The organism is Pseudomonas sp. FW305-7 (genome assembly GCF_058786735.1).
In genome coordinates this window covers 1-55,723 of the sequence record NZ_JBYSZA010000003.1, presented here as the reverse complement: position 1 = coordinate 55,723, position 55,723 = coordinate 1, and the positions used below count along the sequence as shown (strand labels likewise).

Genomic DNA, 55,723 nt, shown 5'->3' with positions numbered 1-55,723 from the left:
CGGCCTGACAGCCGACCAGTCTCTAGCAGATTGCATACGATCCAATTGTAGGAGTGAGCCTGCTCGCGATGACGGCCTGACAGCCGGCCAGTCTCTGCTGGTTGTACTCCACCCCTGTGGGAGCTGGCTTGCCAGCGATGGCGGCCTGACAGCCGACCAGTCTCTAGCAGACTGCATACGATCCAATTGTAGGAGTGAGCCTGCTCGCGATGACGGCCTGACAGCCGGCCAGTCTCTGGCGGGTGAACCTGTTTCAAACTGTGGGAGCGGGCTTGCTCGCGAAGGCGGTGTGTCATTTGGCGATGATGTTTACTGATCCACCGCTTTCGCGAGCAAGCCCGTGCCCACAGGGGTCAGCTGCGTGGCGCTGGTGGTGTCACGTCGACGTTATCCAGCACGCGGTTCACCGCCAGTTCGGCGAGCATGATGATCTGCTGGATCGCCAGAATCGTGCGGCGCTGCGGGAGGTCGATGTAGGCGGCAACGTCACTGCTCATGAGGCTGGCTTGTGCCAGTGATTCGCAGGCGTGCACCAGCAGGCTTTCGTTGTCCTGGCCCGGGGCGACCTGGAACATGGTGCTGGGTTTGTGGAAGCGCAACGTTTGTGCGTTGGGTTGGAAGTAGTGGTCGAGGGCGCGATCGGCGGCTTCGTGGAATTTCTTCGAGCCGGGGAATTCGTAGGGTGTGGTGTTTTCCGCTTCAGGCGGATTGGGGGTGTGTTTGATCATAGAAAATGTACTCGCGGCAAGTTGAGTTGAAGCTGCCACTTCTCGTTTTCCAGACGATAGGGTGGCAGCTGTGCGCGGACTGGAAAAACCGGCCAACTTACCAAAACCGGTAGGCCCAAGGGCCTCCCGCGCACAGCCGCCATAACATTGCGAGCAGAAAAAGCGCCGCAGTATGCCATGAGCTTTGGTAGTTGAAATCGGGTTTTCCAGACCCGTTCGCTGATTCGTCAGCGACACCCAAACCCTACCCACCGCCCTTCCGACGAGCAACCTGCAAAACACGTCGGAAATATCCGCGAAAACGCCCAAATGTAGGAGCTTCCGTAGGCTGCGATCTGTTGATTTTTAAACACCAACATCAAAAGATCGGAGCGTGCGGCAGCTCCTGCACGGGCCGGTGAGCTGTTTAAAAAACATCTGGCCACGCGAACCCTGTGGGAGCTGGCTTGCCAGCGATGGCTGCCGGACAGCCGGCCAATTTCTAGCAGACTGCCCACCCTGCCAATCACCGAAATCAGTTGGCGACGCGAGCCCCGGCAAGGCTGCCGCTGAGCTCATAAGCAGCCAGTTCCGCCTGATGCGCCGCGAGTATTTCTGGCAGCGAACCGCGCAGGTACTCGACCCAGGTCTTGATCTTCGCATCAAGGTATTGTCGCGAAGGGTAGATCGCATACAGGTTGAGTTCCTGCGAGCGATAGTTCGGCATGACTCGCACCAGCGTGCCGTTGCGCAGGCCTTCGATCGCCGCGTACACCGGCAGGACGCCGACGCCCATGCCGCTGGTGATCGCGGTTTTCATCGCGTCGGCGGAGTTCACCAGAAATGGTGAGCTGTTGATGGTGACCATTTCCTGGCCTTCCGGGCCGTCGAAGGCCCACTTCTCCAGCGGGATCACCGGGCTAACCAGGCGCAGGCAGGCGTGGTTGAGCAGGTCGCTGGGCTTTTGCGCGCAGCCGTTGGCTTTCACGTAGGCCGGTGAGGCGCAGACGATGCTGTAGGTGATGCCCAGGCGTTGCGAGACGAAACCGGAGTCCGGCAGTTCGCGGGCCAGCACGATGGAGACGTCGTAGCCTTCGTCGAGCAGGTCCGGCACGCGGTTGGCCATGGTCAGGTCGAAGGTCACGTCGGGGTGGGTCTTGCGGTAGCGGGCGATGGCGTCGATCACGAAGTGCTGGCCGATGCCGGTCATGGTGTGCACTTTCAACTGCCCGGCGGGGCGGGCGTGGGCCTCGCTGGCTTCGGCTTCGGCTTCTTCGACGTAGGCGAGGATCTGCTCGCAGCGCAGCAGGTAACGCTTGCCGGCCTCGGTCAGGGCGATGCGCCGGGTCGTGCGGTTAAGCAGTCGGGTTTGCAGGTGGGCTTCCAGGTTGGAGACCGCGCGCGAAACGTTGGCGGTGGTGGTGTCGAGTTGCACGGCGGCGGCGGTGAAGCTGCCGGCTTCGGCCACGCAACTGAAGGCGCGCATGTTTTGCAAAGTGTCCATGGGGTGCTCTCAAGGGAGATGGCAAATTGTGACACGAAGTTTCGAGGGCTGAGACCCAGACTTAAGGATTATCTCGTTAACCGTAACAAAGATTCACAGAAATCCCAGCTTATCGCCGTACAGGGCGTTCCATAGAATTGCGCCGATCCGATGTAGGCGCTGCCGCAGGCTGCGATCTTTTGATTTTGTTTTAAGGGAATCAAGATCAAAAGATCGCAGTCTTTGGCAGCTCCTACAGCGAGTCCTCGCCTTATCCTCTTCTCAGGAATTCGCAGCTGTGCCGCGTCGCATCAACAGAGCGCTTTTGCCGCTCAGTGTTCTGGCTTTTACCCTGGGTCTCAGCGGCTGCATTTCAACGCAAGGAATTGCCCCGCATAGCAAGGCATTGGAAGCCGACGCACTGGCCACCGACGAGGCCATCGCCCACGCCGCCCGTGACGCAAACTGGCCCACCGCGCAATGGTGGCAAGCCTACGGCGACCCGCAACTGAATCGCTGGATCGACCTCGCCGTACAAGACAGCCCGAGCATGGCCATGGCCGCTGCGCGGGTGCGTCAGGCCAAAGCCATGGCCGGTGTCGCCGAAGCGGCCGAGTCGTTGCAGATCAATGGCGAGTCGACGCTCAAGCGCCACAACTGGCCGACCGATCAGTTCTATGGCCCGGGCGAGCTGGCCAACACCACAACCTGGGACAACAACGCCGCGCTCGGTTTCAGCTATGCGCTCGACCTCTGGGGCCGGGAAAGCAATGCCAGCGAACGCGCGGTGGATCTGGCGCACATGAGCGCCGCCGAAGCGCGGCAGGCACAGCTCGAATTGCAGAACAACATCGTGCGCGCCTACATCGAGCTGTCGCTGCATTACGCCCAGCGCGACATCGTCGCCGCGACGCTTGCGCAGCAGCAGCAGATTCTCGATCTGGCGCAGAAGCGTTTGAACGGCGGGATCGGCACGCACTTCGAAGTCAGCCAAGCGCAAACGCCGCTGCCGGAAACTCATCGGCAACTGGATGCGCTGGACGAAGAAATTGCCCTCAGCCGCAACCAGATCGCCGCACTGGCCGGCAAGGGACCGGGTGCGGGCGCGCAATTGCAGCGACCGACGCTGTCCCTTGGCGCAGCGCTGAAGTTGCCGTCAGCGCTACCGGCCGAACTGCTCGGGCAACGCCCGGACGTGGTCGCCAGTCGCTGGCAAGTGGCGGCGCAGGCACGCGGAATTGATGTTGCGCACGCAGGGTTTTATCCCAACGTCGATCTGGTCGGCAGCCTCGGCTACATGGCGACCGGGGGCGGCGCGCTGGAGTTTCTGACCGGCAAGAAACTCAATTACAACGTTGGCCCTGCGATCTCGTTGCCGATCTTCGATGGTGGGCGTTTGCGTGCTGAATTGGGTGAGGCCTCGGCCGGTTATGACATCGCCGTCGCGCATTACAACCAGACGCTGGTCAACGCGCTGAAGAACATCTCTGACCAGTTGATCCGCCGTGAGTCGATGGACAAGCAGCAAGGCTTTGCCGCCGAGTCCGTGGCCACGGCGCAGAAGACTTACGACATCGCGATGATCGCCTATCAACGCGGCCTCACCGATTACCTCAACGTGCTGAATGCGCAGACGCTGTTGTTCAAGCAGCAGCAAGTGCAGCAGCAGGTGCAGGCGGCGCGGTTGACCGCGCATGCGGAGTTGGTGACGGCGCTGGGTGGTGGGCTCGGTGCTGGCAACGATGTGCCGACGGCCGAGAAAACCGCAGTCCCGAAAACCCCGGCACTCCTGCGGTGAACACCCAATTCACTACGCAAACCCCTCACCACAAAAATTGATGTTTGCCACAGAAAACTCTTCAGTCCTCAATCATTGAGCAAGACCAAATGACTCCCTTGCCCGCACCTCTACGCTGGCTCTACTCCCTGGAATGGCGTCGGGGTTTGTTTGACTGGGCGCGCAGCGATGGCGTGACCTGGGTGTATATCTTCAAGGTGTTGCTCGCCGCATTCCTCACTCTGTGGCTGGCCATGCGTCTGGAATTGCCGCAACCGCGCACGGCGATGATCACCGTGTTCATCGTCATGCAGCCGCAAAGCGGTCAGGTGTTTGCCAAGAGTTTCTATCGCTTCCTTGGCACCCTCGCCGGGTCGGCGATGATGGTCACGCTGATCGCGCTGTTCGCGCAAAACACTGAGCTGTTCCTCGGCTCGCTGGCGATCTGGGTTGGCATCTGCTCGGCCGGTGCGGCGCGTTGCCGTAACTTTCGTGCCTACGGATTCGTCCTGGCTGGCTACACGGCGGCGATGGTCGGTTTGCCGGCGCTGGCGCATCCGGACGGTGCGTTTATGGCGGCGGTTTGGCGGGTGCTGGAGATCTCTCTGGGGATTCTCTGCGCCACCGTAATCAGCGCGGCGATCCTGCCGCAAACCGCCAGTGCGGCGATGCGCAATGCCTTGTATCAGCGGTTCGGCGTGTTCGCCCTGTTCGTCACCGACGGCTTGCGCGGTCGCAGCAAAACCGACTCCTTTGAAGCCAGCAACGTGCGTTTCATCGCCGAAGCCGTGGGCCTGGAAGGGTTGCGCAGTGTGACCGTGTTCGAAGACCCGCACATGCGTCGGCGCAACGGTCGACTCAGCCGTTTGAACAGCGAGTTCATGGGCATCACCACGCGCTTCAACGCCCTGCATCAGTTGCTTGAACGCTTGCGCGGCAATGGCGAGGAGCACGTCGTCGCGGCGATCAGACCGGGCTTGCAGGACCTCGCTGAAGTGCTCGACGGCTTCAGCGGCCGCGCCCTGACCAGCCCCGATGCGGCGCGATTGGCGACTGCGCTCGCGACCTACAAGGAAGGCCTGCCGGCGCGGGTGCGCAGCCTGCGCGCGATCTTCCAGGAGAGCGAACCCAGCGACGCCGAGCAACTGGATTTCCACACGGCATACGAGTTGCTCTATCGCTTCGTCGATGACCTGCACAGTTATGCGCAGACGCACGCATCCCTGGCCGATCACCGCCACGAGCGCGAGCGCTGGGACGAGCCATTCACCCCGCAAACCAACTGGTGGGCCGCCGCGGCCTCGGGGATTCGCGCCTCGTTCATCCTCATCGTGCTGGGCAGTTACTGGGTCGCCACCGCGTGGCCGAGCGGCGCGACGATGACCCTGATTGCCGCCGCCACCGTGGGCCTGTCCGCTGCCACGCCGAACCCGAAACGCATGGCGTTTCAAATGGCCTGCGGCACGTTTCTCGGGGCGCTGATCGGCTTCGTCGAGATGTTTTTCATCTTCCCGTGGATCGACGGTTTTCCGCTGCTGTGCGTCATGCTCGCGCCGGTAATCGTGTTCGGTTCGTTCCTGACTTCGCGGCCGCAGTACGCCGGTGTCGGTCTCGGTTTGCTGATCTTCTTCAGCACCGGTTCGGTGCCGGACAACCTGACCATTTACAACCCGTACACCTTCATCAACGACTACATCGCCATGGTCATGGGCATGCTGGTCTGCGCCGCTGCGGGCGCAATTATTCTGCCGCCGAACAGCCGCTGGTTGTGGCGGCGGCTGGAGCAGGATCTGCGTGGCCAGGTGGTCTATGCGATCAGCGGCAAACTCAAAGGCCTGGCGTCGAGTTTCGAGAGCCGCACCCGCGACTTGCTGCACCAGGCCTACGGTCTCGCGGCCGGTGAACCGAAGGTGCAGAAAAACCTGCTGCGCTGGATGTTCGTGGTGCTCGAAGTCGGTCACGCGATCATCGAGTTGCGCAAGGAACAGGCGATTTTGCCGGTGCATCCGGCCTATGCCGAATCGCAGCCGTGGAGCCAGGCGATCCGCGTGATGGGCCGCGCGCTGGTGCGGCTGTTTCTGCAACCGAACGCCAGCAATCTGGAACGCGCACTGGTCGCTGTCGATCACGCGATCAGCCGTGTGGCGGCGACCGACGAGCCGTTCGCGCCGCACTTCGATACCTCGGCGTTGCGCCGGGTGAAGAGCTATCTGCACTTTATCCGCACCTCGTTGCTCGACCCGCAATCGCCGCTGGCCGCTCTTGCTCCCGCCAAGCCCGAAGGACTTGCCCATGCCTCGTGAAATCGCTTTCCACGGCGTGTACATGCCGACCATGACCCTGATGTTTTTCATCGCCGCGGCGCTGGCCTGGGCGGTGGATCGGTTCTTGTCGGGGTTCGATCTGTATCGTTTTTTCTGGCACCCGGCGCTGCTGCGCCTGAGTCTGTTTACCTGTCTGTTCGGCGCGATGGCGCTGACTGTCTACCGTTGAGAACGATTTGATGAAAAAATTTTTCAGCCTGCTCGCGACCCTGCTGGTGCTGGCCCTGGCGCTGTGGATCGGCCGGACCTTGTGGGTGCATTACATGAACACGCCGTGGACCCGCGACGGTCGGGTGCGCGCCGACATCATCAACGTCGCCGCCGACGTCACCGGTGAAGTGGTCGATGTGCCAGTGCGTGACAACCAACTGGTGAAGAAGGGCGATCTGCTGATGCAGATCGACCCCGAGCACTACCGCATCGCGGTGAAACAGGCGCAGTCGCTGGTGGCTTCGCGCAAGTCGACATGGGAGATGCGTAAGGTCAACGCCCATCGCCGCGCCGATCTGGACAATCTGGTGATCTCCAAGGAAAACCGCGACGACGCCAGCAACATCGCCGACGCCGCGCTGGCCGACTATCAACACGCCCAGGCACAACTGGAGGCGGCCGAACTCAACCTCAAGCGCACCGAAGTACGCGCAGCAGTCGACGGTTACGTGACCAACCTCAACGTGCATCGCGGCGACTACGCACGCATCGGCGAAGCGAAAATGGCCGTGGTCGACATGAATTCGTTCTGGGTTTACGGCTTTTTCGAAGAGACCAAACTGCCGCACGTTCGCGTGGGGGATAAAGCCGACATGCAACTGATGAGCGGCGAAGTCTTGAAGGGGCACGTGGAAAGCATTTCCCGTGGCATCTATGACCGCGACAATCCGGAGAGCCGCGAGCTGATCGCCGACGTCAATCCGACGTTCAACTGGGTGCGTCTGGCGCAACGAGTGCCGGTGCGCATTCACATTGATGAAGTACCGGAAGGGGTGTTGCTGGCGGCAGGGATTACTTGCACGGTGGTGGTGCAGCAGGGCGCCAGCGAATAACGGGTATCAAGAAATCTTTTTGTGGCGAGGGAGCAAGCTCCCCCGCCACAGGTATGTTTTTAGTTGTAGAACTTTTTGACCACCAGCAGGCCGGACTCGATGGTTTCACCGACCGACAAATCTGGGTCTTCCATGATGGCGATGATGCGCTGGTCCTTCGAGATATCCGCGTAGGACTTTTTCAGCTTGGCAGCGCGATCGATCACGATGTAGCTCAGCACGTGGCCGCGGCTCTTGGTGAACGGCTGCTTGATCGCCGTGTACATGGTTTGCTTCACGTAGTCGTAACGCTCGGTGGACGACATGCCTTTGAAGGTGTCCGGCCATTCCTGGTAGATCTCGGCGGAGTAACGGCCGACGTCTTCTTCCCGCGCTTCGGCGTACATGGCTTCTTTGCTGGTGACCTGAGTGGCGAGTTCGCTGTAACGCTTGTCGCCTTCGGCGATTTGCGCCACCGTCATTTTCTTTTTCAGGGCGTCGGTCGCTGTGGCGTCATCGGCTTTGGCCATGATCTTGGTCCAGGCGTAGGCCGCGACCAGATTGCCTTGCTCCTCGTATTGCTTGATCAGGTCTTTCTGCGCCTCGGGATAGCCGTGCACCGACGAGCGCTCCAGCCAGCGAGTGGCCAGCGCCGCATCTGCCTTGACCCCGGAGTTGCCGTATTTGTAGTCCTGGTACAGGCCGTATTCTGCACACCAGTCGTTTTGCCGCGCCGCGTAAGCCGTGTAGTTGAAGGCTTGGCGGTTACGCTGCTCGGTGGTCAGCTGTTCGTCCTGAGCGGTAATCATCGACAGGTAGCAAAATGCGCGAGGGTGTTTCGGCGCGGCCATGACCATGCAGGTCTTGGCGTCGTCGAGTTCCTGGTTTTCGTACATCTGGAAACCGATGCCGAACAGAATGTCGCTGTCCATCTGCGCGTTGCAGTGTTCACTGGCCGTGACGGCCGGCAATACGTCCTGCTGAGTCAGTAACGGCAGGGTGTCATTGAGAGGGGTTTCTTTGCTTGCACAACCTGCCAGCACGGTGAGCAATGCCAGAGGCAATACGTTGAAAACTTTCACAAGATGTTTCCTGATCTGGATTGGAGCGTAAAAGCAGGGTTCGCCTCAGGCAGTTCAACAAAGCAGCGGCCGTTTCCGAGAAGGAAAGGTCGGGGGAGGGGGGATCAGTGTTCAGCAATTCCCTTGCTTCGATGCTTGCGCCAGCGATTCCATGCGCTATCGGGTTCACTTGAAGCGGCGGGCGCTTCAAGTGCGGCGCATTCTACGTGGATCGACCGATTTGGCAATTTCACCGAGGTGAATCAGAGCTGCCCGCGCAAGCCGAAGCGCTTCATCAATGTCGATTCCAGCAAGCCTTTGGGCAACAGTGTCGCCAGCAACGGCAGCGCCCGGCTGCCATTGCCGATGCGGATCAGCCGTGGCGGTTTGCGCTGTTGCACGGCGTTGAGCAACACCTCGGCAAATTCACTGGCCGGGGTCGGTTTGTCCTGCGATGCCTTGGCCCGCGCGCGAATGCCTTCACGCAGGGGAAACCACGGCGAGCTTTCGTTGATCAGTTGTTCGGCTTCGTGGCCGGCATTTTTCGCGAAGCTTGATTGAATGGCGCCGGGCTGCACCTCCATCACGCGAATGCCGAACGGCGCCAGTTCCATGCGCAGGGCATCGCTCAAGGCATGCACGGCCGCTTTCGACGCGCAATAGGCACCGGCAAACGGGGTGACCAACACACCGGAAACACTGCCGATATTCACCACCAGCCCCTTCGCTCGACGCAGCACCGGGAACAGTGCGCGGGTGACGCCGACAATCGAGAACACATTGGTTTCGAACTGGCGCTGCATGGCCGGCACGCCGCCGTCGAGCAACGGGCCCATGGCACCGTACCCGGCGTTGTTGATCAGCACGTCGAGGCCGCCATGCAGTTGATTGATCCGTTCGCTCAGTTGTTGCAACGCCGCGCCGTCGTTGACGTCAAGTTGCACTGCGCTGAATCCGGCCGCACTCAATGCCGCTACGTCTTCAGCCTTGCGCGCCGTGGCCCAGACTTCGAAACCGGCGCTTTTGAACACCTCGGCAAGGGCGCGGCCGATGCCGCTGGAACATCCGGTAATCAACGCAACAGGCATGGCGCATTCCTTGTGCAAAAGAGTGGGAGGGGGGATCAGTCGGAGAAACTACCCTGCAATCGCTCGGCGCGAAACTCCAGGGTTTGCGGGCGATAACCGGGCCGCAGCGGCGGCATCGGCAAGCAGTCTTGCCAACTGCCGCCAGCCTGCAACTCGCCGGGGCCGCGATAGCGTGGCGCGGTGTATTGGTTGTCGGCCAGATTGACCGTGTCGCCCGGTGCATAGGCCGCGATGCGCCAACGCAGTTCGGTCAGCGGCACACTGTTGCCGTTGTTCATTTTCAGTTGCAACGGCCGATCGGCCGGGCATTGCTCGGGCGCATAGACAATGCGCATCTCAAGGCGCGCCAGTTGCTTGATCTCGCGGTTGTCCAGCCACACCACCCAGACGGCTACCAGACCCAGGCCGATGGCGGCCGCTACCGACACCGGCAAAGCCTTCGCTGGATAGCGCAGCAACAGGATCAGCCAGGTGATGACCAGCAAAACGCCGATGAACATGTCGCACAACCTCGAAGGGATAGAGGGGCATCCTACCTAAGCGTAGGTGAGGTTGGCGATGGGCAGGATTTCTGCGGTGAGTTTGAAGACACCTTCGCGGGCAAGCCCGCTCCCACTGGGATGGGTGGTCATCACAAAATCGAGTAACGCCTCGGTCCACTGTGGGAGCGGGCTTGCCCGCGAAGAGGCCAGTATAGACACCGCAGATTCCGGACAAAAAAAGCCCCCGTCCAACCCGCTGCGGATGGGGGACGCAGTGGGCTGGGCGAGGGCTTCTTGTCTTGCTGAGCGTTTTACTGCGCGATGGTTTTCACCGACACGCCGCGTTCGATCGGGGTGGAGCGGCCGTAGATATCTTCGAACCGCTCGATATCGTCTTCGCCCAGGTACGAACCCGACTGCACTTCGATGATTTCCAGCGGGATCTTGCCCGGGTTGCGCAGGCGATGCACCGAGGCGATCGGAATGTAGGTCGACTGGTTTTCGCAGAGCAGGAACACGTTGTCATCGCAGGTCACTTCGGCGGTGCCGCTGACCACGATCCAGTGTTCGGCGCGGTGGTGGTGCATCTGCAGCGACAGGCAAGCGCCCGGTTTCACCGAGATGTGCTTGACCTGGAAACGCCCGCCCATGTCCACCGAGTCATACGAGCCCCACGGACGATAGACCTCGCAGTGGTTCTGGGTTTCGCTGCGGCCCTGCTCGTTGAGGGTGGCGACCATCTGCTTGACGCCCTGAACCTTGTCCTTGTGGGCGATCATCATCGCGTCCTTGGTTTCGACCACGACGATGTTTTCCAGACCGATCACCGAGACCAGTTTGCCGTTGCCGTGGATCATGCAGTTCTTGCTGTCCTGGATGACCACATCGCCTTTGCTGACGTTGCCGTTGGCGTCTTTCTCGTTGACTTCCCACAGCGACGACCAGCAACCGACATCGCTCCAGCCGGCGGTCAGCGGTACCACGCAGGCGCGTTGGGTTTTTTCCATCACGGAATAGTCGATGGAATTGTCCGGGCAGCAGGCGAAGGTGGCTTCGTCCAGTGTGACGGTGTCGGCGTCCTGCTGGCTGCGCTCAAGGGTCAGCAGGCAGGTGTCATAGATGTCCGGATCGTGCTTTTTCAGCTCTTCGAGGAAGCGGCTGGCGCGGAACAGGAACATGCCGCTGTTCCAGTAGTAACCGCCGGATTCGACGTATTCGGTGGCGCGTTTGACGTCGGGTTTTTCGACGAAGTGCGAGACGCGGCTGACGCCTTCGGGCAGCAGCGAATCGGCGGTGGACTTGATGTAGCCGTAGCCGGTTTCCGGTTTGGTCGCCGGCACACCGAACAACACCATCTCGCCATTTTCGGCGGCGACGGTGGCCAGAGCGAGAGCGCGTTGCAGGGCTTTCTGGTCTTCCAGTACGTGGTCGGCCGGCAGTACCAGCATCAGCTCGTCACGACCTTCGTTGACCAGCATCATCGCGGTCAGCGCCACGGCGGGTGCGGTGTTGCGGCCGAACGGTTCCATCAGGATGCGCTGGCATTCCAGATTGCGATTGGCCAACTGCTCGTTGACGATGAAACGGTGATCCTTGTTGCAGACCACGATCGGGGTGTCCATGCCTTCGAACACCAGGCGCTCCAGGGTTTGCTGGAACAGTGTGTGTTCACCGGTCAGGGCGAGGAATTGTTTAGGGAACTGCTTGCGCGAAAGCGGCCAAAGACGTGAACCGCTACCACCTGACAAGATCACCGGAATCATATTGTTTACTCCATAAAATCGATTGGTTAGAGGCACGAACGCTGTGTCGTTTCACTCTTGTTGTTGTCTCGTTCTGAACGCTAACCTCGGTCCCTGTGGGAGCCTGGCTTGCCAGCGATGGCATCGCCTCGGTGTATCTGCGGAACCGAGGTGTCTGCATCGCTGGCAAGCCAGCCCCCACAGGGAGCCGGGTCAGTTCAGGAAATGTGTTAGCGCGTCGACACCGGGCGTTTCACCCAGACTGGCGACAGGCTGCTGCCGGAACCGGTGACGTACAGCACCGCTGCCTCACCGCGCTCCAGTGCGACCGGTTTCACGTCGCCGACTTTCTTGTCGCCTTCGTACAGCGCCAGGCTGACTTTCACCGGGTTGATTTCGCGTTCGCCACGGCCCTTGGCGGCCACGTTCGGCACCACGTCGGTCTTGCCGTCGGCGGTCTTCAGGGTCAGCGGCTTGTCGCTGAGGTTCTGTACGCGGACCAGGGATTTCTGCTTGTTCTTGAACGGCGGCTCTTCGATCAGTTGCGGCGCGCCGGAGGCGTTGTTGACCAGGGTGTAGTAGTGGTCACCGGCGAGTTTGACCGGCAGGGTCTGGCTGCCGACCTTGGCGCTGTAGTCGCCGCCCGGCATGAAGCTGAAGTCGCTGCTGGCCAGCGGCGCAACGTCGCTCAGGTTGGTGCTGCCGACGGTGGCGCTGACTTCTGCGTTGCTGGCGTTATAGATACGCACGAAGGTCGAGCCTTTCGGTGCGGTCGGGCCGTACAACGCGGCGTCACCACCGGCGAAGGCCTGGACGGAGAGCACGCTGAGGCCTGCAACCAGTGCAATGCGTTTTGCGAGACGACGAGGAGTAGTAGTGAAAGTCATGGTGTTACCTCTCTTTCAGTTTTGCGCCCGATCGGGCGTCTCGGATTTAGTGTTGATGGCTACGTTTTGTTGGCGAGCGCCGGCTTGTTTGAGCTCTGCGACCCACTGCGGGTCGGCGTCGCCGATTTCGTTGTTCACAGGCAGATATCGTTCAGGAAACTCCCAGATCAGTACCTGTGGCGGGCTGTTCTTGAAGTCATCGCTTTTCAGGTAGCTGAGCATCGGCAGGATCGGGCCGTGGCCGTCTTCGGCGTAGCTCACCACGTCGCTGTGCAGCGCTTGTTTCAGCGCACCGACGAAGTTCCAGTTGGGATTGGCGCTGTAGCTGGTGCCGACCAGTGCCACCGGCACTTCATGGCTGGCGAACAGCGCGTCGTCACCGGCAGGCTGCTCGCCGACCGCGACGGTGTTGCGCTTTTGCAGTGGCTCTTGCGCCGGCATCAGGTTTTCGAACAGCGGATCGAGCGGCAGGAACAGACGCAGATCGCCCTTGTGCGTGACCTTCTCGGCCGGCGTGGTGACGAAGCGCTGCGGTTCGCCGCTGAGCGGGAACTTGTCGGCGATGGTTTTCGCCAGGGTGTTCGCGGCGATCTCGGCGCCCTCAGGTGTCCAGTGCGTGTCGGTGCGCAGGAACACTTGCTGACCGTTCTGCTTGGCCTGTTGGAACGGCTTGAGCAGGTCGGGGGCGAGGATCTTGTCGGCTGCTACGCGGTTGTGGAAATCCTGGTAAAGGTTGGCGTGGATGCTTGCCGGTTTCACTTCACCCAGATGCTCCGGGTACAGGCGAACCTTGGCCGGCACGATCGCCATCACCAGTTTCACGCCTTTCGCTTTCAGGGTCTGGCGCACGCCTTCGACCAGCGCGTAGTTGCCTTGCAGGTTCAGCTCTTCGTTGACGATCGGGTTGAATTCCTCATCGCTGTACAACCACTGATCGCGACCGAGCACCACGCCCGGACGACCTTCGTTGAACAGTTTGAAATCCAGCGCGGCCCAGAGGTTGGTGCCCAGACGCTTGATCGGGAATTCATCGTCGTAGTGAGTTTCCACAGCCTTGGTCCAGCGGCCGTTGAGCACCGTCGCATCGGCGTTGGTGCTGAAGCCGAAGAAGCTGCGCACCGACCACAGACCGAGCACCAGCAGGGTCACCAGGAACAGCGCGATGTAGAAGATGCGTAATGAGCGGGTCATGTCAGATCCCTCAGAACTGGAAGTAAAGGAACGGCGAGAAGCTTTGCGCCGAGAGTTTGAGAATCGAGGCGATGAACAGCAGCAGGATCAGCCCGCGCATCACGTAACGCGACCAATCCGCCGTCCAGTAGGCCGGTTGCACCTGGGCTTCGACACCGACGGTGTAGCCAGGCTCGTGGATGCTCGCCGGGTTTTCCCCAGGAGCGGCTTTGATCATCCCCGGGGTCGCCGTCGCAGGGCCGTTGGCCTCGACGTTGACTTCAGGTTTGGTCTTGGCCGGCGGCTGGTTGGTGTACAGATCACGCAGACCGAAGAACGCCAGCGTCACGTACGCCACCACCAGAGTCGCCACTTGCAGACCGGTGAGACTGGCCTGATTGAGTTCCGACAGCGACCAGTCGCCGAAGCTGAACATTGCGCCGTACATGCGCCCGGCAACGTGCAGGTTTTCGGCGCGGAAGATCACCCAGCCCATGACCACGAGGAGGAAGGTCAGCGCCCAGCGGATCGGGTTAAGGCTGCGCGGCGAGGTGTTCAGGCCCAGCGCTTTTTCAATTGCCAGCCACATGCCGTGCCAGGCGCCCCAGACGATGTAGGTGATGTTCGCGCCGTGCCACAGACCGCCGAGGAGCATGGTCAGGAACAGGTTGCGATAGGTCATCAGCGTGCCTTTGCGGTTACCGCCGAGGGTGATGTACAGATAGTCACGCAGCCAGGTCGACAGGCTGATGTGCCAGCGGCGCCAGAACTCGGTGATCGACTGGCTGATGTACGGCTGTTTGAAGTTTTCCATGAAGCGGAAACCCATCATCAAGCCCAGACCGATGGCCATGTCGCTGTAACCGGAGAAGTCGAAATACAGCTGCGCGGTGTAGGCCAGCGCGCCGAGCCAGGCATCGCCGGTGGTCGGGTTTTGCAGGGCGAAGCAATGGTCGGCGACCACCGCGAGGGTGTCGGCGATGAAGACCTTCTTGATGAAACCCTGCATGAACCGCGTGCAGCCCTCGGAGAATTTGTCGAGGGTGTGGGTGCGGTTGTTGAACTGGTCGGCGAGGTCGCGGAAACGCAGAACCGGGCCGGCAATCAGGTGCGGGAAGATTGCCACGAATGCAGCAAAGTCGATCAGGTTGCGCGTGGCCGGGGTGTCGCCGCGATACACGTCGATGATGTAGCTGATCGACTCGAAGATGTAGAACGAGATCCCGATCGGCAGCAGCACATGGGTGAGGATGAACGGCTCAAGACCGACCGACGTCATCATCGCGTTGATGCTGTCGACGCCGAAGTTGGCGTACTTGAAGTAGCCGAGGATGCACAGATCCACCGCCACACCGAGCAGCAGCCAGCGCTGCGCCGGTTTGGTACGCACGCCGGCGGCACCGACTTTGAGGCCGATCCAGTAGTTCCACAGCGTGACGGCGGCGAATAGCGCGAGGAAGTCCACTCGCCACCAGGCGTAGAACACGTAGCTGGCGATCAGCAGCAGCAAATTGCGATAGCGTTGCCCGCTCAAGTAGTACAAGCCGAGAAAGATCGGCAAGAACAGAAACAGGAACACGTTGGATGAAAATACCATCCCGATCTCTCCATGTTTGAACCAACAGTCAAGGGCCAAAGCCCCCCCAAATCCCCCATGAAAAGTCCGGGGGATGTATTGCATCCAGATTCACCACAACCCTTGTGGGAGCTGGCTTGCCAGCGATAGCGTCAGGTCAGTCGACATCGGTGTTGGATGTCAGATTGCAATCGCTGGCAAGCCAGCTCCCACAGGGTTTTGCGTCTTGGTCTTACGAGCCTTTGTTGCCCTTTTCATGGGGCGGGTCGTAGACCTTGGTCAGGTCCCCGCCGAGGCGGAAGGTCTTGAACGGCTGCATGCCACGCTTCTTCTCGATGACATCGGCCGGGCAGGTGTAGAGCGTGCAGAACGGTTCAAGCCAGGCGAATTTCATGTCCTCTTTCAGATCGGTCATGTCCTGCTCTTTGCCGTTCTTCTTCTCGAACTCCTCCGGGTCTTTCACACCCGACAGCACCCGATCACCCAGACGTTTCAGTGCGCCATTGTTTTCCTGACGCAGATCCACACCGTTGACCTGGGCAAAACTGGCGATCATCGCCAGCGGCGGCAGGGCGTAGTTGTGATAGGCGAGGGCGCGTTGCTGGCGCTTGAGTTCGTTCGGCAGGTAACCGTCGGCATCGACTTGATTGGCGCCGACCTTGTATTCCTTGACCGCCCAATCGAACAGGTCACGGCGGTTGGTTGCGACCGAAGTCGCCATCACCGACCAGGCGGCCCAGTACGAGTGGTTGTTGGTTTTTTCCAGCGGCAGGTTGTCCCAATCGCTGACCACCTGATCGGCCATCTTGCTGAACCACGCTTCGATCTCCTGCGCTTGCTGCTGATGCTGTGCCAGCGGATGCGAGTCGGAGAACTTCAGGCGAATGTACGAAGAGGCCATGCTGCCGAGCGCCCATTTGCGCATCGATTTGCCGGTGTGGTTGAAGTCTTTCGACATCAACGCATCCGCCTTAGCCCAGGCGGTCAGCCAGTTCAGCGTGCAATCGAGTTGCTCCGGGCGACCGTCGCGCATGAACTGCATCACCCGTTTGGCGGTGCCGCGTTCCAGCGTGGTGATGTCTTTGGTAGTGTCGCGGAAGGCTTTTTCCGACTGCACGTTCAGCGTCGAACGGGCCTTGTCGGATCCTTCGTACTTGCTGCGAAATTGCAGCGGACCGGTGTACGGCGTCGGCATCGCATCGCAGCCTTCGCTTTTGTCGCCAGTCTTGAATTTATCCACAGGCGCAAAGTAGCCCTGAGGTGGCCGCAAAGGCGCGGCGGCCTGAGTGGCCCCGGCGAACATCGCCAGGCTCAACAGCGTCGGTGCCAATAAAGATTTCAATTTCGGATTTCGCATAGCAGACCTCATTGCCCGACCTGAGCGGTTTGTGGCCCAGCGCCCGGGAATACGTTGCGTTTGCAGATTTTCGCTTCGACTTTCTGTGGCGCGGCGCCGGCTTCAGGGCCCTGGACTTCGACCGCCAGCAGATTTTGTGAGGCCCAGTCTTCGTCCGTGCGCAACTCAAAGGCGAAACGACCGTCGGTGTCGGAGGTTTCCGGTTTCTCGATCTTGATGTCCTCGTGGCGACCGTTCATGTACCAGAGGGTGGCTTGCAGGGTTTTCACCGAGGTGTCGGCGAAGCGGATGTCGACCTGATGGCTACTGTTCTGCAGGTTCAGGTTCTTGCTGTTGACCAGCAGTTCTTGCTTGGTGCCTGCCTTCAGCGTGGTGCTGGCAGACATCTGCACGTCTTTGCCTTCGCAGCCGTTATCCAGCAGCGCCATCATCTGGCGATAGATGGTTTCCTGATCGAGGCGATACAGCGGCGAGAACTCCCAGATGAGAATCTTCGGTGGGGTCTTCTGGAATTCGTCGCTGCCCAGGTACTGCAACATCGAACCTTCCAGACCGCCGCCGGGGAAGGCGACGTTGAGAATATCGGCGCCGATGGCCTCTTCGAGGAAGCCGGCGAAGTTGTAGTTTTTGCCGCTGTGCGAGGTCCCGACCAGGGTGATTTGCGGGTTGCCGGAATCACCGAACAGATCGCCGTCACCGGCCTCGCCTTTAGGCTCGGTGGTGAACTGATCCATGTACTGGATCGCGTAACTGGTGCCGCACAGTTGCCCGGCCATGTTGTGCAGGGTGCCGGTCTTGCCCATGCGCCCGGACTTTTTGGTCTCGAATTCACGCTTGGGAATGTCGGCGAAGGCCGGGATCTGCTTGACCTTCTCGGCGACGATTTTTGCCGTGCGTTGAGCGCCGTATGGTGTCCAGTGTTGGTCGCCACGGAAGTAGAAGTCGTGGGCGGGCAGGGTGTCCGGCAGCGATTCGTTGGTCAGCGGCGACAGGTCCGGCACCACGTAACCCATCTTGGCGAAACGGCCGAGCATGGTCTTGTAGTTGCCCAGAGCCTTCTCGTAATCGAACGCGGCTTTTTCCTGCGGGTTGAGCTTGTTGCGGTTCACCAGACCACGGGTTGGCTGATAAACGATCACCAGTTCGACGCCTTTGCTCTTGAACGCATCGTGCAGTTGTTGCAGGCGTTTGTAGCCGGCCGGAGTGGTGTTGAACTCGGTGCGCAAATCTTCCTGAGTCCGGAACAACCAGTCGCCCTGCGCCTGCACCAACGTAGTGAAGTTCTGCTGATAACGCGTGGTGTAGTTCTTCGCGTCATGGGCTTCCGGGCACAGGTTGCAGCACGGCTCGGCAGTGAATTTCGGCGCTTGCGTGTCGTCTGCACGCGCCGCATTGCTGGCCGCGAGAATGCCCACGGTCAGGGCCGACAGGCTGAGTAATTTGATCAAGTGTGGGTGCATAAAATTATCCTCAGTCCTGCATTTCGGTCTGGCGTTCGACAGGGTCGATCAGCACGGCTTTCTGCTGGCGCACCAGCAAGTCGAGAATTTCATCCTGGCGCTCGCCGAGGATGCCGTTGAAGCTGATGCCGCTGGATTTGGTCGGCGCCAGCATCGACACGCGATACAGCTCGACACTCAAGGGCGAATCGATCGACAGCGGGCCGCTGCCGTTGGCCGCGAGTTCACCGCCGACGACAATCAGCGACACCTGGGCGTCGAACGGGTCGAGCTTGATGTCACGGTCGGTGTCGGTGAGGTCCTTGATGTGGCCGTAGACGCCGGTCAGGCCGTTGGCCATGGCGACGTTTTCGTAGAGGCGGATGTTCACGCTGTTACGAATGCGGATGCCGTGGCGCTTGTTGCTGATGACCTTGTTGCCCCACAGCAGGTTGTCGGCGGACTCGTAGAGGGTGATGCCGTCGGTGTGGTTCTGGTAGATCTCGTTGTAGGCAATGATGTTGTTGACGCTGTTACGGTCGATCACCAGGCCCGAGAGGTGGTTGTCGAAGCTCTTGTTGTTGAAGATGAAGCTGTCGTTGACCTCACGGGAAATAATGATCCCGTGCTTCTTCTTCGTACCGTGGACGGTGTTCTCGGCAATGATCAGGCCGTGGGAACGGTCGTGCGGGTCGATGCCGTAGACGATGTTGTCTTTGTAGGTGTTGCCCTTGACCACGAAGTCGCGGGTCTCGTAGCAGTAGAAGCCGTACCACATGTCGGAGAACTCGGAACCGACGATCCAGCCAGTTGGCTCCGGACGCTTGAGCACCTTGGCCATGTTCGGCGTGTACTGGGAAATACTCACCCCGTACGACTTACTGTTGGCGTAGCCGAAGCTGGCCATCTTGCTGTTGACGATGTAAGTCTCGGTGCCGCCCCAGGCGAGCAGGAACGGGCGGAATTCCTTCGGCGAACGGAACGTCGCCGGGCCGTTGTCCTTTTCGCGCCAGCCGGTGACCTTGGTGTCACGCACGAACAGCTGACCGTCGTTGACCAGGAACGAACCGGCCTCTTGCGACAGGCGCAGCTCTTGAGTCTGGCCGTCGATTTCGAGGATGCCTTTGCGGCCGACGACGATCGGCAACTTCGACAGATACACGCCCGGCGAGGTCTCGCTGAAATACTGCTTGGGCAGTTTCTGCGCCAGCTCTTTCAGGTTGATATAGCCGTCGTCGACGAAGATCGCCTGCGGGATGCCGTGCTGACGCACCACCCATTCGGCCATCTTGTTGTCGCCGCCGATGAAGTCCTTCAGGGCGTCTTCCTGCATCATCCGGCGCACGCTGATCTTGCCCGCTTTACTGCGCACGATTTTTGCGGCAGCGGCCTCGGCGGTGAAGCCGGACAGGTCAGGCAGTTTTGGCGCGGCCAGGTTCAGCGCATCAGTGGGCGCGCTGCTGACGGTGTAGGTCTTGGCCTGTTGCAGTTCTTTGGCGGTGGTCACAGGCTTGGCCGGTTCCACCGTGGCGAAGGCACCAGCCGAGGCCAGCAGCATTGCGCCGGCCAACAGGCTGAGCGAGCCTTTCCTTGCATGGTTCATGTCGGGCACTCCCTTCGCGGTTTGCATCAGAAGCGCCAGATCACGTCGATGAACGCGCGGTGCATGTACGAATCAACCTGGCTGCCATAAGCGTCGCCCGGCTTGAACACACCGCCACGGAAACGCACCAGCGCCGATGGCTCGTCGATCGACTGGCTCAGCGCCGCCGGCAACAGGCCTTGCTTGAAGTACTTGGTGACAACCAGGTCCATCTCCTGACCTAGATCCTTGTTGCCGTCTTCAAGCGGCAAAGAGGTGCTGGACAGAATCGCGCCAGTGACGTCGTCGGTGTTGTTTTCCACGGCATTGATGCCGTTGCTGCCGACCGGTTTGTTGCCGTCGACACGCCAGAACTTGTGGTAGATCAGGCTCGCGTCGTATTCGTCGTTGACCATCCACGAACCGAACAGTGTCGCGGTCTGCATGTTGTTCATTTCGCCACGGAACGCTTCGCCGAAACGGTGAACTCGCGAACGTGTGCCGGTGTAGTTGGAGCGGTTGCTTTCCAGACCGTTCTGCTCGTAATCGGCGCTGGCGCGGGCATAGGCGCCGCCGACTTGCCATTGCGGATCGAGGCGCAGGCGCACACCGATGTCGGTGGCCCAGCCATTCACATCATCGCTGCGCTTGGCTTGAGCGGGGCGCGTGCCATCAGCGTTCAGTGCATTGACCGTGTCACGGTCGCCGCTCATGCCGGTGATGCTGCCCCAGTAGTTGACGGTGTTGGTGTTGCGCCAGTTGTAGGCGTCGCTATCGGCGGTGAAGCCGAGCCAGCTGATGTCGCCGTTCTCTTTCTTGTCCAGCGAGTCACCGGCCACGCCCGGTTCCGGGTAATCCAGTTTGCCGTCGTCGTGGGTGTGATGACCGCGAATGCCGACCCAGTTGCCCGGTGTCCACTGGTAAGCGGCATCGGCGTAGGCGTGCAGGCGATCCTTGTCTTTCGGCGCCAGCTCTTTGAGGTCGGTGCGGTATTCGCTGAAGCGTTCGGCGACACCGGCGTTGGCGCGCAACAGGGTGGTGTCGAAGGTCCAGTTCAGTGCTTCGATGTTGGTGTCGCGCCATTGGCCGTCGTCATTGCGCAGGCGCTGGCGACCAAACTTGAGCATCTCGCCCGGGTACGGCGTGAGGCCGCTGTAGCCGACCCAGAATTCACGCATCGCCAGGTAGTTTTTCTTGGTCTTGCGATCACCGTTGTCGGTGGTCTGCGTGCCGTCGCTGTCGGACTGTTGCAGGGTGTCGGTCTCGATAATGTCGGTCGAGGTCACGGCCTGACCCATCGCGTAAGCGCTCCACGCGCCGCTTTCGCCGTAGACCCACGGACGCAGGTCGAGGCCGACGCCGTTGACGTCGCCGCCGCTGGCGGTGCCGAGGTCGCGGTCGTCTTCGGACTGGCCGGTGATTTTCACTTCGAGGCCGAAGTTTTTGCTTTCAGTCATCGCAGCCAGTGTCGGGCAAGACCAGATCAGTGCGAAGGTGAGGCCAATACCGGCCTTCACGAATGGATTGAGCTTCATAGTTTTTCCTCGCCGTCTTCTTCTTGCAGGGCGTGCAGTTGCAGCGTGTTCTGGTTCAGGGCGCCACGGCTGGCCTGCTCCTGTTGCAGCAGGCGCTGGGCTTCGGCCAGACGCTCGGGCGGCAATTGCGCGGCAAGGGTGGTCGCCAGTTCATCGGCTTGCGGGGTGTTTTGCGCCTTGGCCAATTGGCTGAACACGTAGGCGTTGAGCGGATCGGGCTTGGTGCCCTTGCCTTGGGAAAACAGCTGGGCGATAGCGAAGTCGGCGCTGTTCTGGCCATTGCGCGCAGCGGTCAGCAGATGGTCGAGAGCCTTTTGCGGATAGACCTTGCCGAGGTAGCCACGGCGATAGATCTGGCCGAGGTAGTAGTCGGCGGCGACTTCGCGGCCAACGGCTTTCTGGAAATGTTCTTCGGCGACTTTCGCGTCGGCCGGGACCATTTTGCCTTCGTAGTAGAGCTTGCCCAGCAACAGCTCGGCGCGCGGCTGGTCGGCGGCGCGGCCGTTGTCGAGGTACTTCATCATTTGGTCGACGTCGCCCAGTTCCGGGTAGTCGTAAAGCAGTTGCGCGAGGGTCACCCACGACGCCGGGTAGCCCGGGGCAATCGGTTCAAGCAACGATTGCGCGGTTTTCTCGTCGGTCTTGCCCAGGGTCGAATCGGCCAGTACACGGGCCACGGAATCGACGCGCTGAGCGGTGACGGTGCCTCGGCTGTAACCGGCCTGCATCTGCTTGATCAGCTCGGCTTGTTGCTCGGGCTGAGCACGTTTCTGATAGACCGTGGCCAGCTCGACGTAGCAAATGTCGGTAGTGTTGAGCGCGGCTTTGCAGATTTTTTCCACGTCATCCAGGTGCTGGTCGTAGGTACCTTGGGTGCGATACAGCAGCACCTGCGCCAGACCCGCTTCCGGGTAACCGGATTTGCGCCACTGATCGATCTGCTGCTGCGCGTTGATATTCGGGAAGCTGTGCGGGTATTGCAGGTACAGCATCGCCAGCGGGATCAACGTATTGCCTTCGCCATTGGCGGCGGCTTTTTTCAGCAGGCTTTCAGCTTCCTGATGCTCGGCTTCGGTGGACCCGGGTTTAGCCACCAGCAAGCGACCGAGACGCGCCTGCGCGCGGGGCGAAACGCTGGCCGCTGCGCGATAGGTCGCTTCGGCCTGTTTCATTTGCTCGGGGTCGCGGCTGTCGACCTGAATATCAGCGAGGCCGACTTGCGCCTCGCTGTAACCCAGATCGGCCAGTTGCTGATAGTTCTGCGCAGCGGTGGCGGTGTCGCCGCGCTTGAGCGCTTCGTTGGCCAGACGCTGATCGGGCAGGCCGGCGCAACCGGCGAGACTGACTGCCAATGCCAGCGAGCACACCACATGAATTCTGTGGGAGCTGGCTTGCCAGCGATTCAGGCGACTCGGTATTCCAGTAAAACCACTTTGATCCAATCGCTGGCAAGCCAGCTCCCACAGGGATCGCGGTGTTTTCAGGATGGGTGGAGTAGTCACAGGCATGTCCTCGACTTAAAGACCGGCAGCCATGGCTTTGTCGATCAGCCAGTTCAGGTTCGGGCCACGGTCGCTGTTCACTTCCACCGGGCGGCCGGCGAGGCTGCTGTCGAGCGGCTCGTCTGGCTGGATCTGCACGCGGATATCGGAGGACAGGTCGGCGCTTTTCAGGCTGGTGCTGCTGACGATCTTGCCGGTGCGGGTCTTGTCTTCGCCGGCGATCTGGAAGCTCACCGGTGTACCCGGGCGCACATCGCTGAACTGGCGATAGGAGAAGCGTGCATCGACGGTGGCCTGGGTGTTGCGCGGTACCAGGGTGAAGATCACGTCGCCCTTGCTCGCGTACTGACCGTCAGCCACCAGTTGCTGGGCCACGGTGCAATCGCACGGCGAAGTCAGGGTGCCGGTCATTTGCTTGCCGAACAGTTCTTCAACCTTGGCCGGTGCCAGTTGATCTTCGTCCAGATGACCTTTAAGCACGTCGAGCATGCTGGTGCTGAAGGTCGCCAGCGGTGCGCCTTTGGCTGCAACGCCGTCGGACTTGATCAGGCTCTGCACGGTGCCGTCGCGCGGCATGGTGATATTCATCCCCGGTACGCTGACCAGACCGGCCTGCGCGTGGCTGACGAAGTACATGCCGTACACCGATTTGAAGATGAAACCCGCCGCGACCAGACCGACAGCAAAAATGCCTGCACTGAAGGTCACGGCTTTCAGGCGACCGAACGGGGTCATGCCGCTGCCGCCGTCCTTGACCTTGCGCGCCTTGGTGAAGTTGTCGCGCTGCAGAGTCGCCAGTACTTCGCCGATGCTGACGATGTCGCCGGCCAGGTGCGAGGTGATCAGGTGGCGCAGGGTGGAAATGTCCTGCTGCTCGAGGTTCTGGAACTGGCAGCCGACGCGGCCGGTCTGGCGGTCGTAGGAACGCACTTGCAGTTCAACGTCCATGGCCAGGCCGAGGTTGTCGATGACGAATTGCAGACGCGCCTTGTACACCTCGCCGAGGGTCAGCGGCATTTGCCCGGCGTTGAACGCCAGACCACCGGCAGACAAGTCGAGGACACGCGCTTCGACCGGGGTCCGGTCGGGGCCGAAGAAACGCAGTTTGGCCGGGATTTTCACGCGGGCGTGTTGGCGCTGGGCTTCGGATTCATGCACTACGTTGGCGTTGACGGCGGTATTCATAGGGGCGATTTCCTTGTTAATTCAATAGGGGCGGGTCAGACCATCATCAGCAGCACGGCGACGAAAATGCTGCCGGCGGAGAAGGTCATGGTCCGAGACGACCAGGTGTTGAACCAACGTTGAAAGCTGGCGAGATCACGGGTCAGGGATGTGGGTTGGCGAGTCCAGGATTGTTGGTCGAGGCGGAAGAACACGTAGATCTTCACCAGCGCGCCGACGATCTGGTTGTAATAGAGAATCACCGGGTAAGCCGGGCCGATGCGGTGACCGGAACACGACAACAGCAACGTCAGGATCAGGCGGGTGATGCCGATCCATAGCAGGTAAACCAGGATGAACGCGGTGCCGTACTTGAAGCTGGCGATGATCGCTACGGTCAGGCCGAGCAAGGACGTCCACATCGATACGCGCTGGTCGAACAGCACCACCGAGGTGAAGGCGCCGAGGCGTTTCACACCCAGGCCCAGTGCGCGCGAGTTCTGGCGCAGGTTGTTGCCGTACCAGCGGAACATCAGTTTGCGGCTGGCCTTGATGAAGCTCTTTTCCGGCGGGTGTTCAACGGTGTTGATCGCTGCGTCCGGCACGTAAAAGGTGTCGTAACCCAGGCGCATCAGACTGAACCAGCTCGACTTGTCGTCGCCGGTCAAGAACTTGAAGCGGCCCAGACGCCAGTGTTGCAGCGAGTCGCTTTCAACGTCGGCGATGAATTCCGGGTTGGTCACCACGGTGGCGCGGAACACCGACATACGACCGGTCATGGTCAGCACGCGTTTGGACAGAGCCATCGAGCACATGTTGATGTGGCGCTGGGCGAAACGCAGCTTGTGCCATTCGCTCATGATGTAGCCGCCGCGCACTTCGCAGAATTCGTTGGTGGTCAGGCCGCCGACGTTGCCGAACAGCTGGAACCACGGCACGGTCTTGCGCACGGTGCCTTCACCGAGCACGGTGTCGCCGTCGATCACGGCCACCACGGCGCGGTCGTCCGGCAGGTGGCGGGAGATTGCGCGGAAGCCGTAAGCCAGGCCATCACGTTTGCCGGTGCCGGGAATGCGCACGAAGTCGAGCTTCACGCGGTCTGGCGGATTCATCCGCGCCCACAGCGCCTTGACCAGCAGTTCATCGGACATTTCCACGATCGAGCAGACCACGGTGGTCGGCAGTTCGCAGTCGATGGCTTCGCGGATCACCGAGCTGTAGACCTGCGCGGTGGTCAACGCGTCGATACGGAAACTGGTGACCATCAGAAACACATGCGACGGGTCCGCCGCTTTACCCAGCTTGCGCACTTTACGGCGCAGGTGCGGGTAAACGATGTAGAGGAAAATCATGCCGCGCACAAAGTGCGTTGCACCCATCGAATAGCGCCAGATACCGACGGCGCCAATCAGGAAAATGAAGTCCTTCGACTCGGAGTCGAATGTGGACGTGGGCAGCATCAAGGCCAGGCCCATCAGCAGACTGAGATAAAAAAGCCAGCCGGCTGATTGCAGAAAAAAATGTTTGAGCTTGGTCATCAGCGTCATCCGAAGGTATTAGAGGCTTCGAGCTGCAAGCCTCGAGCTGCAAGCTGCAACTCGAGGCTTGTCGCTTGGGGCTGCTTTACCAGCAAATACCTTCGGTGCGCGTACCGGCGTCGGTGGCCTTGGCCATGAAGCCCACCAGGTCGATGACCTGTTTGCCGTGCGGCGCTTGCTGCGCCAGTGCGCGGAATTTCTCGTCGCGGTTGCCGAGGATGATCACGTCGGAGTTGTTGATCACCGAATCGAAGTCCGCGTTGAGCAGGGACGACACGTGCGGGATTTTCGACTCGATGTAATCTTTGTTCGCGCCATGAACACGGGCGTACTCGACGTTGCTGTCGTAGATGCTCAGGTCGTAACCCTTGCCGATCAGCATTTCGGCCAGTTCCACCAGCGGGCTTTCGCGCAGGTCGTCGGTGCCAGCCTTGAAGCTCAGACCGAGCAGGGCGACTTTGCGTTTGTCGTGGCTTTCAACGATGTCAAAGGCGTTCTGCACTTGCGATTCGTTACTGCGCATCAGCGAGTTGAGCAGCGGTGCTTCGACGTCCAGCGAACCGGCGCGGTAGGTCAGGGCGCGGACGTCTTTTGGCAGGCACGAGCCGCCGAACGCGAAGCCCGGACGCATGTAGTACTGGGACAGGTTGAGGGTCTTGTCCTGGCAGACCACTTCCATCACTTCGCGACCATCGACGCCGACCGCTTTGGCGATGTTGCCGATCTCGTTGGCGAAGGTCACTTTGGTCGCGTGCCAGACGTTGCAGGTGTACTTGATCATCTCGGCGACAGCGATGTCCTTGCGGATGATCGGTGCGTCGAGTTCTTCGTACAGCGATTGCAGAACGTCTCCCGAAGCCTTGTCGAACTCGCCGATGACGGTCATCGGTGGCAGGTCGTAGTCGGCGATGGCGGTGGATTCACGCAGGAACTCAGGGTTGACCGCAACGCCGAAGTCGACCCCGGCCTTTTTGCCCGAGCAGTCTTCGAGAATTGGAATAACCACATTGGCGACGGTGCCCGGCAGCACGGTGCTGCGCACCACGATGGTGTGGCGGGTGGATTTTTCACGCAGGACAAAACCGATCTCGCGGCATACCGCTTCGATGTAGTTGAGTTCGAGGTCGCCATTCTTCTTGCTCGGCGTGCCGACGCAGATCATCGACAGGTCAGTGTCACGAATCGCTTCGGCGAAGTTGGTCGTGCCACGCAGACGACCGGTTTGAATACCCTGTTGCAGAAGTTCGCCCAGGCCCGGTTCAACAATGGGAGATTTGCCAGCGTTGATCATGTCGATCTTGTCTTTGGCAACATCGACGCCAACCACGTCATGGCCCCGTGCAGACAGGCAACCGGCACATACTGCGCCAACGTAACCCAAACCAAATATGCTGATGCGCATCGCAATTACCTCTGTATATATCAGGCCTTAGAAGGCCGGAGTTAATGGTGTTCAGCGGTCACTAGTGCACTCGGAAGTGCGGCTTGCAGACGCCGCAATACCGTGTGCAGGCATAAAAAGTTCCGAGTGTCTAAATAAGTGCACTCAAGATGTGCGCAACTAGGCCTTGTAGTTGTGACGTGCCCTGTTATGCAGCCGATCTTCCGTTCGGAAGACGCTTGTGCAATCGTCTAATGCGCTCGATGTCAGGCGTAAAGCCCGTGGATCAAGCGGTCTGGTGCTCAGGCAAGCACGTTTATAGGGGCGCGGCCTTGGCCTTGTAGGGGATATTAATGGTGCGTATCTCCTGTCCTTCAGTATGTTTTCAGACTAGTTAGTCATCTAGGCAAGTTGCTGTGACAACTTGGTTACATGGCTTTTTGTCCTACGTAAGTTATCTCGTACAAATTCGGCGAGAATCGTTACCGGTGGTATGAGCTATGCATTTGGATGAAGTTCCTGTCCGCTCATCGCGAAATCTGAAATTTCTTGAAATATTGTCGAAGATGGCACTGGTCTCAATTTGATAGCACTTTCGTTTTCGCCCTTTATATGTAGGCGAATAATCGCGGTAGATAGTTTTGTGCCACTACTGCTAAAAAATTTGCGTGCCACTACTGAAAAAAATGATCAGTGTCGAGTGAAACTAATATTAGAAAGGACAGGTGAGGTTTTTTGGCGCCATTAAAATGGCGAAAACAGGCGAGGGATTTTTGACATCGTGCGAGCTGCACGACTCTTTAAACAAAGAGTCGTGCAATGGGCATGCTTTATTCCGGGGCGTGGTCGCGCAGAAACACCAGGTTGTCCGGTTTCGATTGTTCGGCGCTGTAGCGATAACCTTGCACATCGAACTGCTTGAGCTGGGCCGGATCGTTGATTTTTTCCTGGATCACGAAGCGGCTCATCAGGCCACGGGCTTTCTTCGCGTAGAAGCTGATGATCTTGTACTGACCATTCTTCAGATCCTTGAAGTCGGCATTGATGATCCGCGCGTTCAGGGCAGTGCGCTTGACCGCCGAAAAGTATTCGTTGGACGCCAGGTTGAGCAGCACATCGTCGCCCTGATCGGCCAGTGCTTCGTTCAGCCATTCACTGATGCGCGTGCCCCAGAAGGCATACAAGTCCTTGCCACGGGCATTGGCCAGTTTGGTGCCCATTTCCAGGCGATACGGTTGCATCAAATCCAGCGGACGCAGCAGGCCATAGAGGCCGGAGAGCATGCGCAGGTGTTTTTGCGCGTAATCGAAGTTCGCTTCGCTGAAGGATTGCGCGTCGAGACCGGTGTAGACATCACCCTTGAATGCGAGCAGCGCCTGCTTGGCGTTTTCCGGGGTGAACGCCGGGGTCCAGCTGCCGAACCGTGCGGCGTTGAGCCCGCCGATCTTGTCGGAGACGTGCATCAGCTCGCTGATTTGCGCCGGCGTCAGGTCGCGCAATTGCTGGATCAATTCCTGCGAATGGTCGAGGTATTGCGGCTGGGTGAAGCGCTGGGTCGCCGGCGGCGTTTCGTAATCGAGGGTCTTGGCGGGGGAAATCACCATCAGCATGAAGTCGTCTCCTTTAATCGTGGGGGCGATTCTAGGGGGTTGTCCTTGATGACTCCAGCTATCAAGCCCATAGGTGATCGACGGCTTGGCGATGATCGTTCCCACGCTCTGCGTGGGAATGCCGCCTGTGACGCTCCGCGTCACCGTCGAGCTGGACGCGGAGCGTCCGGGGAGGCGTTAACACGCAGAGCGTGGGAACGATCATCCGTGGCTAAGGGGAATGGGGCAGGATCAGCTATAGTGCCGCGCGGGTTTTGTTATGGAGACATCCCTTTTGCGCATTGTTCTTTTATTCACCGCGTGGCTGTTGAGCTTCGGTGCCGTGGCGGCGCCGGGCGATGTGGCGACGCTGGATCGCAGCACCTGGCCGGAGCAACTGACCAGCCCGACGCTGTTCGACGTCGCTTCCCGGGCAGAAATCCTCATGTTCGCCCGAGGCCTGCTCGGTACCGAGTCGATGGACGAGGCCGCTTTGGCCCAGCGTCTGGGGCTGCGCACGGTCAATATCGACGCGATCAACAGCCTGCGCCAACGCCTCTGGCAGCGCCTGCTGGCCAACTACAACTTCGCCCAGCAGAGTTGCGATCAGGACGCATCGTTCTGCTTCCTCGTCGAAGACCTGCCGACCCTGCGCGAGCAGGCCGCCAAGTTCGTGGTCAGCGACGACAGTTATTACACCAAGTGGGCCGAGCCGAGCCGGATCTTCCATTTGCAGTACCTCGACGAACTGCTGCGCAAGGCGGCGCTGTTCCCGCAGACCAGCAGTGAAATCGATCGTTTCGGCGACTATGAGCGCAACGGCGACGAGATGCATGACCGACTTTTTGTGCTGACATTCGACAGCGCTGCCAACGCGCAACCGGACAACGCCGACTGGCTCACTGAGTATCTGCGCAAGTCGAACATGAGCGGCACTTTCTTCATGTTGGGCAAGGATATCCAGGCACGTTTGGCCGACCGTTCGGCAAGCAGCCTGCAAGCGGCGTTCTCGCAACAATGCGTGGGTGTGCAGGGTTGGGAGTTCCGCTCCCACAGCCACTGGCAGGACTGGCAGGATTCGGTGCGGCGCAGCGCTGATCTGGTGAAGAACAAACTGCCGGAGAACTACGTACCACTGTTTCGTCCGCCGGATGGCCAGCGTCGTAGCGATGCGCAAGGTTTCTTCAACACCCAGGGCCTGCAAGTGGCGTTGTGGGACATCGATGCCCAAGACGGCGCCGGCAAGCTCAAGGGGCCCCAGAGCGGGCAACGGGTGCTGACCCTGATGCTGTTGTGGCGTCACGGGGTGATCAATTTCAACATGAAACAAGATGCAGTGAAGACGGCGATGCCGTGGCTGATCACGCAAACCGCGCAAAGCGGGATCGGTTGGGAAGACTGTCAGGACGCGTTTCGCTGAGAAACGCAGAAAGTCCGGAAACATTGGGCTTGGGGCGATTTTGTCAGGGAATTCGATGCAGGCGGACTTCCGACTCTAACGGGGGCAGGGCGGTCCGCCAAGGGCTTTTCGTCACTTTGCAAAATAAACTTAAAAAAACCGTCAAAGTGCTTTTTTATGTCATGGGTTTTGGAGTATTACGAAGACAGACCGCCGAAACCTGCAACACAGGTGGCGTCTCCCAAGACCCATTTGTTTGCAGTCACTTGAATCTCCGCAGGTGAGATTTCGGCAGTCACTTCGAGGCGCAGCACCGCTCAGGTATTGCGTCTACTGGCTCTGACAAAGGTGACCGAGTATGGATGATCACGGACGTAGCCCTTCTTCCAACCAGCCAATCCTTTATGTACTCGATACCAACGTATTGATTCACGATCCAAACGCCCTGCTGAATTTCGAAGAACACCACGTCGCAATCCCGATGACCGTGCTTGAGGAGCTGGACAAGCTCAAGAGCGGGCATCACAGCGTGGCCGCCGAATGCCGTCAGGCCATCCGGCTGATCGACAAGACCTTGGGCGATGCTTCCCCGGAAGACGTCGAACTGGGTGTGCCGATCCAGCGCGGCAAGGGCGGGCCGAAGGGCTTGCTGTCAATTCTGATGAGCAAGCAGGCTGAGTCGAACCTGATTCTGCCCGAGCATCTGAACGACAACAAAATCATCAACCAACTGATCGACCTGCACACTCGCGAACCGAAAAAACCGGTGGTGCTGGTCACCAAAGACATCAACATGCGCCTCAAGGCGCGCGCCTGCGGCATCGATGCCGAGGATTACAGCACCGACCAACTGGTCGACGACGTGTCCCTGTTGCCCAACGGCTATCACAACATGACCGGCTCTTTCTGGGACCGTGTGAGCAAGGTCGAAACCCGTCAGGACCACGGCCGCACCTGGCACCAGGTGCAATTGATCGACAACCTGCCAGCGGTGCACATCAACGAATTCATCATTGATGAACAGGGCTTCGTGGGCTGGATCAAGGAGATTGAAGAAGACCGTTTGCTGATCCTCGACCTGCATCAGGAACCGCTGCTGCATCAGGAAGCGTGGGGGCTCAAGCCGCGCGACATCTATCAGAGCCTGGCGCTGTATGCGTTGCTCGATCCGGACATTCACTTGGTCAACCTGTCGGGTGCCGCAGGCTCCGGTAAAACCATTCTGGCGCTGGCCGCTGCCATCGAGCAGACCATGGTCAGCAAGCGTTATCGCCGCATCATCGCCACCCGCAGCGTGCAGGGCCTCGACCAAGAGATCGGCTTCCTGCCCGGCACCGAAGCGGAAAAAATGGAGCCTTGGCTGGGCGCCATCACCGACAACCTCGAAGCCTTGCACATGGATGACGAAAACACCCATGGCAGCGTCGACTACATCCTCAGCAAAGTGCCGCTGCAGTTCAAATCGCTCAACTACATTCGCGGGCGCAGCTTCCAGCAGAGCCTGATCCTGATCGACGAATGTCAGAACCTCACGCCGCACCAGATGAAAACCATCATCACCCGTGCCGGTGCCGGTTCCAAAGTGGTGTGCTTGGGCAACCTGGCGCAGATCGACACCCCTTACCTGTCCGCGACCAGTTCCGGGCTGACCTACCTGACTGAACGCTTCAAGGATTTCCCCAACGGTGTGCACATCACCCTGCAAGGGGTGCCTCGCTCGATCCTGGCCGAATACGCCGAATCGCATTTGTAACAGCTCCATCCAAACCGGGCGGCCTTCACAGGTCGCCCGGTTTTTTATGGATGAGTGCAAACCCTGTGGGAGCGTGGCTTGCCCGCGATGCAGACACCGCGGTGCTTCAGACATAACGCGTGGATCCCATCGCGGGCAAGCCACGCTCCCACAGGGTTCAATGTGATCTTGCAATCAAACGTGCGGAAATTTGACCCGCAGGTTTACAATCCACGCTCCTGATCAGGAGTAATACCGTGCTGACTCATCTCGATTCCCAAGGTCGCGCCAACATGGTCGACGTCACCGAAAAAGCCGTGACGTTCCGTGAAGCGACGGCCCAAGCGCTGGTGCGCATGCTCCCCGAAACCCTGCAGATGATCGTCAGCGGCGGCCATCCCAAGGGCGATGTGTTCGCCGTGGCGCGTATTGCCGGCATTCAAGCGGCGAAGAAAACCAGCGATCTGATTCCTCTGTGTCACCCACTGATGCTCACCGGGGTCAAAGTCGAACTCAGCGCGGACGGCGACGACACCGTGCGCATCGTCGCCCGCTGCAAATTGTCCGGGCAGACCGGCGTCGAGATGGAGGCGCTGACCGCCGCCAGCGTCGCCGCCCTGACTATCTACGACATGTGCAAAGCCGTTGATCGCGGCATGACCATCGAAAGCGTGCGTCTGCTGGAGAAGGTTGGCGGCAAGAGCGGGCACTTTCAGGCGGAGCAGCCATGAACCTGACGGTAAAGTTTTTTGCCCGTTATCGTGAAGCGCTGGGCGTCGATTCGGTTGCGGTGGAAGGCGATTTCGCCACCGTCGACGATGTGCGTGCGCTGCTCGCACAACGCGATGGCGCCGAGGTGTTGAGCGAGCAGAACCTGATGTGCGCACGCAACGAAGACCTCTGCCAGCTCGACGAACCGGTGGTCGATGGCGACGAAGTGGCGTTTTTCCCTACCGTGACCGGAGGCTGAGCCATGGCGATTCGTGTGCAGGCCACGCCGTTCGATCCGGGCGCTGAAGTCAACGCGATGCACGCGGCCAATGTCGGCGTCGGCGCGGTGGTGAGTTTTGTCGGCTACGTGCGCGACTTCAATGACGGGCTGGATGTCGCGGGGATGTTCCTCGAACACTATCCGGGCATGACCGAGAAAGCGCTGGGCAAGATTGCCGTGGAGGCCGAACAGCGCTGGCCATTGTTGAAGCTGGAAGTGCTGCACCGCATCGGCGCGTTAGAACCGGGCGAGCCGATCGTGTTCGTCGGCGCCGCCAGCGCCCATCGCCAGGCTGCGTTCGACGCCTGCGCCTTCGTCATGGATTACCTGAAAACCCGTGCGCCATTCTGGAAGAAAGAAAACACCAGCGATGGGCCGCGTTGGGTCGAAGGGCGGGACAGTGATCATGCCGCTGCGGATCGCTGGAACAAATAAAGTCCTGTAGCGCCCTCAAGTCAGCCATCGCTGGCAAGCCAGCTCCCACAGTGTTCTGCGTCGAGCACAAATTCTGTGTGCACCACCGAACCCTGTGGGAGCTGGCTTGCCAGCGATGAGGCCTTCTGCAACACATGAAACCTCGCAGACACTCTCTTCTCACTAATTGACGACTTGTACCTATAAGTCCAATATGGATTTCCAAGTACAAAAAAAGCTTCAGTCCTGCCGCTCGTAGCTCACCGCTCGCAGCTGCTCTTCTTCATCTTGCCAAACCAACAACAACCCGCGAGAGAACGAACATGAAGAAACTTCCCCTCATCACCGGTCTGGCCCTCAGCCTGTTGGCATCCGCCAGCGTGTTCGCCGCCGATCAAACCCTGCGCATCGGCATCGAAGCCGCCTACCCACCGTTCGCCTCGAAAACCGACAAAGGTGAAATCGTCGGCTTCGACTACGACATCGGCAATGCCCTGTGCGCGCAGATGAAGGTCAAATGTGTGTGGGTCGAAGGTGAGTTTGATGGCCTGATTCCTTCCCTGAAAGTGAAGAAAATCGACATGGCGCTGTCGTCGATGACCATCAACGAAGACCGCAAGAAGTCGGTGGATTTCACCCACAAGTACTACTTCACTTCGTCGCGCCTGGTGATGAAGGAAGGCGCCACGGTCGACGATCAATACGCCAGCCTCAAGGGCAAGAACGTCGGCGTGCAGCGTGCGACCACCACTGATCGTTATGCCTCTGAGGTATTTGAGCCCAAGGGCATCAACGTCAAGCGCTACAGCAACAACGAAGAAATCTACATGGACCTGGCGGCGGGGCGCCTCGATGCGATTTTCGCCGACACTATTCCGTTGAATGATTTCCTGTCGATGCCGCGTGGCAAGGGTTATGCGTTTGTCGGGCCAGAGTTGAAGGATCCGAAGTACGTGGGTGAGGGCGCGGGGATTGCCGTGCGCAAGGGCAATGCTGAACTGGTCAGCCAGTTGAATGGCGCGATCGATGGCATTCGCGCGAGCGGCGAATATCAGAAGATTTCCGAGAAGTATTTCAAGTCCGACATTTACGGCGACTGATAGTCCGCTATCGCTGGCAAGCCAGCTCCCACAGTGATCGAGTCGTACACAGCGTTTGTGTACACCGCTAAACCTGTGGGAGCTGGCTTGCCAGCGATGGGGCCGGTTCAATCACCGCAAATCTTCAGCCTTTCAATTCCTTCAAATGCTTGTACACCGTCGCCCGCCCCATATTCAGCACATTGGCCACATAGTTCGAGGCGCTTTTGCCCTTGAACGCGCCTTCGGCGTGCAGCGCCAGCACCAGTTCGCGTTTGTGATCGCGGGTCAGCAGGTTCAGGCTCAGTTGCCGCTCGCGCAGCCAGGCGTGCAGGAACGTGTTGATGCGCTCCTGCCAGTCATCGCGAAACAGTGAATCCGGCTGCGGGATCAGTTTGCTCGGCGAGAGAAACAGATCCAGCGCAGCCTTGGCATTTTCGAACAGCGAAATATTCAGATTGATGCACAACACCGCCAGCGGCAGACCTTCGCGGTCGCGCAGCACGGTGCTCAGGCTGCGAATTTTCTGACCGTCCCAGTTGAGCTTTTCGTAGGGGCCGATGTTCCTGTCGCTGACATCCTCGCTGAGCATGTCCTCCAGTGATGACTCGTCGCCGATCTCGCGCTTGGACAGGTTGTTGGCAATGTAATCGACCTTCTGCGTGCGCAAGTCATGCAGCACCACTTCGGCGTGGGGGAAAAACAGTGTGGCGATGGCATCGGCGATGGCGCGGAAGTTATCCAGGGCCGGATCGAATTCGGGGGCGGTCATGACAGTGGAGCTCCAGGCAGCGTCAGCGCCCCCGTGAACAGGGGGCGCTGCGAGTTTGCCGCAATCCGTTGGGCGCGTCATCCGGATGGACGATCAGGCGAGACGGGCAGGGGAGAGCATGGCGCTGCTCAGACCGAACTGGCGCAGTTGTTCGGGCAGCGGCTGGCCGCGCACCAGCGCCGCACTGGCCTGGCCCATCGCCGGTGACGTCTGAATGCCATAACCGCCCTGCGCCGCGACCCAGAACAGTCCCGGAACTTGCGGATCAAAACCGCTGAGCAAGTCACCGTCGGCGACGAAACTGCGCAGACCGGCCCAGGTGCGGGTCGGGCGGCGGATGGTCAGCGTGGTGGCTTCTTCGATCTGGTAGATGCCCATGGCGATGTCCAGTTCTTCGGGCTGCACGTCGTGGGGCTCGACCGGGTCGGCGTTGGCCGGCGAGCCGAGGAACATGCCGGCGTCGGGCTTCATGTAGAACGATTCGTCGAGGCTGACCAGCATTGGCCAGTGGTGGATGTCGACGCCTTCGGGCCCGGCGAAGATGAACGCGGCGCGGCGTTTCGGTTGCAGGCCCAGGCATTTCGCGCCGGCCATTTCACCGACCTTGTCAGCCCATGCACCGGCGGCGTTGATGATCACCGGGGCGCTGAAGGTCTGGCCGTTGGTCTGCACCTGCCAGTGGCCTTCAGCGTCGCGGCTCAGCCCAAGCACCTGACAATCGGTATGCACTTCGCCGTTATTGCGGCGAATGCCACGCAAGTAGCCCTGATGCAGGGCATCGGTGTCGATGTCGCTGGCGCTCGGGTCGTAGATTGCACCGTGGACTTTTTCCCGGCGCAGGATCGGCATTCGGGCGCAGGCTTCGTCGGCTGTGAGTAATTGCATCTCCGGCACCGTGGCTTTGGCGCTGAGGTATTGGTTGTTCAGTTCGGCGGCATCCCCGGTGAAATCCACGGTCATTTCGCCGCGCGGGGTCAGCAGCGGATGCTCACAGAAACCGGCCGGCGGATGATCGAAAAACTCGCGACTGGCCTGTGTCAGTGCACGCACTTGCGGCGTGCCGTACGCGGCAGTGAACAGCGCGGCGGAGCGTCCGGTGGAGTGATAGGCCGGGTGCGACTCACGTTCGAGCACGATCACTTTGCCGTGCGGCGACAGCCAGAAACCGGTGGAGGCGCCGGCAATTCCGCCGCCGATGATGATGAAATCTGCCTGGCTCATGAAAAACTCCACGTTGAAATACAAAGTTGAAGTTGTCGCAGATCCTGTGGGAGCCGGGCTTGCCCGCGATGGCATCACTGCGGTTGTTCTGCAGAACCGCGGTGCCTGAATCGCGGGCAAGCCCGCTCCCACAGGGATCGTGGGATCAGTTACTTAAGTGATACACCGCATTGGCCAAAGCGATGTCTTCCAGACCCAGGCCAATCGAGCGGAAAAATACATGACGGTGGTAGTCGGGGCGCTGCACTTTTTCACTGAGCAGATCTGCCAGATCGCCAACGATCGAGTCCTTGCTCCAGGCATGCTGCTCGGCGGCAATCAACATCTCCCCCGCCGACCCCGGCGTGGTCAGACGATAGTCGCAGAACACCTGCATGTCGTTGAGGCTCTGCGGTGGTACTTCATGGGCGCGCGGGGCGTTGGTGCTGATCGAGGTGATCAGTGCCGGTTTGCTCAATGCGGCAGGATCGATCACCGGCCCTGCGGATGAAGTGCAGAGCATGATCACGTCGGCATCGGTGACAGCGGCTTCGCGGCTGGGCGCAATGGTCAGGTCGGGAGCGATGGCTTTCAGGAGTGCCTGGGTTTCAGCATCTTCCAGCAAGCTCGGTGAATAGACGCTGATGCTCTGCCAGTCGCGCAAGCTTTTCACGTAATGCAAATGCGCTTGGGCAACCTTGCCGCTGCCGATGATCGCCAGTCGTTTGGCATTTACCGGAGCGAGAGCATCGACTGCCACTGCGGTAGTCGCGGCAGTACGCGCTGTGGTCAGTTCTCCGGCATCACAGAGCAGCAACGGCTGGCCGGTTTTCATCGACATCAGCAGCGTCCACGCGGTCACCAGCGGGCCTTGCTCGCGAACGATGTACGGCGAAGTCTTCACCCCATACACACCGTCCTTGGCCAGCACACCCAGGTAATTGATGAAGTCGCCGGCGCCCTGCGGGAATTCCACCAGTTGCTGCGCCGGCTGTACAGCATGGCCAGCAGCGAGATCGCGGAACAGCTTGCGCAGGATTTGCGGTACGTCGATGCGCGCCAACAGCTCGCGGGCCTGGATGTGGTTGATCACGTAGGGCGTACTGAACATGGCAGGCTCCGAAGACAAAATCTAAACTAATTTTTCCATTATGGACTTTTAGTTTTCTCTCGCAAGCACCTGTTGAAACGCCGGGCGAAAAAAAAGCGCAGTCCGTTGCCGGCTGCGCTTTCTCTTTAATAGCGTCGCTTACTGCGGACGCTTGCGCTCAACCGCTCGCAGCAGATGCGTCGGCGGCGTTTCACAGCTGATCTTGCGACCGAGCTTCTCTTCGATGGACGGCAACTGGTAGGAGTCGTCTTCACCGGCGAAGCTGATCGATACACCATCGGCGCCGGCGCGACCGGTACGGCCGATACGGTGCACGTAGTCGTCCGGGACTTCCGGCAGGGTGAAGTTGATCACATGGCTGATGCCGTCGATGTGGATGCCGCGACCGGCCACATCGGTGGCCACCAGCACGCGAATCTTGCCTTCGCGGAAGCCTTCCAGGGTCTTGATGCGCTTGTGCTGCGGCACATCGCCGGACAGTTGCGCGGCGTTGATGCCATCGCGCACCAGACGCTCTTCGATACGGCGCACTTCGTCCTTGCGGTTGGCAAACACGATCACCCGCTCCCAGCCGTTATCGTTGACCAGGTTGTAGAGCAGTTTGTATTTGTCAGCGCCGGCCACCGCATAGATGTGCTGCTCGACGTTTTCGTTGGCGACGTTCTGCGACTCGATCTCGACGATCGACGGGTCGGTGGTCCATTGCTTGGCCAGGTTCATCACGTCTTCGGTGAAGGTCGCCGAGAACAGCAGGGTCTGGCGCTCGGACTTCGGCGGGGTCTGACGAATGATCTGCCGTACTTGCGGGATGAAACCCATGTCGAGCATACGGTCGGCTTCGTCCAGCACCATCACTTCGACCATGTCCAGGTGCACATCGCCGCGCTGGTTGAAGTCGAGCAGACGGCCCGGGGTCGCGACGAGGATGTCGCAGTGGCGTGCTTCGAGGTGCTTGAGCTGCTTGTCGAAGTCCATGCCGCCCACAAACGTCATGACGTTGAGGCCGGTGTACTTGGTCAGGTCGGCGGCGTCCTTGGCGATCTGCACCACCAGCTCACGGGTCGGCGCGATGATCAGCGCACGGGGTTCACCCATGTAGCGCTCTTTCGGCGGCGGCGTTTGCAGCAGTTGGGTGATGATCGAGATCAGGAACGCGGCGGTCTTGCCGGTGCCGGTCTGCGCGCGGCCGATGGCGTCTTTGCCGGCGAGGGTGAAACCCAGCACCTGCGCCTGGATCGGCGTGCAATACGGAAAGCCCAGGTCCTGGATGGCGTGCATCAGTTCCGGGGAGAGCTTGAAATCGTGGAAGCGGGTTTTGCCTTCCTGAGGCTCGACGACGAAGTCTTCGAGTTTCCACGGGATAACCGCGGCCTTGGGCTTGGGTTCGCGGCGTGGTCTGGCCGGTTTCGGTGCTTCGCTGCTGGCGCTTTCGGCGACTGGAGCAGCCGCTGGAGTGGCGACGGCGGCCGGTTTTGCCTCTTGTTTCGGAGCCGCTACGGTAGCGGGGCGGTCGGCCTGGCGGGCATCGCTGCGATGGCCGGGGGCGTGCGACGGCGCACTGGGAACTGGCGCGAGCTGCTCAGCCTCGCTTTTACCGAACATCTTCTTGAGTGCTTTGAGCACGGTCATCTCATCAATTGATTAAGGAATGTACGCCGGCCAGTGTAATGCAAGAATCGGGCGCGGCGTAGTGGGAGGGATCAAAGGCAGTTGCCGTGGCTGAAAACAGCCAGCGCGATCAGCGCAGGCGCTCGCTCAACCACACACCGATGTCGCGGATTTCTTCGGGTAACACTTCGTGCTCCATTGGGTATTCCTGCCATGTCACGGTGACACCATGGGCCTTCAGATACTCATAGGCGGTACGTCCCATGGAGTTCTGCACCACGTTGTCGAACTGACCGTGCAACGACAGGACCGGAATGCGCTGCTGGCTGGCAGACAACTCCAATTCTTCGCTGAACGTCGGCGCATACGTCGACAGTGCCAGTACGCCACCCAACGGTCCCTGCCATTTCAAGAAAGCGGTGTGAAAAACCACCGCGCCACCCTGGGAGAAACCGGCGAGGAAAATCCGCGAGGCGTCTATTCCGCTGGCGCGCTGTTCTTCGATCAATTCAATGATGCGATCCGCCGACGCTTCCAGCTCATCACGATCGATCGCCCGGGCCGGGCTCATGGCCTTGATGTCGTACCAGCTCGGCATGGCATATCCGCCATTAATGGTGACCGGGCGGGTCGGCGCCTGGGGCAGAACGAAGCGCGTGCTCAACAGGCTTTCCTGCAACGCTTCGGCCACTGGCAGAAAGTCGTAGCGGTCGGCACCCAGGCCGTGCAGCCATATCACGCAGGCGTCTGCGGGCTTAACAGGCTGAAGAATCAAGGGCTCGGTCATGGCTGCTCCAAATATGTGCGGGCGCTCTCATTAAGTGCGTGATTGGAGTGCGCGCCCGGTTGATCCGTTAAGAAGATGTCGCAAGGGTACAAGTTTTGCTATTGACCTGTCGCCCGATCAGTTCGGCATCCAGTGTGGTACGGGCTTTGCTATGGAGGACTTTGTACGAAGCGTCCTACGCGTGGCGGTAACACTATCAGTGTACGACTCGCGACGGGATAGCAACGAATCCGGTGATGGATGTTCGCCAATGGCCGCTACGGGCTTAGCGAACGTGACAGGGCTACAGCCCGTTCGGCCGATTGGTGAGAAGTGAGTTGTCCATGATGTGGATTTTCTCCTACTAGACTCATAGCGAAGGTCTTACGTCGGTTGACCCCAAAAAAAGCCAACACGGGTCAACAACGCCTCAAAAGGGTGCGACTGGACTCAAGCTCCGACACAACAAGAGCAAAACTGGAGGTTTGAATGAAGATGTTGAAATCCACTCTGGCAGTCGTGACTGCGGCAGCAGTACTCGGCGTCAGCGGGTTCGCTCAGGCGGGTGCAACCCTGGATGCCGTACAGAAGAAAGGTTTCGTGCAGTGTGGCGTGAGCGACGGTCTGCCGGGCTTCTCGGTTCCCGACGCTACCGGCAAGATCCTCGGCATCGACGCTGACGTCTGCCGCGCTGTGGCCGCTGCCGTATTCGGCGACGCGACCAAGGTCAAGTTCAGTCAGTTGAACGCCAAGGAGCGCTTCACCGCGCTGCAATCCGGCGAGATCGACATTCTGTCGCGCAACACCACCATGACCAGCTCCCGTGACGCGGGCATGGGCCTGAAATTCCCGGGCTTCATTACCTACTATGACGGCATCGGCTTCCTGGTAAACAACAAGCTGGGCGTGAAGAGTGCCAAAGAGCTGGACGGTGCAACCATCTGCATCCAGGCCGGTACCACCACCGAACTGAACGTTTCCGACTACTTCCGCGGCAACGGTCTGAAATACACCCCGATCACTTTCGACACCTCCGATGAAAGCGCCAAGTCGCTGGAATCCGGTCGTTGCGACGTGCTGACCTCCGACAAATCGCAACTGTTCGCCCAGCGCAGCAAGCTGGCTTCGCCGAAGGACTACGTGGTTCTGCCGGAAACCATTTCCAAAGAGCCACTGGGCCCGGTCGTACGTAACGGCGACGACGAGTGGCTGGCCATCGTCCGTTGGGTCGGCTACGCGCTGCTCAACACCGAGGAAGCCGGCATCACCTCGAAGAACGTCGAAGCTGAAGCCAAGTCGACCAAGAACCCGGACGTCGCCCGTATGCTCGGTGCTGACGGCGAGTACGGCAAGGACCTGAAACTGCCGAAGGACTGGGTCGTGCAGATCGTCAAACAAGTCGGCAACTACGGCGAAATCTTCGAGAAAAACCTCGGCAAGAGCACTCCGCTGGAAATCGACCGTGGCCTGAACGCCCTGTGGAACAACGGCGGCATTCAGTACGCACCACCAGTGCGCTAATGGTTCTATCACCCGGCGGGCCAACCGCCGGGTGATGTTCTGTTCCATTTCTTGCGGGGCACTTCATGCAAAATTCAATCGGCGCACCAAAGCAGAGGCTCAGCCTCAGCGATCCACGAGTGCGTGCGTGGCTATTCCAGATCATCACCGTTGTGGCGGTGGTCTCGCTGGGCTGGTACTTGTTCGACAACACGCAAACCAACCTTCAGCACCGGGGCATTACCTCCGGTTTCGGCTTTCTGGAGCGCAGTGCCGGGTTCGGCATCGCTCAACACCTGATCGACTACACGGAAGCGGACAGCTATGCCCGCGTCTTTGTCATCGGTTTGCTCAACACCCTGTTGGTGACAGTGATCGGCGTGATTCTGGCGACGATCCTCGGTTTCATCATCGGTGTGGCGCGGCTGTCGCAGAACTGGATCATCAGCAAACTGGCGACGGTGTACGTGGAAGTTTTCCGCAACATTCCGCCGCTGCTGCAAATCCTGTTCTGGTACTTCGCGGTGTTCCTGACCATGCCGGGGCCGCGCAACAGCCATAACTTCGGCGACACCTTCTTCGTCAGCAGCCGTGGCCTGAACATGCCGGCAGCGTTGGCGGCTGATGGCTTCTGGGCTTTTTTCGGCAGCGTCGTGGTGGCGATCATCGCGACCGTGCTGATGTGCCGTTGGGCCAACAAGCGCTTTGAAGAAACCGGCGTACCGTTCCACAAGTTCTGGACGGGGCTGGCGATCATGTTGCTGATCCCGACCTTGTGCGCACTGATCTTCGGCGCACCGCTGCACTGGGAAATGCCCAAGTTGCAGGGCTTCAACTTCGTCGGTGGCTGGGTACTGATCCCTGAACTGCTCGCGTTGACCCTGGCCTTGACTGTTTACACGGCAGCGTTTATCGCCGAGATCGTCCGTTCGGGGATCAAGTCGGTCAGCCACGGCCAGACCGAAGCGGCCCGTTCCCTAGGTCTGCGCAACGGCCCGACCCTGCGCAAGGTGATCATCCCGCAAGCCCTGCGCGTGATCATTCCGCCGCTGACCAGCCAATACCTGAACCTGGCGAAAAACTCCTCGCTGGCGGCCGGTATCGGTTACCCGGAAATGGTCTCGCTGTTCGCCGGCACGGTACTCAACCAGACCGGTCAGGCGATCGAGGTGATTGCGATCACCATGAGCGTGTACCTGGCGATCAGTATCAGCATTTCCCTGCTGATGAACTGGTACAACAAGCGCATTGCGCTGATCGAGCGGTAAGGAAAAGCGCATGAGTACTCATACTTTCAAACCCGACATGCCCCCACCGAACAGCAGCATCGGCGTGGTGGCGTGGATGCGCGCGAACATGTTCTCCAGCTGGCTCAACACCCTGTTGACCCTGTTTGCGTTCTACCTGATCTACCTCGTGGTGCCACCGATCCTCAGCTGGGCGATTGTCGATGCCAACTGGGTCGGCACCACCCGCGCCGACTGCACCAAGGAAGGCGCCTGCTGGGTATTCATTCAGCAGCGATTCGGCCAGTTCATGTACGGCTACTATCCGCCGGAACTGCGCTGGCGCGTGGACCTGACCGTGTGGCTGGCGGTCATCGGCGCGGCGCCTTTGTTTATCTCGCGTGTACCGCGTAAAGCGATATACGGGCTGAGTTTCCTGGTGCTGTACCCGATCATTGCTTTCATCCTGCTGCACGGCGGCTTCGGCCTGACCAACGTGGCGACCAGCCAATGGGGCGGCCTGATGCTGACCCTGGTGATCGCCACTGTCGGTATCGCCGGCGCCCTGCCGCTGGGGATTGTGCTGGCGCTGGGACGACGCTCGAACATGCCAGCGATTCGTGTGGTCTGCGTGACCTTCATTGAGTTCTGGCGCGGTGTGCCGTTGATCACGGTGCTGTTCATGTCCTCGGTGATGCTGCCGCTGTTCCTGCCCGAAGGCATGAACTTCGACAAGCTGCTGCGGGCGCTGATCGGCGTGATCCTGTTCCAGTCGGCCTATGTGGCCGAAGTGGTGCGCGGCGGTCTGCAAGCGATCCCCAAGGGTCAGTACGAAGCGGCTGCAGCGATGGGCCTCGGTTACTGGCGTTCGATGGGCCTGGTGATCCTGCCGCAAGCCCTGAAGCTGGTCATTCCCGGCATCGTCAACACGTTCATTGCGCTGTTCAAGGACACCAGTCTGGTGATCATCATCGGCCTCTTTGACCTGCTCAACAGCGTCAAGCAAGCCGCTGCCGATCCGAAATGGCTGGGCATGGCCACCGAAGGCTACGTGTTCGCCGCCCTGGTGTTCTGGATTTTCTGTTTTGGTATGTCGCGCTATTCCATGCATCTGGAACGCAAGCTCGACACTGGCCACAAGCGTTAGGAGTTCTCTGTAAATGAGCGAAGCAAGCAAAAAGCCAGTGGGCCCTGAAGGCATTATTCAGATGCAGGGCGTCAACAAGTGGTACGGCCAGTTCCACGTGCTGAAAGACATCAACCTCAACGTCAAACAGGGCGAGCGTATCGTCCTGTGCGGCCCGTCTGGTTCCGGCAAGTCGACCACCATTCGTTGCCTCAATCGTCTGGAGGAACACCAGCAGGGCCGCATTGTGGTCGATGGTGTGGAACTGACCAACGACCTCAAGCAGATCGAAGCGATCCGCCGCGAAGTCGGCATGGTGTTCCAGCACTTCAACCTGTTCCCGCACCTGACCATTTTGCAGAACTGCACCCTGGCGCCGATGTGGGTACGCAAGATGCCCAAGCGCAAGGCCGAGGAAATCGCCATGCATTATCTGGAACGCGTACGCATTCCGGAGCAGGCGCATAAATTCCCGGGGCAACTGTCCGGCGGTCAGCAGCAGCGTGTGGCGATCGCCCGCGCCCTGTGCATGAAACCGAAAATCATGCTGTTCGATGAACCGACTTCAGCGCTCGATCCGGAGATGGTGAAAGAGGTGCTGGACACCATGATCGGTCTGGCCGAAGACGGCATGACCATGCTCTGTGTGACTCACGAAATGGGCTTTGCCCGCACCGTGGCGAACCGCGTGATCTTCATGGACAAGGGCGAAATCGTTGAGCAGGCGGCGCCGAATGACTTCTTCGACAATCCGCAGAATGAGCGGACGAAGTTGTTCTTGAGTCAGATATTGCATTGATGGTTGGTCGTTAAAAACAAACCCGGCCTTGTGCCGGGTTTTTTACCTTTGCTGTTCAGGACATGGTCAGCGTTTCGTGTTCTTTGTGAACTGTATCCTTGAATCCTCGCAAATCTGCTCCTTCGCCCAAAGCGCGCGCATCGGTGAGGAGGTGTGGGTGACGATCAAGCAGGCGCATCAGCACTATCAGGGCTTTCGGTGGGAGCGAGTCGCCGCGTTCATATCGTGAAAACGCATTGTGCCCGCCACCTGACAACAACAGCACCGCTTCCTTCTGTGACAGATGCAGCTTGCGGCGGATGCGCTTCATCTCGTTACCGATCATCTGTCGGCCGGCAATGACGAGTTCGTCACTCGCATTCGAGTAGCGTAATGCGCTATCGGGGTCGAATATGACTTCCCCGCATGCCTGACACTCCCATCCAGACAAATCATCAAGACGACGCTCCATGCCTTTTACGCTCATGGTTTCAGCACGACATTCAAAGTGCCGCATTCCTTCAGGTGCTCCGCAACTGAAGCATTGTTTCGTGTTCATGGGTTTTTCTCCTTGAAGGAGATCACCGGAGGTTCACCGCCTGAGCAATAAGTGACCTTGATGTAAATCTCCAGATCATGCGAAGTGATGTGATACACGTCTTGCCAAACCCGATGGTCGCCATAGGTCGTCATCGATTTGTACAGCATCCTGTTTTGCAGTTCGAAAACGACGTCCTGCATTTCCTTGAGGCTCAGGCCCATGTCTCGACCGCTTTTGCGTGCAGTCCTGGTAAATGCGTTTATTCCGAGCCTTCTGACATCCTCCTTGATCACCGCCAAGTTGTAGTGGGGTGTATTTTTCTCCATAAAAAATCTTGAACCTTTCCCTAAAATTACCCTTAAAGGGTAATTTTGACCAATCGAAAATCCCGCTCCATGTGTCTCCGATTGACCCTAGGAGGTTGCCGTCCTACGTGGGTCTGACTAACATGTCGGAAAATTCATCCTATGATTGGATGAAAGGGCGAATCCTATGTCAGACATTTCTCCACTCATCAAACGATCTCTGGTCGATCAGGCCTTGGACCAGCTCCGTCAGCGCATCAACAGCGGTGCCTGGCAGGTTGGCGAGCGGTTGCCGACCGAGCCCGAGCTGTGCGCCGAGCTGGGCATCAGCCGTAACACCGTGCGTGAAGCCATGCGCGTATTGGCGTTTTCCGGATTGATCGACATCCGTCAGGGCGACGGCAGTTACTTGCGCGCAGTCGTCGATCCCATGGACACGCTCAAGGCGCTGTCCAGGTGTTCGCTGGATCAGGCGCGGGAAACCCGGCACATCCTCGAAGTCGAGGCCATTGGCCTGGCGGCATTGCGCCGCACCGATGAGGACCTCGCCGCATTGCGTGAGGCGCTTGGCACCAGCGGCAGCCACTATCACGGCGATCTCGACACTTACATCGCTTGCGATCTGGTGTTCCACCGCCGCTTGGTCGATGCCGCGCACAACCCGACCCTCAGCGAGCTCTATCGCTATTTCTCCAGCATCGTCGGCGCGCAATTGCGCCAAACCCTGAACATCGTCCCGCGCCGTCAGGAAGTGTTCGACCTGCACATCGAGTTGCTCGATGCGGTCGAACAACGTGACCCGGAACGGGCCAAAGCTTTATCCAGGCAGTTGATAAATGAACCTTGAAACCGAGAAGTCCATGTCCCGCAGTGAGATATCCACAACCCCGAAGCTTGAAGAGCTGCTGATCGATGCCGAGGCCGATGACGAGGAGGTGCAGCAAAGCCATCCGTTGGTGCGGCGCCCGTGGTTGCTGCTGTTGGGGCTGATTCTGGTGGCACTGAACCTGCGTCCGGCGCTGTCGAGCATGGCGCCGCTGCTCAGTGACGTCTCGAAAAGTCTCGGTCTGTCCGCCGCTCAGGCCGGTTTGCTGACCACGTTGCCGGTACTGTGCCTGGGGCTGTTCGCCCCGCTGGCGCCGATTCTGGCGCGGCGCTTCGGTGCCGAGCGCGTAGTGTTGGGCATTCTGCTGACACTCGCGGGCGGCATTATCCTGCGCAGCAACTTCGGTGAAATCGGTCTGTTTGCCGGCAGCGTGCTGGGCGGCGCGAGCATCGGCATCATCGGCGTATTGCTGCCGGGCATCGTAAAACGCGACTTTGCCAAACACGCCGGCACCATGACCGGTGTCTACACCATGGCCTTGTGTCTGGGCGCAGCGATGGCGGCGGGTTCGAGCGTGCCGCTGAGCGAACATTTCGATCACAGCTGGGCCATGGGACTCGGTTTCTGGGTGATTCCAGCGCTGGTGGCGGCGGTGTTCTGGCTGCCGCAAGTCGGGCAGAAACACGGTGCACATAACGTCGCCTATCGCGTGCGCGGTCTGCTGCGTGATCCGCTGGCCTGGCAGGTGACCTTGTACATGGGCCTGCAATCGTCGCTGGCCTACATCGTGTTCGGCTGGTTGCCGTCGATCCTGATCGGTCGTGGTCTGACGCCGACTCAAGCGGGTCTGGTGCTGTCCGGCTCGGTGATCATCCAGCTCGCCAGTTCGCTCGCCGCACCGTGGCTGGCGACTCGCGGCAAGGATCAGCGCCTGGCGATCGTCGTGGTGATGGCGCTGACCCTCGGTGGCCTGTTCGGTTGCCTGTACGCGCCAATCGAAGGCCTGTGGGGCTGGGCGATTTTGCTGGGGCTGGGGCAAGGCGGTACGTTCAGCCTGGCGCTGACTCTGATCGTGCTGCGCTCGCGGGATTCTCACGTCGCGGCGAACCTGTCGAGCATGTCTCAGGGCTTCGGCTACACGCTCGCGTCGATGGGGCCGTTTGCGGTTGGCATCGTGCATGACTGGACTGGCGGCTGGAATGCGGTGGGCTGGATCTTCGGCATTATTGGTACCGGTGCGATCATTGCCGGCCTCGGTGCCGGGCGTGCGCTGTACGTGCAGGTGCAAAGCGAGAAGATTTAAACACCGCTTACCAGTGTGGGAGCGAGCCTGCTCGCGAAGGCAATTGAGCATTCAACATCTGTGTTGACTGACACACCGCTTTCGCGAGCAGGCTCGCTCCCACACCGGATGTGTGCACTCCGGGTATTCGCTGCGCGAATGCCGATAGTGTTTCGGGACGTTGCAGATTATCGTGATGGCCATCTGTACATTTCCGGAGGTTGCCCATGAGTGAAGCCCACGCCGCGTTGATCACCCGTTTCTACCAGGCCTTCCAGCGCCTCGATGCCGAAGGCATGGCCGCGTGCTACACCGATGACGTGGTCTTCAGCGATCCGGCCTTCGGCCAGTTGCGCGGGCGCGATGCCGGCGACATGTGGCGCATGCTCACCACTCGGGCAAAAGACTTCTCGCTGACCTTCGACAACGTCCGCGCCGACGAGCGCAGCGGCGGCGCCCATTGGGTGGCAACTTATCTGTTCAGTCAGACCGGCAACGTCGTGATCAACGATATCCAGGCGCGCTTCGTCTTCCGTGACGGCAAGATCTGCGAACACCATGACCACTTCGATCTGTGGCGCTGGTCGCGTCAGGCCTTGGGTTTCAAAGGCCTGCTGCTGGGCTGGACGCCACTGGTGCGCAACGCCGTCCGTGCCCAGGCACTGAAGGGACTGAAGGCATTTCAGGCCGGTCGCTGATAAGATCGCGGCCTGTTTCCTACACGCCTTGATCCCGAAGTGACCAGCCTTAGCGAAAAATCTGTCGATGTTGCCGAACCGGTGAGCAAGTCCTGGTTCGTCTACCTCGTTCGTGCGGCCAACGGCTCGTTGTATTGCGGGATCAGTGACGATCCCGTGCGTCGTTTCGCCAAGCACCAGAGCGGCAAAGGTGCACGGTTCTTCCTCTCCAGCCCGGCCATGGCGCTGGTCTACACCGAGCTGTGCCGAGACAAGAGCGACGCGCTGCGCCAGGAACGGCTGATCAAAAAACTGCGCAAGAGCGCCAAGGAATGTCTGGTCGCGTCTTATCAATCTGACTGATTGGTTCCCATCAGCCAGATCTGTAGGCTGCTAAGTAAATGCGCGCTAAGCTGCCGACTCACTATCTGAGCGGCGGAGCCGAGCATGTCCGAGTTGATTCTGCACCACTACCCGACCTCCCCATTTGCCGAAAAGGCCCGCCTGCTGTTGGGTTTCAAAGGCTTGTCCTGGCGTTCGGTGCATATCTCGCCGGTGATGCCGAAGCCGGATCTGACGGCCCTGACCGGCGGTTATCGCAAGACCCCGGTGCTGCAGATCGGTGCCGACATCTACTGCGACACATCGTTGATCGCCCGTCGTCTGGAGCAGGAAAAGGCATTGCCGGCGTTCTTCCCCGAAGGTCAGGAAATGACCAGCGCCAGTTTCGCGGCGTGGGCCGATTCGGTGGTGTTCCAGCATGCGGTCAGCCTGGTGTTTCAGCCTGAGTCAGTGGCGGTCCGTTTCGGCAAGCTGCCGCCGGAAGCGATCAAGGCGTTCATTGCCGACCGTGCCGGTCTGTTCAGTGGCGGCAGTGCCACCCGGCTGTCGGCTGAACAGGCCAAGCATCAATGGCCAACGATCATGGCGCGCCTGGAGCAGCAGTTGCAGCGCGAGCAGGGCGACTTCCTGTTTGGTGAGCCGTCGATTGCTGACTTCGCGCTGGCGCATCCATTGTGGTTCCTCAAAGCGACTCACGTGACCGCGCCGCTGGTGGATGAGTATCCGGCTGTTTCGGCCTGGTTGGGTCGTGTGCTGGGTTTTGGCCACGGTGCGGCGAGCGAGATGACCTCGGAAGAGGCGTTGGAGGTTGCGCATAATGCGACACCGGCGGCGTTGCCGGATGAGCAGTTCGTCGATCCGAACGGCTTCAAGGCTGGGCAGCAAGTGGCGATTGCCGCGACGGATTACGGGGTTGATCCGGTGGTGGGTGAGTTGCTGTTTGCCGGCCGTGAAGAGCTGATCCTGCGCCGTGAAGACGAGCGTGGCGGTGTGGTGCATGTGCACTTCCCGCGCTTCGGCTTCCGTATCGAAGCACGCTGATCAGCAAGTCGAATCTGACCTGGTGGTGAGAGGAGCAATTGTGGCGAGGGTATTTATCCCCGATCGGCTGCGCAGCAGGCGCTAATCCTGTCAATGCGCATTGCGGCTGAAAAGCTGGGGCCGCTTTGCTGCCCATCGGGGATAAATCCCCTCGCCACAGGGGAGTGCGTTATTTCAGGGCGGCGAGGATTTCGTCCGGGTCAAACCCGCGAATCAATGTCCCGTTGACGTCAATCAACGGAATCCCGCGCCCGCCCAATGCCTCATACGCCTTGCGCGCTTCAGCATCCTTCTCGATATCGAACTCCTTGAAAGGAATCCCCTTGCTGTCGAGAAAGCGCTTGGTCTGCTTGCAGTAGCCACACCAGTCGGTGGCATAGAGCACAACATTGGCTTGAGCCCGCGTCTGCTCCGCGACCATCTGCGACGGATTAAACACCCGCTCGATCTTGCCCCAGTTCTGATAGACCACGACCACCAGCAGAACCAGCGCGACCTTCTTCAGCACATTGCCGAGCATCAGTTGCGGCGCTTCAGCTGATCGGTCAGCGAAGTCGGTAGGCCTTTGATCACCAGGGTGCCAGCCTCTTCGTCGTACTCGATCTTCGAGCCCAGCAGATGCGCTTCGAAACTGATCGACAGGCCTTCGGCGCGGCCGGTGAAGCGACGGAACTGGTTGAGGGTGCGCTTATCCGCCGGGATCTCTGGCGACAGGCCGTAGTCCTTGTTGCGGATGTGATCGTAAAAAGCTTTCGGGCGCTCTTCGTCGATCAGCTCCGAGAGCTCTTCCAGGCCCATCGGCTCGCCGAGCTTGGCCTGGCTGCTGGCGTAATCCACCAAGGTCTTGGTTTTCTCGCGGGCGGAGTCTTCCGGCAGATCTTCGCTCTCGACGAAGTCACTGAAGGCCTTGAGCAAGGTACGGGTCTCGCCCGGGCCGTCGACGCCTTCCTGGCAACCGATGAAGTCGCGGAAGTACTCCGACACCTTCTTGCCGTTCTTGCCCTTGATAAACGAAATGTATTGCTTGGACTGCTTGTTGTTCTGCCATTCGGAGACATTGATCCGCGCCGCCAGGTGCAACTGACCGAGGTCGAGGTGGCGCGACGGGGTCACGTCCAGCTCATCGGTGACGGCCACACCTTCGCTGTGGTGCAGCAGGGCGATCGCCAGGTAATCGGTCATGCCTTGCTGGTAGTGGGCGAACAGCACGTGGCCACCGACCGACAGGTTCGATTCTTCCATCAGCTTCTGCAGGTGCTCGACGGCGACTTTGCTGAACGCGGTGAAGTCGCGGCCGCCCTCCATGTACTCCTTCAGCCAGCCGCTGAACGGGAACGCACCGGATTCCGGGTGGAACAGGCCCCAGGCTTTGCCCTGTTTGGCGTTATAGCTCTCGTTGAGGTCGGCGAGCATGTTCTCGATGGCTGCAGACTCGGCCAGTTCCGTGTCACGGGCGTGCAGAACTGCGGGCGTGCCGTCGGGTTTTTTGTCGATCAGGTGGACGATGCAATGACGGATCGGCATGGGCTTCTCGGCTGTTGGAAGGGAGGAGGGCAGGCTCCCCCGAAAAAGCGCCCAGTGTACCGCAACCACTGGTTTTGGCGCGGGGTGAAGGGCAAATCCGGGGCGGGTAGCAGCCCTTATGCAGTTTTTTACCGATTTAGAGCAATAAACCTGACCAAATGGGTAGCTAGAGGCGGATATTTCCCCGTCTCTGTGCTAGTTTTGCCCGGTCTTACGCGAAGTCACTGCGTTAAGCGTGCAATCAGCATTTGTCAGGTCGAACCAAACCCTGATTTCGGTATCTATAACCCGACTCGTCGTGGTTATCGCCGAGGGTGCCAGATCCAGAAGATCGGGCTCGATGGCTGACACTGCACTCTGCAATCCATATGAATTTGATAGGGAAGGAACACTACATGGCTCTTACTAAAGACCAACTGATCGCCGACATCGCTGAAGCTATCGACGCGCCGAAAACCACCGCGCGTAACGCTCTGGACCAACTGGGCCAAATCGTTGCCGATCAGCTGGAAAACGGCGGCGAAATCACCTTGCCAGGTATCGGCAAGCTGAAAGTGACCGAGCGTCCTGCCCGCACTGGCCGTAACCCTTCGACTGGCGCTGCCATCGAAATCCCTGCAAAGAAAGTGATCAAGCTGGTTGTGGCCAAAGGCCTGACCGACGCTGTGAACAAGTAAGACGCAGCGATAAAAAAACCGTGCTCCGGAGCGATCCGGGCACGGTTTTTTTGTGTCTGCGATTTGGCGATGCACGCTCAACCTTTGTAGGAGCGAGCCTGCTCGCGAAAGCGGTGGGTCAGTCACCTTGAATGTCGACTGATATATCGCTATTGCGAGCAGGCTCGCTCCTACAGGGGGCTGCGCTGCGTTAGCGGGTCCAGCGCTCGCGGCGCCAGATCTGCTGTTCGGACTTGGTCTGGAAGGTCCAGGCGACGAAGCGGCTCTGTTTCTGTCCTTGAGACATCTCAACAACTTGACTTTCCAGTACACCGGCCTTTTTCAGCGCCGTTTCGATGGCTGGCAGGTTCGAGGCTTTCGACACCAGGGTGCTGAACCACAGTACTTTGTGCTGGAAGTTCGCGCTCTCGGCGATCAGTTGCGTCACGAAGCGTGCTTCGCCCCCTTCACACCACAACTCGGCCGACTGCCCACCGAAGTTCAGTACCGGCAGTTTGCGTTTCGGGTCAGCCTTGCCCAGTGCGCGCCATTTACGCTCGCTGCCCTTGGTCGCTTCGTCCATCGAAGCGTGGAACGGCGGGTTGCACATGGTCAGGTCAAAGCGTTCGCCCGGCTCCAGCAGACCAATCAGGATGTGCTTGCGGTTCTCCTGTTGGCGCAGCTTGATGACCTTGTTCAGGTCGTTGGACTGGACGATGGCCGTGGCAGCGGCAACGGCTGTCGGGTCGATTTCCGAGCCAAGGAAGTGCCAGCGGTATTCGCTGTTACCGATCAGCGGATAAACGCAGTTGGCGCCCATGCCGATGTCCAGCACGTTGACGATCGCGCCGCGCGGGACCTTGCCGTCGTTCATGCTGGCCAGCAGGTCGGCGAGGAAGTGCACGTAATCGGCACGGCCCGGCACTGGCGGGCAGAGGTAATCAGCCGGGATGTCCCAATGCTGAATGCCATAGAACGACTTGAGCAGCGCCCGGTTGAACACCCGTACCGCGTCCGGACTGGCGAAGTCGATGCTTTCCTTGCCATACGGATTGATGATCACGAATTTCGCCAGTTCTGGCGTGGTCTTGATCAGCGCCGGGAAGTCGTAACGACCCTGATGGCGATTGCGCGGGTGCAGGCTGGCCTTTTCACGCGGTTCAACGGCTTTGGCCGGGGTCGCGGAGTCAGGTTTCTTGCGCGCAGGTTTGGGTGTGCGGGGGGCGGTCATGGGCGTGGTCGATTCGGGTATGGCTGAAAGTGGCGGGTATTGTCCCACATCCAGCCGCTGTGAACGTAATGCAAAGAACACCGAGGAGCCTGTGGGAGCCGGCTTGCCCGCGATGGCGGTGTATCAGTCGACATAAATGTCGCCTGACCCGACGCTATCGCGGACAAGCCCGCTCCCACAGGGTTCTTCGGTGGCTGTGAAATTGCAGAAACAAAAAAAGGAGGCCAATGTGGCCTCCCTTTTTCATCGCGGCTTGCCCTTACAGGCTGGAAATCCGCGCGTGCTGCTCGGCCAGTTTGCCCAAGGCCTGTTCAGCCTCGGCCAGTTTGGCGCGTTCCTTCTCGATGACTTCGGCCGGGGCCTTGTCAACGAAACCGGCGTTGGACAGTTTGCCGCCAACACGCTGGACTTCGCCCTGCAGACGCAGGATTTCCTTGTCCAGACGCGCAAGCTCGGCGCCCTTATCGATCAGACCGGCCATTGGCACCAATACTTCCATCTCGCCAACCAGGGCGGTAGCGGACAGTGGCGCTTCTTCGCCGGCCGCCAGAACGGTGATCGATTCCAGGCGCGCCAGCTTCTTCAGCAGCGCTTCGTTCTCGGTCAGGCGACGCTGGTCTTCAGCGCTGACGTTTTTCAGGTAGATCGGCAGCGGTTTGCCCGGGCCGATGTTCATTTCGCCACGGATGTTGCGCGTGCCGAGCATCAGGCCCTTGAGCCATTCGATGTCGTCTTCGGCCGCCGGATCGATGCGCTCTTCGTTGGCCACTGGCCAAGGTTGCAGCATGATCGTCTTGCCCTGAATGCCGGCCAGCGGCGCGATGCGCTGCCAGATTTCTTCAGTGATGAACGGCATGAACGGATGCGCAAGACGCAGTGCCACTTCCAGTACGCGAACCAGCGTACGGCGGGTGCCGCGCTGACGTTCAACCGGAGCGTTTTCGTCCCACAGCACAGGCTTGGACAGTTCCAGGTACCAGTCGCAATACTGGTTCCAGATGAACTCGTACAGCGCTTGCGCGGCGAGGTCGAAACGGAACTGATCGAGTTGACGGGTCACTTCGGCTTCAGTGCGTTGCAGTTGCGAGATGATCCAGCGATCCGCCAGCGACAGCTCGTAGGCTTCGCCGTTCTGGCCGCAGTCTTCGCCCTTGTCCAGAACATAACGCGCGGCGTTCCAGATCTTGTTGCAGAAGTTGCGATAGCCTTCGACGCGGCCCATGTCGAACTTGATGTCGCGACCGGTGGACGCCAGCGAGCAGAAGGTGAAACGCAGGGCGTCGGTGCCGTAGCTGGCGATACCGTCGGCGAACTCGTCGCGGGTCTGCTTCTCGATCTTCTTCGCCATTTTCGGCTGCATCATGCCCGAGGTGCGTTTTTGCACCAGCGCTTCAAGCTCGATACCGTCGATGATGTCCAGCGGGTCAAGGACGTTGCCCTTGGACTTGGACATCTTCTGGCCTTGGCCATCACGCACCAGACCGTGTACATAAACGGTCTTGAACGGCACCTGCGGCGTGCCGTCCTCGTTCTTGATCAGGTGCATCGTCAGCATGATCATCCGGGCAACCCAGAAGAAAATGATGTCGAAACCGGTGACCAGCACGTCGGTGGAGTGGAATTTCTTCAGGAACTCGGTCTTTTCCGGCCAGCCGAGGGTGGAGAACGTCCACAGGCCCGCGCTGAACCAGGTGTCGAGCACGTCGTTGTCCTGTTGCAGCGCAACGTCCGGGCCGAGGTTGTGCTTGGCACGCACTTCGGCTTCGTCGCGGCCGACGTAGACCTTGCCCGACTCGTCGTACCAGGCCGGAATCCGGTGGCCCCACCACAACTGACGGCTGATGCACCAGTCCTGGATGTCGCGCATCCACGAGAAGTACATGTTTTCGTACTGCTTGGGCACGAACTGGATACGGCCGTCTTCAACGGCAGCAATCGCCGGCTCAGCCAACGGCTTGGTCGACACGTACCACTGGTCGGTCAGCCACGGCTCGATGACGGTGCCGGAGCGGTCGCCTTTCGGCACTTTCAGGTTGTGATCGTCGACGCTGACCAACAGGCCGGCGGCGTCAAACGCAGCGACGATCTGCTTGCGCGCTTCGAAGCGCTCGAGACCGGCGTATTCAGCCGGGATCTTGCCGTCGACGCTGTCGTTCAGCGTGCCGTCGAGGTTGAACACCTGCGCCGCAGGCAGCACGTTGGCGTTCTTGTCGAAGATGTTCAGCAGCGGCAGGTTGTGGCGCTTGCCGACTTCGTAGTCGTTGAAATCGTGGGCCGGGGTGATTTTCACGCAACCGGTGCCGAATTCAGGATCGCAATAATCGTCGGCAATGATCGGGATGCGGCGGCCAACCAGTGGCAGCTCGACAAACTTGCCGATCAGGGCTTTGTAGCGCTCGTCGTTCGGGTTAACCGCGACGGCGGAGTCGCCGAGCATGGTTTCCGGACGAGTGGTCGCGACGATCAGGAAATCGTTGCCTTCAGCGGTTTTCGCGCCGTCGGCCAGCGGGTACTTCAGATTCCACAGGAAACCTTTCTCGTCGTGGTTTTCCACTTCGAGATCGGAAATCGCCGTGTGCAATTTGGTGTCCCAGTTGACCAGGCGCTTGCCGCGATAGATCAGGCCGTCTTCGTGCAGGCGCACGAACGCTTCTTTAACCGCTTCCGAGAGGCCGTCGTCCATGGTGAAGCGCTCGCGGCTCCAGTCTACGGACGAGCCGAGGCGACGGATCTGCCGGCTGATGTTGCCGCCCGACTGATCCTTCCACTCCCAGACTTTCTCGAGGAATTTCTCGCGGCCCAGGTCATGACGGTTCTGGCCGGTGGCTTCCAGTTGACGCTCCACCAGCATCTGCGTAGCGATACCGGCGTGGTCGGTGCCCGGCTGCCACAGGGTGTTGCGACCCTGCATGCGGCGGAAACGGATCAGGGCGTCCATGATCGCGTTGTTGAAACCGTGACCCATGTGCAGGCTGCCGGTGACGTTCGGCGGCGGGATCATGATGGTGTAGGAATCGCCCGCGCCTTGCGGTGCGAAATAGTTCTCGGACTCCCAGGTGTTGTACCAGGAAGTTTCAATGGCGTGCGGCTGGTAGGTCTTATCCATGCGCGGCGGGACCCTATTGGCATTTATTCAGGAAAAGCCGGGAAGTATAGCGGGGCATGGGGCCGAGGGCGAGCGGGGGAGGGG

Annotated in this window: 49 protein-coding genes; 20 read left to right on the top strand and 29 right to left on the bottom strand. The window is 59.8% G+C overall.

Annotation, left to right across the window (positions count from 1 at the left end):
• Positions 1–353: 353 nt before the first annotated feature.
• Positions 354–728 (bottom strand): DUF6124 family protein, encoded by a 375-nt coding sequence (locus AC3WMT_RS05510; RefSeq protein ID WP_103305179.1) that lies wholly within the window; start codon positions 726–728, stop codon positions 354–356.
• Between the two features lie 514 nt (positions 729–1,242).
• Positions 1,243–2,211 carry a LysR family transcriptional regulator gene (locus AC3WMT_RS05505; RefSeq protein ID WP_103305180.1) on the bottom strand — a complete coding sequence of 323 codons (969 nt, stop codon included), beginning with the start codon at positions 2,209–2,211 and terminating at the stop codon, positions 1,243–1,245.
• 277 nt (positions 2,212–2,488) lie between these two features.
• Between AC3WMT_RS05505 and AC3WMT_RS05500 the strand changes: the two genes are divergently transcribed.
• The 4 genes from AC3WMT_RS05500 to AC3WMT_RS05485 all read left to right on the top strand — a co-directional run bounded on the left by AC3WMT_RS05500 (position 2,489) and on the right by AC3WMT_RS05485 (position 7,334).
• The gene (locus AC3WMT_RS05500) at positions 2,489–3,988 is read left to right on the top strand and encodes an efflux transporter outer membrane subunit (protein WP_103305181.1); all 1,500 of its coding nucleotides are present in this window, start codon (positions 2,489–2,491) and stop codon (positions 3,986–3,988) included.
• Between the two features lie 89 nt (positions 3,989–4,077).
• On the top strand, positions 4,078–6,270 hold the full coding sequence (locus AC3WMT_RS05495; RefSeq protein WP_103305182.1) for an FUSC family protein: 2,193 nt from the start codon (positions 4,078–4,080) through the stop codon (positions 6,268–6,270).
• Positions 6,260–6,460 (top strand): DUF1656 domain-containing protein, encoded by a 201-nt coding sequence (locus AC3WMT_RS05490; RefSeq protein WP_007914106.1) that lies wholly within the window; start codon positions 6,260–6,262, stop codon positions 6,458–6,460. Before AC3WMT_RS05495 ends, AC3WMT_RS05490 begins: the two co-directional genes overlap by 11 nt.
• Positions 6,461–6,470: 10 nt before the next feature.
• Entirely contained in the window at positions 6,471–7,334 is an 864-nt protein-coding gene (locus AC3WMT_RS05485) for an efflux RND transporter periplasmic adaptor subunit (RefSeq protein WP_103305183.1), read from the top strand.
• Positions 7,335–7,393: 59 nt separating this feature from the next.
• On the opposite strand, the gene AC3WMT_RS05480 is transcribed toward AC3WMT_RS05485, so the two are convergent.
• From AC3WMT_RS05480 to yaaA, 16 genes are all read right to left on the bottom strand, one after another.
• A complete protein-coding gene (locus tag AC3WMT_RS05480) occupies positions 7,394–8,395 on the bottom strand; it encodes an SEL1-like repeat protein (protein ID WP_103305184.1) in 1,002 nt (333 codons plus the stop codon).
• 242 nt (positions 8,396–8,637) lie between these two features.
• Positions 8,638–9,462, bottom strand: coding sequence for an SDR family oxidoreductase (locus AC3WMT_RS05475; RefSeq protein WP_103305185.1), 825 nt, complete (start codon positions 9,460–9,462; stop codon positions 8,638–8,640).
• A 35-nt stretch (positions 9,463–9,497) separates the two neighbouring features.
• Positions 9,498–9,962 (bottom strand): multidrug transporter, encoded by a 465-nt coding sequence (locus AC3WMT_RS05470; RefSeq protein ID WP_103305186.1) that lies wholly within the window; start codon positions 9,960–9,962, stop codon positions 9,498–9,500.
• 293 nt (positions 9,963–10,255) lie between these two features.
• On the bottom strand, positions 10,256–11,707 hold the full coding sequence (locus AC3WMT_RS05465; protein ID WP_064586060.1) for a mannose-1-phosphate guanylyltransferase/mannose-6-phosphate isomerase: 1,452 nt from the start codon (positions 11,705–11,707) through the stop codon (positions 10,256–10,258).
• 209 nt (positions 11,708–11,916) lie between these two features.
• Positions 11,917–12,573, bottom strand: a complete 657-nt coding sequence (locus AC3WMT_RS05460) for an alginate O-acetyltransferase AlgF (RefSeq protein ID WP_103305188.1) — start codon at positions 12,571–12,573, stop codon at positions 11,917–11,919.
• 15 nt (positions 12,574–12,588) lie between these two features.
• Positions 12,589–13,764, bottom strand: a complete 1,176-nt coding sequence (locus AC3WMT_RS05455; protein ID WP_103305189.1) for an alginate O-acetyltransferase — start codon at positions 13,762–13,764, stop codon at positions 12,589–12,591.
• A gap of 10 nt (positions 13,765–13,774) precedes the next feature.
• The gene (locus AC3WMT_RS05450) at positions 13,775–15,340 is read right to left on the bottom strand and encodes an MBOAT family O-acyltransferase (RefSeq protein WP_093436261.1); all 1,566 of its coding nucleotides are present in this window, start codon (positions 15,338–15,340) and stop codon (positions 13,775–13,777) included.
• 211 nt (positions 15,341–15,551) lie between these two features.
• Entirely contained in the window at positions 15,552–16,676 is a 1,125-nt protein-coding gene (locus tag AC3WMT_RS05445) for a mannuronate-specific alginate lyase (protein WP_103305190.1), read from the bottom strand.
• 8 nt (positions 16,677–16,684) lie between these two features.
• Entirely contained in the window at positions 16,685–18,136 is a 1,452-nt protein-coding gene (locus AC3WMT_RS05440; RefSeq protein ID WP_103305191.1) for an alginate O-acetyltransferase, read from the bottom strand.
• A 10-nt stretch (positions 18,137–18,146) separates the two neighbouring features.
• Positions 18,147–19,718 carry a mannuronan 5-epimerase AlgG gene (gene algG / locus AC3WMT_RS05435; RefSeq protein WP_103305192.1) on the bottom strand — a complete coding sequence of 524 codons (1,572 nt, stop codon included), beginning with the start codon at positions 19,716–19,718 and terminating at the stop codon, positions 18,147–18,149.
• Between the two features lie 26 nt (positions 19,719–19,744).
• Positions 19,745–21,232 carry an alginate export family protein gene (locus AC3WMT_RS05430; protein ID WP_103305193.1) on the bottom strand — a complete coding sequence of 496 codons (1,488 nt, stop codon included), beginning with the start codon at positions 21,230–21,232 and terminating at the stop codon, positions 19,745–19,747.
• The gene (algK, locus tag AC3WMT_RS05425) at positions 21,229–22,740 is read right to left on the bottom strand and encodes an alginate biosynthesis TPR repeat lipoprotein AlgK (protein ID WP_249412097.1); all 1,512 of its coding nucleotides are present in this window, start codon (positions 22,738–22,740) and stop codon (positions 21,229–21,231) included. The genes AC3WMT_RS05430 and algK overlap by 4 nt, the downstream gene beginning before the upstream one ends.
• A 9-nt stretch (positions 22,741–22,749) precedes the next feature.
• Positions 22,750–23,919, bottom strand: a complete 1,170-nt coding sequence (locus AC3WMT_RS05420) for an alginate biosynthesis protein Alg44 (RefSeq protein WP_103305194.1) — start codon at positions 23,917–23,919, stop codon at positions 22,750–22,752.
• A gap of 35 nt (positions 23,920–23,954) precedes the next feature.
• Entirely contained in the window at positions 23,955–25,436 is a 1,482-nt protein-coding gene (gene alg8 / locus AC3WMT_RS05415) for a mannuronan synthase (protein ID WP_177431429.1), read from the bottom strand.
• Between the two features lie 85 nt (positions 25,437–25,521).
• The gene (locus tag AC3WMT_RS05410) at positions 25,522–26,838 is read right to left on the bottom strand and encodes a nucleotide sugar dehydrogenase (RefSeq protein WP_103305196.1); all 1,317 of its coding nucleotides are present in this window, start codon (positions 26,836–26,838) and stop codon (positions 25,522–25,524) included.
• An 809-nt stretch (positions 26,839–27,647) separates the two neighbouring features.
• Positions 27,648–28,427, bottom strand: a complete 780-nt coding sequence (gene yaaA, locus AC3WMT_RS05405) for a peroxide stress protein YaaA (RefSeq protein WP_103305197.1) — start codon at positions 28,425–28,427, stop codon at positions 27,648–27,650.
• Between the two features lie 274 nt (positions 28,428–28,701).
• On the opposite strand from yaaA, the gene AC3WMT_RS05400 reads away from it, so the two are divergent.
• The 6 genes from AC3WMT_RS05400 to AC3WMT_RS05375 all read left to right on the top strand — a co-directional run bounded on the left by AC3WMT_RS05400 (position 28,702) and on the right by AC3WMT_RS05375 (position 34,042).
• Complete coding sequence (locus tag AC3WMT_RS05400; RefSeq protein ID WP_103305198.1) at positions 28,702–29,826, top strand: polysaccharide deacetylase family protein; 1,125 nt, start codon at positions 28,702–28,704, stop codon at positions 29,824–29,826.
• Positions 29,827–30,163: 337 nt separating this feature from the next.
• Positions 30,164–31,558, top strand: a complete 1,395-nt coding sequence (locus AC3WMT_RS05395; RefSeq protein ID WP_103305199.1) for a PhoH family protein — start codon at positions 30,164–30,166, stop codon at positions 31,556–31,558.
• 236 nt (positions 31,559–31,794) lie between these two features.
• The gene (moaC, locus tag AC3WMT_RS05390) at positions 31,795–32,268 is read left to right on the top strand and encodes a cyclic pyranopterin monophosphate synthase MoaC (protein ID WP_093437022.1); all 474 of its coding nucleotides are present in this window, start codon (positions 31,795–31,797) and stop codon (positions 32,266–32,268) included.
• The gene (locus AC3WMT_RS05385; RefSeq protein ID WP_103305200.1) at positions 32,265–32,507 is read left to right on the top strand and encodes a MoaD/ThiS family protein; all 243 of its coding nucleotides are present in this window, start codon (positions 32,265–32,267) and stop codon (positions 32,505–32,507) included. Before moaC ends, AC3WMT_RS05385 begins: the two co-directional genes overlap by 4 nt.
• 3 nt (positions 32,508–32,510) lie before the next feature.
• A complete protein-coding gene (gene moaE, locus AC3WMT_RS05380) occupies positions 32,511–32,963 on the top strand; it encodes a molybdopterin synthase catalytic subunit MoaE (RefSeq protein WP_073473663.1) in 453 nt (150 codons plus the stop codon).
• A 302-nt stretch (positions 32,964–33,265) separates the two neighbouring features.
• Positions 33,266–34,042 (top strand): ABC transporter substrate-binding protein, encoded by a 777-nt coding sequence (locus AC3WMT_RS05375; RefSeq protein ID WP_103305201.1) that lies wholly within the window; start codon positions 33,266–33,268, stop codon positions 34,040–34,042.
• Positions 34,043–34,166: 124 nt separating this feature from the next.
• Here AC3WMT_RS05375 and AC3WMT_RS05370 read toward each other — a convergent pair whose 3' ends face one another.
• The 5 genes from AC3WMT_RS05370 to AC3WMT_RS05350 all read right to left on the bottom strand — a co-directional run bounded on the left by AC3WMT_RS05370 (position 34,167) and on the right by AC3WMT_RS05350 (position 39,499).
• A complete protein-coding gene (locus AC3WMT_RS05370) occupies positions 34,167–34,793 on the bottom strand; it encodes a helix-turn-helix transcriptional regulator (protein WP_103305202.1) in 627 nt (208 codons plus the stop codon).
• A 93-nt stretch (positions 34,794–34,886) separates the two neighbouring features.
• Positions 34,887–36,014, bottom strand: coding sequence for an NAD(P)/FAD-dependent oxidoreductase (locus tag AC3WMT_RS05365; RefSeq protein ID WP_103305203.1), 1,128 nt, complete (start codon positions 36,012–36,014; stop codon positions 34,887–34,889).
• A gap of 145 nt (positions 36,015–36,159) precedes the next feature.
• On the bottom strand, positions 36,160–37,104 hold the full coding sequence (locus tag AC3WMT_RS05360) for an ornithine cyclodeaminase family protein (RefSeq protein WP_103305204.1): 945 nt from the start codon (positions 37,102–37,104) through the stop codon (positions 36,160–36,162).
• Between the two features lie 138 nt (positions 37,105–37,242).
• A complete protein-coding gene (rhlB, locus tag AC3WMT_RS05355; RefSeq protein ID WP_103305205.1) occupies positions 37,243–38,733 on the bottom strand; it encodes an ATP-dependent RNA helicase RhlB in 1,491 nt (496 codons plus the stop codon).
• 109 nt (positions 38,734–38,842) lie between these two features.
• Positions 38,843–39,499 carry an alpha/beta hydrolase gene (locus tag AC3WMT_RS05350; protein ID WP_103305206.1) on the bottom strand — a complete coding sequence of 219 codons (657 nt, stop codon included), beginning with the start codon at positions 39,497–39,499 and terminating at the stop codon, positions 38,843–38,845.
• Between the two features lie 468 nt (positions 39,500–39,967).
• On the opposite strand from AC3WMT_RS05350, the gene AC3WMT_RS05345 reads away from it, so the two are divergent.
• The 4 genes from AC3WMT_RS05345 to AC3WMT_RS05330 all read left to right on the top strand — a co-directional run bounded on the left by AC3WMT_RS05345 (position 39,968) and on the right by AC3WMT_RS05330 (position 44,129).
• Positions 39,968–40,999, top strand: a complete 1,032-nt coding sequence (locus AC3WMT_RS05345) for an amino acid ABC transporter substrate-binding protein (protein ID WP_103305207.1) — start codon at positions 39,968–39,970, stop codon at positions 40,997–40,999.
• Between the two features lie 65 nt (positions 41,000–41,064).
• Positions 41,065–42,246: an amino acid ABC transporter permease gene (locus AC3WMT_RS05340; protein WP_103305208.1), complete on the top strand. Its 1,182-nt coding sequence runs from the start codon at positions 41,065–41,067 to the stop codon at positions 42,244–42,246.
• A 10-nt stretch (positions 42,247–42,256) separates the two neighbouring features.
• A complete protein-coding gene (locus AC3WMT_RS05335; protein ID WP_103305209.1) occupies positions 42,257–43,351 on the top strand; it encodes an amino acid ABC transporter permease in 1,095 nt (364 codons plus the stop codon).
• Between the two features lie 13 nt (positions 43,352–43,364).
• On the top strand, positions 43,365–44,129 hold the full coding sequence (locus tag AC3WMT_RS05330) for an amino acid ABC transporter ATP-binding protein (protein ID WP_103305210.1): 765 nt from the start codon (positions 43,365–43,367) through the stop codon (positions 44,127–44,129).
• Positions 44,130–44,184: 55 nt separating this feature from the next.
• Here the strand turns inward: AC3WMT_RS05330 and AC3WMT_RS05325 are convergent, their stop codons facing one another.
• A complete protein-coding gene (locus AC3WMT_RS05325; RefSeq protein ID WP_103305211.1) occupies positions 44,185–44,667 on the bottom strand; it encodes a type II toxin-antitoxin system MqsA family antitoxin in 483 nt (160 codons plus the stop codon).
• Positions 44,664–44,975 carry a type II toxin-antitoxin system MqsR family toxin gene (locus tag AC3WMT_RS05320; RefSeq protein WP_103305212.1) on the bottom strand — a complete coding sequence of 104 codons (312 nt, stop codon included), beginning with the start codon at positions 44,973–44,975 and terminating at the stop codon, positions 44,664–44,666. The genes AC3WMT_RS05325 and AC3WMT_RS05320 overlap by 4 nt, the downstream gene beginning before the upstream one ends.
• Positions 44,976–45,141: 166 nt before the next feature.
• Between AC3WMT_RS05320 and AC3WMT_RS05315 the strand changes: the two genes are divergently transcribed.
• From AC3WMT_RS05315 to AC3WMT_RS05295, 5 genes are all read left to right on the top strand, one after another.
• Positions 45,142–45,801, top strand: a complete 660-nt coding sequence (locus AC3WMT_RS05315; protein ID WP_103305213.1) for a FadR/GntR family transcriptional regulator — start codon at positions 45,142–45,144, stop codon at positions 45,799–45,801.
• Entirely contained in the window at positions 45,791–47,083 is a 1,293-nt protein-coding gene (locus AC3WMT_RS05310) for a CynX/NimT family MFS transporter (protein ID WP_103305214.1), read from the top strand. The genes AC3WMT_RS05315 and AC3WMT_RS05310 overlap by 11 nt, the downstream gene beginning before the upstream one ends.
• Before the next feature lie 206 nt (positions 47,084–47,289).
• A complete protein-coding gene (locus tag AC3WMT_RS05305; RefSeq protein ID WP_103305215.1) occupies positions 47,290–47,760 on the top strand; it encodes a nuclear transport factor 2 family protein in 471 nt (156 codons plus the stop codon).
• Between the two features lie 39 nt (positions 47,761–47,799).
• On the top strand, positions 47,800–48,102 hold the full coding sequence (locus AC3WMT_RS05300) for a GIY-YIG nuclease family protein (RefSeq protein WP_008083651.1): 303 nt from the start codon (positions 47,800–47,802) through the stop codon (positions 48,100–48,102).
• 84 nt (positions 48,103–48,186) lie between these two features.
• Entirely contained in the window at positions 48,187–49,122 is a 936-nt protein-coding gene (locus AC3WMT_RS05295) for a glutathione S-transferase family protein (RefSeq protein ID WP_103305216.1), read from the top strand.
• A gap of 169 nt (positions 49,123–49,291) precedes the next feature.
• Here AC3WMT_RS05295 and AC3WMT_RS05290 read toward each other — a convergent pair whose 3' ends face one another.
• Both AC3WMT_RS05290 and yejK read right to left on the bottom strand, forming a co-directional pair.
• Positions 49,292–49,642 carry a glutaredoxin family protein gene (locus AC3WMT_RS05290; RefSeq protein WP_034154584.1) on the bottom strand — a complete coding sequence of 117 codons (351 nt, stop codon included), beginning with the start codon at positions 49,640–49,642 and terminating at the stop codon, positions 49,292–49,294.
• Complete coding sequence (gene yejK, locus AC3WMT_RS05285) at positions 49,642–50,646, bottom strand: nucleoid-associated protein YejK (protein WP_103305217.1); 1,005 nt, start codon at positions 50,644–50,646, stop codon at positions 49,642–49,644. The genes AC3WMT_RS05290 and yejK overlap by 1 nt, the downstream gene beginning before the upstream one ends.
• 395 nt (positions 50,647–51,041) lie before the next feature.
• On the opposite strand from yejK, the gene AC3WMT_RS05280 reads away from it, so the two are divergent.
• Complete coding sequence (locus tag AC3WMT_RS05280) at positions 51,042–51,323, top strand: HU family DNA-binding protein (RefSeq protein ID WP_003221909.1); 282 nt, start codon at positions 51,042–51,044, stop codon at positions 51,321–51,323.
• A gap of 190 nt (positions 51,324–51,513) precedes the next feature.
• Here the strand turns inward: AC3WMT_RS05280 and rlmF are convergent, their stop codons facing one another.
• Both rlmF and AC3WMT_RS05270 read right to left on the bottom strand, forming a co-directional pair.
• Positions 51,514–52,533 (bottom strand): 23S rRNA (adenine(1618)-N(6))-methyltransferase RlmF, encoded by a 1,020-nt coding sequence (gene rlmF, locus AC3WMT_RS05275; protein WP_103305218.1) that lies wholly within the window; start codon positions 52,531–52,533, stop codon positions 51,514–51,516.
• A 259-nt stretch (positions 52,534–52,792) separates the two neighbouring features.
• A complete protein-coding gene (locus AC3WMT_RS05270; RefSeq protein WP_103305219.1) occupies positions 52,793–55,639 on the bottom strand; it encodes a valine--tRNA ligase in 2,847 nt (948 codons plus the stop codon).
• Positions 55,640–55,723 lie beyond the last annotated feature (84 nt).

Excerpts from the sequence above, each read along its gene's own strand:
- AC3WMT_RS05510 (WP_103305179.1), bottom strand. The coding sequence starts at position 728 with ATGATCAAACACACCCCCAATCCGCCTGAAGCGGAAAACACCACACCC.
- AC3WMT_RS05505 (WP_103305180.1), bottom strand. The coding sequence starts at position 2,211 with ATGGACACTTTGCAAAACATGCGCGCCTTCAGTTGCGTGGCCGAAGCC.
- AC3WMT_RS05495 (WP_103305182.1), top strand. The coding sequence starts at position 4,078 with ATGACTCCCTTGCCCGCACCTCTACGCTGGCTCTACTCCCTGGAATGG.
- AC3WMT_RS05490 (WP_007914106.1), top strand. The coding sequence starts at position 6,260 with ATGCCTCGTGAAATCGCTTTCCACGGCGTGTACATGCCGACCATGACC.
- AC3WMT_RS05485 (WP_103305183.1), top strand. The coding sequence starts at position 6,471 with ATGAAAAAATTTTTCAGCCTGCTCGCGACCCTGCTGGTGCTGGCCCTG.
- AC3WMT_RS05475 (WP_103305185.1), bottom strand. The coding sequence starts at position 9,462 with ATGCCTGTTGCGTTGATTACCGGATGTTCCAGCGGCATCGGCCGCGCC.
- AC3WMT_RS05470 (WP_103305186.1), bottom strand. The coding sequence starts at position 9,962 with ATGTTCATCGGCGTTTTGCTGGTCATCACCTGGCTGATCCTGTTGCTG.
- AC3WMT_RS05465 (WP_064586060.1), bottom strand. The coding sequence starts at position 11,707 with ATGATTCCGGTGATCTTGTCAGGTGGTAGCGGTTCACGTCTTTGGCCG.
- AC3WMT_RS05460 (WP_103305188.1), bottom strand. The coding sequence starts at position 12,573 with ATGACTTTCACTACTACTCCTCGTCGTCTCGCAAAACGCATTGCACTG.
- AC3WMT_RS05455 (WP_103305189.1), bottom strand. The coding sequence starts at position 13,764 with ATGACCCGCTCATTACGCATCTTCTACATCGCGCTGTTCCTGGTGACC.
- AC3WMT_RS05450 (WP_093436261.1), bottom strand. The coding sequence starts at position 15,340 with ATGGTATTTTCATCCAACGTGTTCCTGTTTCTGTTCTTGCCGATCTTT.
- AC3WMT_RS05445 (WP_103305190.1), bottom strand. The coding sequence starts at position 16,676 with ATGCGAAATCCGAAATTGAAATCTTTATTGGCACCGACGCTGTTGAGC.
- AC3WMT_RS05440 (WP_103305191.1), bottom strand. The coding sequence starts at position 18,136 with ATGCACCCACACTTGATCAAATTACTCAGCCTGTCGGCCCTGACCGTG.
- algG (WP_103305192.1), bottom strand. The coding sequence starts at position 19,718 with ATGAACCATGCAAGGAAAGGCTCGCTCAGCCTGTTGGCCGGCGCAATG.
- AC3WMT_RS05430 (WP_103305193.1), bottom strand. The coding sequence starts at position 21,232 with ATGAAGCTCAATCCATTCGTGAAGGCCGGTATTGGCCTCACCTTCGCA.
- algK (WP_249412097.1), bottom strand. The coding sequence starts at position 22,740 with ATGCCTGTGACTACTCCACCCATCCTGAAAACACCGCGATCCCTGTGG.
- AC3WMT_RS05420 (WP_103305194.1), bottom strand. The coding sequence starts at position 23,919 with ATGAATACCGCCGTCAACGCCAACGTAGTGCATGAATCCGAAGCCCAG.
- alg8 (WP_177431429.1), bottom strand. The coding sequence starts at position 25,436 with ATGACCAAGCTCAAACATTTTTTTCTGCAATCAGCCGGCTGGCTTTTT.
- AC3WMT_RS05410 (WP_103305196.1), bottom strand. The coding sequence starts at position 26,838 with ATGCGCATCAGCATATTTGGTTTGGGTTACGTTGGCGCAGTATGTGCC.
- yaaA (WP_103305197.1), bottom strand. The coding sequence starts at position 28,427 with ATGCTGATGGTGATTTCCCCCGCCAAGACCCTCGATTACGAAACGCCG.
- AC3WMT_RS05395 (WP_103305199.1), top strand. The coding sequence starts at position 30,164 with ATGGATGATCACGGACGTAGCCCTTCTTCCAACCAGCCAATCCTTTAT.
- AC3WMT_RS05385 (WP_103305200.1), top strand. The coding sequence starts at position 32,265 with ATGAACCTGACGGTAAAGTTTTTTGCCCGTTATCGTGAAGCGCTGGGC.
- moaE (WP_073473663.1), top strand. The coding sequence starts at position 32,511 with ATGGCGATTCGTGTGCAGGCCACGCCGTTCGATCCGGGCGCTGAAGTC.
- AC3WMT_RS05375 (WP_103305201.1), top strand. The coding sequence starts at position 33,266 with ATGAAGAAACTTCCCCTCATCACCGGTCTGGCCCTCAGCCTGTTGGCA.
- AC3WMT_RS05370 (WP_103305202.1), bottom strand. The coding sequence starts at position 34,793 with ATGACCGCCCCCGAATTCGATCCGGCCCTGGATAACTTCCGCGCCATC.
- AC3WMT_RS05365 (WP_103305203.1), bottom strand. The coding sequence starts at position 36,014 with ATGAGCCAGGCAGATTTCATCATCATCGGCGGCGGAATTGCCGGCGCC.
- AC3WMT_RS05360 (WP_103305204.1), bottom strand. The coding sequence starts at position 37,104 with ATGTTCAGTACGCCCTACGTGATCAACCACATCCAGGCCCGCGAGCTG.
- rhlB (WP_103305205.1), bottom strand. The coding sequence starts at position 38,733 with ATGACCGTGCTCAAAGCACTCAAGAAGATGTTCGGTAAAAGCGAGGCT.
- AC3WMT_RS05350 (WP_103305206.1), bottom strand. The coding sequence starts at position 39,499 with ATGACCGAGCCCTTGATTCTTCAGCCTGTTAAGCCCGCAGACGCCTGC.
- AC3WMT_RS05345 (WP_103305207.1), top strand. The coding sequence starts at position 39,968 with ATGAAGATGTTGAAATCCACTCTGGCAGTCGTGACTGCGGCAGCAGTA.
- AC3WMT_RS05340 (WP_103305208.1), top strand. The coding sequence starts at position 41,065 with ATGCAAAATTCAATCGGCGCACCAAAGCAGAGGCTCAGCCTCAGCGAT.
- AC3WMT_RS05335 (WP_103305209.1), top strand. The coding sequence starts at position 42,257 with ATGAGTACTCATACTTTCAAACCCGACATGCCCCCACCGAACAGCAGC.
- AC3WMT_RS05330 (WP_103305210.1), top strand. The coding sequence starts at position 43,365 with ATGAGCGAAGCAAGCAAAAAGCCAGTGGGCCCTGAAGGCATTATTCAG.
- AC3WMT_RS05325 (WP_103305211.1), bottom strand. The coding sequence starts at position 44,667 with ATGAACACGAAACAATGCTTCAGTTGCGGAGCACCTGAAGGAATGCGG.
- AC3WMT_RS05320 (WP_103305212.1), bottom strand. The coding sequence starts at position 44,975 with ATGGAGAAAAATACACCCCACTACAACTTGGCGGTGATCAAGGAGGAT.
- AC3WMT_RS05315 (WP_103305213.1), top strand. The coding sequence starts at position 45,142 with ATGTCAGACATTTCTCCACTCATCAAACGATCTCTGGTCGATCAGGCC.
- AC3WMT_RS05310 (WP_103305214.1), top strand. The coding sequence starts at position 45,791 with ATGAACCTTGAAACCGAGAAGTCCATGTCCCGCAGTGAGATATCCACA.
- AC3WMT_RS05305 (WP_103305215.1), top strand. The coding sequence starts at position 47,290 with ATGAGTGAAGCCCACGCCGCGTTGATCACCCGTTTCTACCAGGCCTTC.
- AC3WMT_RS05295 (WP_103305216.1), top strand. The coding sequence starts at position 48,187 with ATGTCCGAGTTGATTCTGCACCACTACCCGACCTCCCCATTTGCCGAA.
- AC3WMT_RS05290 (WP_034154584.1), bottom strand. The coding sequence starts at position 49,642 with ATGCTCGGCAATGTGCTGAAGAAGGTCGCGCTGGTTCTGCTGGTGGTC.
- yejK (WP_103305217.1), bottom strand. The coding sequence starts at position 50,646 with ATGCCGATCCGTCATTGCATCGTCCACCTGATCGACAAAAAACCCGAC.
- AC3WMT_RS05280 (WP_003221909.1), top strand. The coding sequence starts at position 51,042 with ATGGCTCTTACTAAAGACCAACTGATCGCCGACATCGCTGAAGCTATC.
- rlmF (WP_103305218.1), bottom strand. The coding sequence starts at position 52,533 with ATGACCGCCCCCCGCACACCCAAACCTGCGCGCAAGAAACCTGACTCC.
- AC3WMT_RS05270 (WP_103305219.1), bottom strand. The coding sequence starts at position 55,639 with ATGGATAAGACCTACCAGCCGCACGCCATTGAAACTTCCTGGTACAAC.